Consider the following 56,359-nt stretch of genomic DNA (forward strand, 5'->3'; position numbering starts at 1 on the left):
AGGGTGCCATCACAATGGCCAAGTCCCTAATTGAAAGTGTCTGCAAGCACATCATAGAAGAAGTGGATGGACAGGAGTGCTCAGGCAGAAGCGATGACCTGCCAGCTTTGTATCGTAAGGCATCACTAGCACTGAACCTTGCTCCAGAACAACACATGGAGGAAACCTTCAAGCGTATTCTGGGAGGATGCTCTAACATAGTTACTGGTCTTGGTGAGCTTCGTAATAAAGTAGGAGATGCTCATGGGCAAGGACCTCGGCCAGTTAAGCCGAGTCCTCGACATGCTGAATTTGCAGTCAACCTCGCTGGCACAATGGCAGCCTTTTTGATTGCTACACTCGAGGTAAGGAGAAATCCCTAATTTCCTGATCCAAATCTTCCAGAAGCATGGTTTCAATTGAGTCTTTCGCGGCACCGTCGTGGCCAGGAAAGAGTGTCGCTGTAGTTACTCCTAACATTTTAATCTGTTGCATCAGATTGTATGCTTCCGAAAGAGGCAGGAGATGCCTTTTTAGGTAGTTTCGGGAATGTCTATGATTCAAAAGATCAAGATCGCCAAGCTCAAAACCTTTGATAAACGTAAAGCGCCCCTTCTGGGCGGCTAAGTTCTGGCTGGTGGAGCCTGGAGCATGTCGAATCCTGAAGGTTTCCTTGAATCCTGCTGCTTGCATTGTGTCAAGTTCTACAACGGCGAGCATCCACTCTGAAAGGTTTGCATCTTCTTTCTGTGAAAGCAGCCTTCTCCTTTCATGTATGGCCTGGGAAACAGTGAAGTAGCAAGCAACTAATGGTGAAGTTGTCCAGTCTAAGAGTCTTGTAGGAACGCCATGGTGCTGCGCTTGTGCGAGAAAGTGAAACACAGCATTGTCATCTGACGGCCAAAGGTTTGGGCACTTAAATAAATCTACGACATGTCCATGACTGTTTGGTCCTGTTGGCTCTAATAGGAAATCTCTTAGCTGGTCGCTATCTCCAGCCACTTTTATCCCGGCATCGTCGCAAGCATTTACGAAACTTGCTAAGTACGCGATCTCTTTAAATGCTCTTGAGTCATCACCGTAGATGGCATTCAGCTTGCGAGACCCTGTGGCCCTTGAAATTGATGGGCTGAGAGTCCAAGTCTGGTGGCCTAGCCCTCTATAAATAATGCCCGCACTTTGGTTGGCAATAAAGTGTTTAAGAAGTTCTGAGGCATTGTGATGCTCAATCTGAGGTATCTCATCCCACATCGTTTATTCCTGCTTATCTTTATGATTCATGTCCGTTCCAGATCGAGCGCCTAACCTGTCTCAGGTGTTTCGCAAAAACAACCAAGGCACACAGGCGAACGAATAATCTACAAGCTGTGCGTCCCCGGCGTCCATCCTACGGCCCGCGCTCTTTGCTTGTCAGTGCGGCGCCGAGAAGTGACCATTAGGGTGTACCTCAGCGAGCACACCTCAAGGCGCCCTGTATCCGTATTCACATACATGGTTGACGACCCTAGCGAGCACACCTATTGTGAACACACTCAAGTGAACACAGTGCTCGACAAGGGAGTAACCAACGATGGCTTACATCCGCGCCTACCTCCGTGCCTCCACCGATGACCAGAACGCCAGCCGTGCCCGTGAGGCGCTGACTAGCTTCACCAGCGAGAAGGGAGTGACAGTCGCGTCGTGGTACATCGAGAACGCCAGCGGGACCAAGGCCGACCGCACTGAGCTGGCGCGACTCATTGACGATGCCCACCCCGGCGACGTGCTGCTTGTCGAGCAGGTGGATCGACTGACGCGCCTGACGAAAGGCGATTGGGACAGGCTCAAGGGCGCCATCCAGAGCGCGGGTCTTCGGGTCGTCTCCCTAGACCTACCGACGAGCCACGCGGCGCTGACCGTGGGCAACGGTAATGACTTCACCGGGCGGATGCTGGACGCTGTGAACGCCATGCTCCTCGACATGCTGGCGGCAGTTGCCCGCAAGGACTACGAGGACAGGCGTAGGCGTCAGGCTCAGGGCATCGAGAAGGCCAAGGAGGATGGACGTTACAAGGGCCGTCCGGTGAACGAGGAGCTACATCGCCGAGTCATGGAGCTTCGGCGGCAAGGCTTCAGTGTCCGCAAGACTGCCGACATCGTGGGCTGTGGTGTCAGCACCGTTCAACGTGCCATGAAGCGAGCCGAGCAGCCCGCACAGTGAGGGACAGCGAATAGCGGGACGCCAAGGCAGGGCCAAGCGGTCCTGCTTTTTGTGTCGGCTTGAATCCATCCCTAGGCGCATCGGTTGTCACCGGAAGCCAGTCAGCGTGGGCAGCCTGAGAGAAGCCCATCCATCCTTGTCCGAATCAGACGCGATAGCGAATAAAACCTATTATAATCAGTGCTTTACTTGTGTTCTGCATGGCCTGTAGCGTGCCCATTGCTGGCGTTCATAGGCGGGCGCCAAGGACTACCATCAGACAGCAAGGAGCCGAAGCAATGCGTATTGAGTTCACCCGCTGGGGCATGGAGCTGGCCATCATGGGATTGATCGTCAGGCTAGTCGCGGGCGATGTCTTCCTGCGAGTGCCGATGGTCGGGCTGCTGGCATGGAATCAGTGCGGCCTATCCTTGGACCGCTGGGCGGATGCCAAGCATGAGCCGGTGCTGTAAGAGCTGGCGCTGGCTTAGGAGGGGGTGGGTGCCTTCGTCATTCACCCCCGGGTGGGTGCTTCGAAGATCGACTTTCAGCCGCCGCCATTCGCTCGCTCGGGGCGGGCACCGGGGAAGCGCGTTCCTTATATACACTCAATTACCGGCTCAGATGTGCGCCACAAAATGGCCGGGGCTGGGCCCGGTAGGAGTCCCTTGGAGTCCCGTTCCTCCAGCTCATAGACAAACACATGGAGTCAGAGGGACACAGGTAGATCACGTTCCGGCGTGTCTACTGTCTGCGCCACCGTGGCGATCCCTTGGTGCGCCCCCTGAAGGTGACGCCATGTGAGCAAATCGGCAGGGCCAACGCCTTGATGGACTGTCAGATTTTGCGAGGAAGCGCCATATACTACTACCGCCACCACCACCGAGATGACCATGAGCAGCCGCGAGATTGCGGAAGTGGTCGAGAAGCGCCACGACAACGTGAAGCGCGCCATCGAGATGCTCGCAGTACACGGCACCGTCACTTTTACTCAAACTGAGGAAAAGTCCTCCGGTGGCCGTCCCGGCACCGCCTTCCACGTCAACCAGCGTGACAGCTACGTCATCGTCGCCCAGCTTTCCCCTGAGTTCACCGCCCGCTTGGTGGACCGTTGGCAGGAGCTGGAGAAGCAAGCCGCCCAGCCGCAAGTTCCGCAGTCCTTCGCCGAGGCGCTGCGTTTGGTCTGGACAGCTAAGGCGAGGCATTGCCGAGCCATGCCGCTTCAACCTCAACGACCTCCACAAGGCAGCCGGTGGTGAGCAGAAAGACAAGCCCGTCCACTGGCAGATGAACGCCGGGACCGTTGGCCTGATTGAAGAGCTAAAAGTAGGAAATCCTACCTTTGAGCCGATGACCACCCTGCGCGGACGCTATGGCGGTACCTTCGTCGTCAAGGAACTCGTCTACGCCTATGCCATGTGGATCAGCCCCGCGTTCCACCTGAAGGTGATCCGTGCGTATGACGCCATGGTCACGCAGTCCCAGCCGCAGGTTCCCCGACGAGCAGATAGAACAGGCTCGCCGCTGCCTCCATATCCCGCGTCTTTGCCTTGAACGCCTCACTCGCTGGCGCAAGGCATGGGCTGGCCTCCCGGTCGTGCCTGAGCCCGAGCAGCACACGGAGGGCCTGTAAGTCGCCCTTGTCGAGGTCTTCGGGCCGACGCTGGAGAAGGATCGACATGACAGCGGGCGTGACGTGGATGTCATCCTTGGTCAGATGGACATTGATCCCACGCCGACAGACGGTCTTGTAGAGGTGGTGGAGCTTGGTCCGTGAGCTGGCACCCTTGAGCTGGCGGACAGTGTGAACCTCGATTGCCATGGTGGTGAATGCCTCTCTATCGTCTTGTGCGTCGGAACTTGCCTTCTTCCCAGCGATGGCTCAGGTCCACGCCATGCGCCCTACAGGCCCGCCACACGGTCGTCTTCCCGATGCCGAAGTGTCGGGCCGTCTCGACGATGGATGCTTGCCGGGATCGGCGCCACTCGGCGACCGTCTTCGGGTCGATCTTGGGTGGAGCCCCGGAAGGCACGGCGGACGTGTAGGACAGCCCAGCCTCTCGCCAGATGGTCTTGACCTGCGTGTCACTGATACCGAAGTGTACGGCTGTGGCGCGTCGGGTGGCCCCGTTCTGCTGGCGCCACTGGATGACCTCCTGTGGGTCCACCTTGGGCTTCGGTCCGGGCTTCCGTGAGGCCCTGGAGTACCGCGTGTCCGTGTGTGCCATGTCATCCATCCTTGTCCTTGTTCTCAGGTTCTCGGGTTATCCGTACTCCTTCACCGACACACCCTCAGCGCCAGCCACGGCGAGCGAATCGGCCAGCTCATTCTCCGGGTGCCCATCGTGGCCACGGACCCAGTGAAAGCGCACGGCGTGGGTCTGAAGCAGGGCATCAAGCTGGCGCCAGAGATCGGCGTTCTTGACGGGGGCCTTGCTGGCCGTCTTCCAGCCTCGTCGCTTCCAGCCGCTCAGCCATTCGGTGGCGCCTTTCTGGACGTACTCACTGTCCGTCGTCAGCTCCACACGGGCGGGCCGCTTCAGGGCCTCCAGTGCCTTGATGGCTGCTGTTAGTTCGGCCCGGTTGTTGGTGATCGTGTCGCCCTGGAGCTTGCCAGCGATCTTCAGGCGTTGGCCTTGGCCGTTCATCAGGACAGCGCCCCAGCCGCCTTGTGGGTTTCTCTGGCCGTTGTTGCTACAGGCGCCGTCCGTGAAGATGGAGATGGTGGGCCGGATGTCGTCGGCGGGTATAGTCGGTTGAGCCATGGTGATCGTTCGTCCTCATTTTCGGAGACAGTCGGCCCCTTCAGCCAAGCGGACCAGCGAGACGGACGATACCGCCTGACTGCCCGACTGCCTTCGAGAATGTGCTGGGTTCGATGATGGTGATGATGTATCCCAGACACGCGCCCACGCATCGAGCAGCGAGGGAGTGTCGGAACGTCGGCCCAAGGGGAAGGCCGATAGGTGGTCAACAAGGGGAGCTGACCGGGAGCACTGGAAGCGGTCGACGGTCCTGGTCTGTCATGGATGGATCATGGACGATGACGACGCCAGAGATTGCGCCGGGTGTGCTCGTGGGGAGCGTCTAACAGATGGACTAGAAGGGATGGACCTACGGAGGGGCGCAGGTGCCAGTCTTCTAGATGTCCCCTGCTACCCGTAGGCAGCCCGTCGCTGGCGCGACAGGTCGCCCGGACTGCGCCAGGGGCTACCACCTCCCTGGTGTCCTTACGTCGAGCATCTCCGCGTTCCCAAGCACCCCGACAGCCGGGGCAGTTACTAGCGTCATCTCGAAGGCGATTAAGCTACGGTGAGCAGGGGCGCCGAAGTCGGTCGCAGTATGCCGAGCCTTCTTAGAGCGGTCCCCAGAGAACGTTCTGGTTCTCCTTTAGTGGGTCGCAATCAATTTGGCGCTGTGTGGCGCTGTGAGAGCTTATGGGGGATAAGTAGTGTGTGAGTCCCGCCCAACGGTAAAAAATCCGTGAGCGGGCGCACATGGCGATGCGCTGGTTAGTTCAGCTCGAAGTCCACGAAATTATTCCACTCGCTAATAGCTTCTTCGGCTGCACTGCTGTGGTTGTCTATGGCGTCATTCTGTTCATCCACGAAGTTCTGGATGCACATCCGGTAGTTATCTACCTCCATGTTGAACTGATCGACTTGCCACTGGCTGGTGAACTCGAAGGGCTTGATGGGCTGAGAGCAGGAATGATCTGCGCCCCAGCGATCATGAGCGAATGCCGTTCCAGCCGACAGGCTTGCAGCGATGAGTATGGCCAAGGTCAGTTGCTTCATAGATGTCCCGCGCTCATAGTCGACGTACTTGAGAAGGCGGTCTATGGCGCCATTCCCTGAATGGTTAGTTGTTGCTGTCCCGTTAGGTCATTTACTTTGATGCAGGTGTCTCAAGTCAAGGCCCCGGTACTCAAGGCGACAGATGGCGTCGTTCAGGGTCTCCAGTTCGTAGCCGGACCCGTACCGTGCTGACATGCCCGCCTCGGTGTGGCCTTGCAGGGCGTCCATCACATACTTATCAACGCCCGAGTTCCGGCAAGCGTCCTCGAAGTTGTGCCGTAGCGAGTGGAAGGCGTTCTGCCCGTGCTTGATCTTGAGGGAGTCGAGCAGCGCCCGGAACCGCTTGGAGTAGACGGACGAGTAGTAGCCGTCGTTCCCCATGGGCATGTCAGGGAACAGCCGCTGGCTCCCTTGCTGGCGCATCTTCTCGACGTGATCGAGGAAGCCCAGCCGCTTCAGCTCGGGGTGGATGGGCGTCTGGCGCCAGCTACTGGTGGTCTTCAGCGACTTGTCATCGCCGTCGCCGTTGATGTCGATGAAGTCGATACCGTGCTCGTGCTGAACATCCGAGACATAGAGTTGCAGGACTTCCCCCATCCTGGCCCCGGTGAACAGCGAAACCAGCGGCACCCAGAACATGCCCGAGTCCCGAGGGACCAGCGTACCGGGCTGGCGCCAGTGATGTAGCGACTTGCAGCCGGTGAAGACCGGGGCGCGGAAGACGGCCCGCAGTTCCTCCAGCGTGAAGGGATCGCGTTCTTCGCGGGCACGCTTCTTGATGGCCACCTTCAAGCCGTTCAGGGGATTGGGCGGACACTCGTCATAGTGCTTGGTGGCCCAGTTCCAGAAAGCGGCGGCGTACCCGATCAGCTTGTTCACGTTCTTGCCCGACATCGGTGCCATGCCTAGCTCGTCGGCTCGCTCGGCAGCCTTGTCGATGGCCAGTCCCTGGAGCGGCTTCTGCTTCGTCCAGTTGCTGGGGAGCTTCATCAGGACCGACTTGAAGGCTCGACCATCGGCCTTCGCGTAGGCATCCAGCGGCTTGTCACCGACGACCGTGATGAAGTTGTCGAGGGTGGTCCGGTGATCGTTGGTGGTCTTCGGCGCCCAGCTCAGGGACTTCTCCGCGATCCACTCCTTGGCCACGGCGGAGAGCAGCGGGCCTTGCCCATCATCCGCGAGGCTCTGGCGAGCTTCCGACGCTGGCGCGGTGGCCTGTGATGGCAGCGCGTCCACGGCGGGTGTAGGGACTATCTCGCCCTCGTTGCGCGACTGCTTGTCCTTCCCGGCGCGAATGTAGGCCGCTTGTAGTGCCCTGGCCAGCGGGCGCCAGCTTGGAGAGTCCGGCAACAGGGCAAGTTCTACACCGTCCCATGACAGGATGTCCTCGGCCTCATCCATGAAGAAGGTGTCCATCCGACCACGGGCATAGAGGTGGCGGGTATGGGCTACGCTGTCTTCAAGCTCCTCGGCATATTCATCGAAGTCCCAGCGTTCCCAGTCCGTGCCGGACTCGCCGGGCTCCTCCTCGAAGATGCCTTCCGTCCTGATATCCTCGTCTTCTTCTAGCAGGGACGCATGGTAGAGGGCCGCCAGGTGCTCGATCTGTGCATCGCTGAGGGAGTCGAGGGGCTGGGCTTGGGCTGCCATCCAGCGACGGTGATGGTCGAACTTACGGTCCACCTCGGCGGCTGCCTCACGGACACGGCGTAGCGCCTCCTGATAGTCGGAGGTCTTGAGGGAGAAGGTCTCTTCAGCCTTGGGGTAGCTGGCCTGGATGTCCTGAGGGATGGCGGCCCGGTGATAATAGCGAGCGCCACGGCGATACAGGCGAGGATGTCCGGTGACTTTCACGGTCTTCATGGCCTCCCAATGTAACACTTCGATGGGACAGCCAAGCAAGAAAAAGCCCCGAGGACAGTATGTTACTGATTCCTCAGGGCCTAGTGTTCGAGTGGCGGAGGGACAGGGATTCGAACCCTGGGTAGGCTCTCACCTACGCCGGTTTTCAAGACCGGTGCATTCAACCGCTCTGCCATCCCTCCGGCTCACGGCGCATATATTACCAATCTTTCTGTTTTGGTCAAGAGTTTCATGCGATCAATGTGTTATCGCACCCTGCCTCGAGACGAGACGCGGCGTAAGCGACACGTTATGCCGCTATCCCACGCTCGCGAGGCGCCGGTTCCAGTGCCGCTTGATCGTGGCAATACTCAACCCGGAGCGCGACGCCGCGGCCGACTGACTGAGCCCTTCCGCCTTGAGTGCCTGCACCCTTTCGGTGGTGTCGATGGCAACGGGGCGACCGAGCTTCTTGCCCTGCCCCCGAGCCCGCGCCAGTCCTTCCCGGGTCCGCTCGCTGAAGCGCACACGCTCGAATTCGGCGAAGGCATCGAACATCTGGCGCATCAACTCGCCCTCGCCGCCGGTCAGATCACCGATCGGCAGATCCAGCGACACCACGCTCACGCCGGCATCGGACAGCCGGGCAATGCTCTGCCGGACGTCGATGTTGTCGCGCCCCAGACGATCGAGCCGGAGCACCACCAGCACGTCTCCGGGCTCCAGCTTGTGCTCGACCAGCGTCCTGAAGGCCTCTCGCTCCATCGCCGGCCACGAGACACTGACGGCCTCGTCGATCACCCGGTAGGGCGCCACGCGAAACCCGGCGGCCTCGATCGAGGACAGCTGATCATCGATATCTGGCTCGGCGTCGCCGGTGCGGCAATACGCGAAGGTTCGTCCCATGCGCTCTCCTCGGCATGACATCACTTTGGCAGGCTAGCTCCCTATGGTCGCAGATAATGCTTATTTAGCGATACCAGCGATTAGCGGGATTTCTGGCATCATCAAAGCCGAGAAAGGCTTTTATGACACCAGGGGCGTCTGAGCGAGATCACGCTGACTGCGGAAGAGGACAAGGCTCAAGCGAAGAGCCGAGCGAAACAGCCGAGGAGAGAAGGAAGAAGGGAAACGAGAGAGTAAAAGCGTGCGGGGCAGGCGGGGCCGATCGGCATCGCCCCCGCCTGCCCCATTAGCCTCTATCGGCGATCAGCGCCGGGCGATGATCCACACCGCGTGCACGATGCCGGGAATGTAGCCCAGCAGCGTCAGCAGGATGTTGATCCAGAAGTGAAGGCCCAGGCCCACCTGGAGAAACACGCCTACCGGCGGCAGGAGAATGGCGAACAGGATACGAAGCACGTCCATGAGAGAGTTCCTTTTAACGATGGCTAGGTGTCGTCGTCAGGGTATCGACCCCACGCTGGCCGACCATGTTCCTGAGCGAACGCATCGATCGTGTCCGGGCAGGACGGCGGGCGCGGTATGCGGGCCTGGGTGAATATTCATTCAACTTCCCGCGGCCGGTGCCGATAACCCGCCTGCACCCGATACACCAACAATGCACCAGGATAGGAGATACGACCTTGTCGATGCACGTCGCGTATGGCTTGTGGCTGGCCAGCGGAGGATCACTGATTGCCGCGGCCATCACCTGGAAGATCGCCAAATCCAGAGAATAGCCCCAGACGCCGGCCCATAACATGAATGGCCGACCGCCCGATGCACGGGCCGCCACAGGGCCCCGGCGACATCGGGCGATACGACCATGGTCAGTAGAGCCTCAACCCCACCCGCGTCACGCGATTGCCTTGCATCTCGTTGACGACCCAGTGAATACCGTGCCAATCGATATCGTCGCCCACCACCGGATGGCCGCCGACACGCAGCGAGATGAAATCCGCCAGTGTCATGTCGTGCTCCCCCGGGCTCAGGGTCAAGCCATAGGCATCGGCGATATCGCCCAGCCGCGCATCGCCGTTGAAGCTGAAGGCGCCGAAGAAGGCACTCTGGCGACGTAAGGTGGCATCGCCGTTGAACAACCGGTTGAGCGCCGGCAGGTCGTCGCCGCGACCGATCACGCACAACACGTCGTTGCGCTGCAGCTGGGTGCTGCCCTTGGGATGCACCATCACGCCATCGCGGAACAGCGCGGCGATGATCGCACCGGAGGGGAAGCGCAGCAGACGGATCGGCACCTCCTCGAGATCGGAGCTCTCCACGCGATAGATGAACATCTCGTAGTCGTTGTCGTGCTGAATCCCCAGCGGGCCACGCCGCTTGGGCGTCACGCTGGGCGGCAGCTCGACCTTCAGGCGCTTCGCCATCCACGGCAGCGAGCCGCCCTGGATCAGCAGCGACAGCAGCACCACCGCGAAGGCGACATTGAAATAAAGCGAGGCATTCTCGACACCGCCGATGACCGGGAAAATCGCCAGCACGATCGGTACCGCGCCGCGCAACCCGACCCAGGCGATGAAGCCGACTTCACGCCAGCGGAAGCGGAAGAACGGCTTGATGGCGATGACCACCGCCAGCGGGCGGGCGACGAAGATCAGCGCCAGGGCCACCACCGCGGCGGGCAATGCATAGACCATCATCTCGCTGGGATTGACCAGCAGCCCCAGCACCAGGAACAGGCCGATCTGGCTGAGCCAGGCCAGGCCGTCGTGGACCGGCAGAATGAAATTGAGGTGGCGCCCCGGCCGATTGCCGATCATCAGACCGGTCAGGTAGATGGCCAGGAAGCCGCTGCCGCCCAGCGCGCTGGTCGCCCCGAACACGCAGAAGCCGAGCGCCAGCGCCAGCAGCGAATAGAGCCCCGGCGCCAGATCCACCCAGCTGATCAGCCGCGCGATCAGCCAGCCGGCCCCCAGCCCCAGCGCGATGCCGACGCCGAACTGCTGCAGGAAGAACAGCGTGGTATCGAGCCAGCCGCCGATATCCCCGACCAGCACCTCCACCAGCATCAGGGTCAGGAAAATCGCCATCGGATCGTTGGTGCCCGACTCGATCTCCAGCGTGGCCCCGACCCGCTCGTTGAGGTTGATGCCTCGCCCGCCGAGCATCGAGAACACCGCCGCGGCATCGGTGGAACCGACGATCGCCCCCACCAACAGCCCCTGCACCAGGCTGAGCCCGAACACCCACATGGCAATCACGCCGACCAGCGCACTGGTCACGAACACGCCCAGGGTGGCCAACGACAGCGCCGGCTTGAAGCCGACCCGGAAGGTCTTCAGCCGGGTGCGCAGGCCACCGTCGAGGAGGATCATCGCCAGCGCCAGGTGACCGATCAGAAACGCCAGCGGGTAGTCGTCGAACTGGATGCCGAGTACGCCCTCCTCCCCGGCGAGCATGCCGAGCCCGAGGAACAGCAGCAGCAGGGGAACGCCCACCAGCGTGGAGAGCCGGCTGGCCAGCACGCTCAGCGCGATCAGGAAGCCGCTGAGCAGAAAAAGGGTATTGATCGTGTCCATGGCATCCTGCCCCAGAAAGTCATCCAAGTATCTCATAGCGTGCGGGCGGCCGCGACGCGCAGCGACACGTTGACCGCGGCGCTGGTCAGGCGGGACCCCACGCCGATAGACTGGCCACGTCTTTCCCCTTGCCCGGGCCCGTCATCGCCACCTCCCGGGCATCGCTGGAGCCGCTGACATGCTGTCATTCATCCGCCGCCCGGCCCGACCGAGCGCCTGGGCCTCACTGGTCATGGCGCTCGGCCTGCCGGGACTGTCTCCGGTCGGCCATGCCGCGCCGGAAACGCCCGAGGGTGGCTACCCGCCGCTCGGTACCGACGTCATGGTCCCCGACCTGGGATCGGAAACCGCGCCGGCCGTCATCGAGGACCCGCTGACCGCCTTCCAGGACCGGCCGAGCGGCCCGTCGGTGGACACGCCCACGCGGCCGACCGCCCCGGCCGTGGCCGTGGGCCCCGCCGAGCCCATCGCGCCGCCGCCGGTCACGCATCTGTCGCTGATGCTCGACTGGTACCCGAGCCCGCGCCACGCGGCGCTGTTCGCGGCCCGCGAGCTCGACCTGTTCAAGGAGCGCGGGCTGGAGGTGGAGATCCAGACGCCCGCCGACCCCGACGTGCCCACCAAGCTGCTGGCGACCTCGCGAATCGATCTGGCCCTGACCCGTCAGCCGCTGCTGCACCTGATGGTCGATCAGGACCAGCCATTGGTGCGCGTGGCGACGCTGGTCGGCCTGCCGCTCGCCTCGCTGGTGCTCGACGACGCCATCGGCCTCGAGGCGCTGGAAGGCACGCGCATCGGCCACGTCGACCTGGATGCCGAGAACGTGCTGCTGGCCAGCCTGCTGACCCATCAGGAGCTGACCCGCGAGGCCCTGGACAGCCCCGACCTGCATTTCCGGCTCGAGCAGGCCATGCGCGAGGGGCGCGTGGACGGGGTGATCGGCGCCGTGCGCTATCTGCTGCCGCGCGCCCTGGCCGACGATGGTCTGTCGACGCACACCTACACCACCGAATCCATGGGCGTGCCGCGCTACGACGGCCTGATCCTGGTGGCCAACCGCGACCATCTCGCCCAGCAGCGCGAGGCCATCGTGGCACTGGTGGAGGCCCTGGAGGAGGCCACGGCCTGGATCGTCGAGCATCCCGATGCCGGCTGGGCACTGCTGGCCCGCGCCGAACCGGCCATGGACACCCCGACCAACCGCGCCGCCTGGCCCGAGGCCATGCGGCGCCTGAGCCTGACCCCCGCCGCCCTGCACGAGAAGCGCTACGCGGACTTCGAGCACTTCCTCAACCAGCAGCACCTGGTATCCGAAACCACGCCGGTGGAGCGCCTGGCCATCGATCCGAACCGCCAGTGATGCAGCGTCAGGCCGACCGCGTCCGACGCTCGGGGCGCGACAGAGACGAAGGCCTCAGTCGTGCTGGCGGGCGAGGAAGCCGTTGACCGCCGCCTGAAACTCCTCGGGGCACTCGGCGTGCAGCCAGTGGCCCGCCTCCAGGGTCTCGAGCTCGGCGTTCGGCAGCACCTCGCGCAGCGCCGGCAGCATGGCATCGGTCACGTAGGACGAGCGGCTCCCGCGCACCACCAGGGTCGGACCCTCGAAGGCGCCCTCGCCGTCCGGTTCGCCGCTGATCGACGCATAGTCCTCGGTGATCTGATCCAGCCCGACGCGCACCGTCATGCCGTCTTCACCGCGCACCAGGTTGGTGGCCAGGAACAGCCGCGTGGTGCGTTGGTCGATGAAATCCGCCATCAGCGCATCGGCCTGGCGGCGATCGGCCGGCCGCTCGTCGCGCACGCGCCGCAGCGCGCCGAGCTCGTTGTCGTGGCCGTGGCCGTAGGCCTGGGGAGCGACGTCGGCGACGATCAGCGAGGCCAGCCGCTCGGGTGCCAGCCGAGCCAGGGTGATCGCCACCTTGCCGCCCATGGAATGCCCCAGCACATGCGCCCTGGCCACGCCCAGCGCCTCCAGCAGCGCCAGCACGTCGCGGGCCATGGCGGCGTAGCCCATGCCGGGCGCATGCGGCGAGCGGCCGTGGTTGCGCAGGTCCACCGCGATCACCCGATGCTGCTCCTGCCATTTCTTGATGTGCGAGCGCCAGTTGTCGGCGCTGCCCAGCAGGCCGTGAATCACCACCAGCGGCGTGCCGTCGCCGCCGGTGTCGATATGATGGAGAGCGAGAGTCATCGTGAACTCCTTGTCGGGTTAGCGGAGCTGCTCGGGCGCCAGGTCACGGTCGCCGGTCAGCGTCACCAGGCGGCGCGTCAGCCAGCCCAGCAGCACGCCGTAGAGCGGCAGGAAGAAGGCCAGGCTGATGCCCAGCTTGATGCCGTAGTCCACCCAGGCGATCTCCGGCCAGTGGGTGGCCATGAAGGCATCGGTGCCGCGGTGGAAGGCGATCGAGAAGAAGGCGAAGGTATCGGCCAGATTGCCGAGCAGGGTCGACAGCGCCGGCGCCACCCACCAGGCCCGGAGGCGGCGCAGGCGATCGAAGACGGTGACATCGAGCAGCTGGCCCAGCACGTAGGCCATGAAGCTGGCCAGGGCGATGCGCGCCACGAACAGGTTCCACTCACCCAGCGCCTCCAGCCCGGCGAAGCCGCCGCGCGGAAACACCACCGAGACGACATAGGAGATCACCAGTGACGGAAACATCACCCGCAGGATGATGGCCCGAGCCGGCTCCTTGCCGAACAGCCGTACGGTCAGGTCGGTGGCGAGGAAGATGAAGGGAAAGCTGAACGCGCCCCAGGTGGTATGCAGCCCGAACAGGCTGAAGGGAAGCTGCACCAGGTAGTTGCTGGCAGTGATGACGAGGATATGAAAGGCGACCAGCCACATCAGGCAGCGGCGGGTCTGGGCGGCGGTAAGCGCGAACATGGGACACCTTTTTGGCGGGAGGGGTAAGGGAACCCTCATCGAATGGCATGCCGGTACCCCGGCGAACGGTCGCGAATTATACGCGCACGCTCGCCGGGGGCCAAACCCGCCTCGGCGCGCCGCCCTACTGCTGCCGTGCCTGCTCGGCGCTGCCCAGCGAGCGCGCCACCATGGCATCGTGCACGTCGGCGAGGCTTGCCGGGTCATCGATGGTCGAGGGCACGCCATAGGCCTCGCCGTCGGCGATGTGACGCAGCAGCTTGCGCAGGATCTTGCCGGAGCGGGTCTTGGGCAGGCGATCCACCACCAGCACCTGCTTGAGGCAGGCCACCGGACCGATCATCTCGCGCACCCGCTCGACCAGCTCGCGCTCCAGGGTCGCCTCGTCGCCGTCGAAGCCGTCCTTGGGGATCACCAGCCCGACCGGCACCTGCCCCTTGAGCGCATCGTGAATGCCGATCACCGTGCACTCGGCCACCGCCGGATGGCCGCCCACCACCTCCTCCATCTCGCCGGTGGAGAGACGATGCCCGGCCACGTTGATAACGTCGTCGGTGCGCCCCATGATGAACAGATAGCCGTCCTCGTCCAGATAGCCCGCATCGCCGGTCAGGTAGTAGCCCGAGAAGGCCGCCATGTAAGCGGCGTGAAAACGCTCGGGATCGCGCCAGATGCCGGACAGGCAGCCCGGCGGCAGCGGCTGCTTGATCATCACGCTGCCCTGCTCCAGCGCCGGCGCGTCGTGACCGCTGCGATCGAGGATGCGCACGTCGAAGCCCGGCACCGGCACCGTGGCCGACCCCGCCTTGGCCGGCATCGGCTCGAGCCCCAGCAGGTTGGCGGCGATCGGCCAGCCGGTCTCGGTCTGCCACCAGTGATCGACCACCGGCACATCCAGCATCCCCTTCAGCCAGTGGAAGGTCGGCGGGTCCAGTCGCTCCCCGGCCAGGAACAGCGCCTTGAGGCACGAGATGTCGTGGTCCTTCAGGTGCAACCCTTCGGGATCTTCCTTCTTGATCGCCCGGAAGGCGGTCGGCGCGGTGAAGAAGGCCTTGACCCGATACTCGGCGATCAGCCGCCAGAAGGCCCCGGCATCCGGGGTCCGCACCGGCTTGCCCTCATACACGACGGTGGTGCAGCCGCGCAGCAGCGGCCCATAGACGATATAGGAATGGCCCACGACCCAGCCCACGTCCGAGGCCGAGAAGAACACCTCGCCCGGCGCCATGTCGTAGACCGCCTCCATGGAATAGTGCAGCGCCACGCCATAGCCGCCGGTATCGCGCATCACGCCCTTGGGCTTGCCGGTGGTGCCGGAGGTATAGAGCACATAGAGCGGATCGGTCGCCCGGACCGGCACGCACTCGGCCGGCGCCGCCGCGGCCTCCAGCGTCGCCCAGTCATGCTCGCCCTCGCCGAGCTCGACCGGGCACTGCTCGCGCTGCAGCATCACGCAGGCCTCGGGGCGATGGGCGCTCTGCGCCAGCGCCTCGCGCACGATCGGCTGGTAGGGCAGCACCCGGTCGACCTCGATGCCGCAGGAAGCCGCGATCACCACCCTGGGCTCGGCGTCCTCGATGCGCACCGCCAGCTCGTGGGGGGCGAAGCCGCCGAACACCACCGAATGCACGGCCCCCAGCCGGGCACAGGCCAGCATGGCGATCGGCGCTTCCGGCACCATCGGCAAATAGATGACCACGCGATCGCCCTGCTCGACGCCGAGATCCCGCAGTGCCCCGGCGAAGCGCGCCACCCGCTCGCGCAGCTCGGCATAGGTGTAACGCCGCTTGCCGCCGCTGACCGGCGAGTCCCACAGCAGTGCGTCCTGATCGCCGCGGCCCTGCTCGATGTGGTGATCGAGGGCCGCATGACAGAGGTTGAGCTCGCCGTCGCCGTACCAGCGGGCATGGCCCTGATCGTCATACTCGAGGATGCGCGTCGGCGGGGTGATCCAAGGCAGGCGCCTCGCCTGCTCGGCCCAGAAGGCCTCCGGCTGCTCGATGGAACGCTGATATTCGCTGCGATATGTGGACATGGGGCCTGCCTGCTCAGTGAATGTCGCCTCGATTGTTGACACACTAGAACAACGCCAACCCCAAAACCCTCATACCAAGGGCGAAATTCGACAAATGGACGAGCCTTCTCGCCACGTTGTCGACAAACAGGACGTATCAAGCGCAACGGCAGGGCCACGCCGGCCGCCCTGAACTATAGTTGAGAAATGACTGAATCAGAAAAGACGTGACGTAACGGGCCACCGCGGGCACGCTCCATCACAACACCCAGGGCTTGCCGGGAGACGTCATGACGACAGCCCATCGGCAAGAGACGACCGCCATCGGCTGCCATGGCAGCATGAGAGGTGATACATCATGAGCACTTCGCAAGCCCAGGCCGATGGCCTGCTGCACGACGGGGATGACGTCATCGACCGGGCCAGCGCCCTGCTCAAGGCGATGGCCAACGACAACCGGCTGAGGATCCTGTGCCTGCTGGACGGGCAGGAGCTGTCGGTCACGGAGCTCAACCACCAGCTGGCGCTGAGCCAGTCCGCCCTTTCCCAGCATCTGGCCATCCTGCGACGCGAGAGCCTGGTGAGCACCCGGCGCGCGTCGCAGACCATCTACTATTCGCTCAACGGCGACCGGGCGAGGATCCTGCTGTCGGCCCTCGCCCGAATGGAGTTGGGGAACCACTGAGACCGGGAAGCGGTTGACACCGAGGCCCCGCAGGATCAGCGCTTCTGCCAGCCGCGCGCCTCCAGGCTCTCGACGACCCGCTCCACGCCACGCTCCACGCCGTCGGACACCGCCAGACCCAGCCTTGCCGGCAGGGGCTGGCGACGCTCCAGGCGCAACGAGACCACCCGCGCCTCTTTCATGCGCTCGACGAGATAGGCCTCGCTGGTGCCGATCTCGTCGGCCAGGCCCCGTGGCAACGCCTGCTGGCCGTACCAGCTCTCACCGGTGGCCACCGCCTCGATGTCCAGGTCCGGGCGACGCTCGGCGACATAATGCTTGAATAGCCCGTGCACGTTCTCGAGGTCTTCCAGGAATTTCTCGCGCCCTTCCTCGGTGTTCTCGCCGAATACCGTCAGGGTGCGCTTGTAGCGGCCCGCGGTCAGCACCTCCACGTCGACGTCGTGGCGCTTGAGCAGGCGATGCAGGTTGGGCACCTGGGCGACCACCCCGATCGAGCCCAGCACCGCGAAGGGCGCCACCCGCAGCCGGTCGGCGCAGCAGGCCATCAGGTAGCCGCCGCTGGCCGCCACCTTGTCGACGCACACCGTGGTGGAGAGCCCCGCCTGACGCAGGCGGTCGAGCTCGGCGGCGGCATGGCCGTAGGCGTGCACCAGCCCACCGGGCGACTCCAGGCGCACCACCACCTCGTCCTTCTCGCCGGCCACGTCCAGCACCGCCGACACCTCCTCGGCGAAGCGCCCGGTGGCACTGGCCTTCAGGTCGCCGTGGAAGTCCAGCACCCAGACCGTACCGGCGACGTCGCCGCCGGCATCGTCCTTGTGCTTGCCGCGCGCCTTGTCATCGCGTCGAAAGGCCTTCTGCAGCCGCTTGCGCGCACCGGGCTCGCTGGCGGCCAGCTGCAGTCGGCGACGGCGGCGACGGCGATCGCCGTTGAGCTCCTCGACCCGCAGACGGGTCCGCTCGCTCTCGCCGCCGCGCGAGCGCATCACCACCATCACGCCCAGGGTCACGATGACCACCACCGCCACCAGCTGGGCCAGGAACATGCCGAAATCCGTCAGCCACTCGTTCACCGTGTCTCTCCTTCGAAGTGTCCATCCTTCGCGGCGTCATTCGCCGCAGGGCTGCCCCTCATCCTGCCCAGCGGCGGGCGCCGCGACAAGCCGACCGGCTTGATGGCTCCGACGCTTTTCCCTACTCTCGCGGATCGATCTTTCACGTCTCCGGAGACCCCCGATGTCCGACAGCACCCTCGACAAGCTCCATGCCCGCTTCGATCCCGAGGCCGCCCGCGGCATGGACGAGGTGTTCCAGTTTCACTTCAGCGACGCCGGCGACTATCACCTGGTGGTGCGCGACGGCACGCTGGACGTTCAGGAGGGCGTTCACGAGGAGCCGTCGGTCAGCCTGAGCCTGAGCACCGAGACCCTCAAGGGCGTGATGAGCGGCGAGATCAGCGGTATGAGCGCCGTCATGAGCGGCCGCCTCAAGGCCACCGGCAACGTCATGCTGGCGACCAAGCTCGGCGGCCTGTTTCCCCGCCGCGACTGAGCCGAGGGCGGGCGAGTTCGCCTCAAGGCCGCACGCCGACCTCGGCCAGGTGCGTCTCGATCAGCGCCCGCGAGATGGAGTGAGGCGGCGGCAGCTGCGGCAGCCGACGCGGCGAATACCAGGCGGCGTCGCTGATCTCGTGGCCGTCGATGCGAATGCGCCGACTGGCCGCCTCGGCGAAGTAGCCGAGCATCAGCGAGTGCGGGAAGGGCCAGGCCTGGCTCTGGAAGTAGCGCAGCCGCCCAACCGTCAGCCCCACCTCCTCGAATACCTCGCGGTGCACCGCCTCCTCGGCGGATTCGCCCGGCTCGATGAAGCCGGCCAGCGTCGAGTAGCGCCCGGGGGGGAAACGCGGACTGCGCGCCAGCAGCAGCGACTCGCCGTGGGTCACCAGGGTGATGATGCACGGCGAGATGCGCGGATAGTTGCGATGCCCGCAGCGCTCGCAGTGCATCGCGAACTCGTGGTCGAGCCGCGAGGCCGGCGCGCCGCAGCTGCCGCAGAAGCGATGATGGCGCAGCCAGGCGCCGACCTGCAGCGCGGTGGAGACCAGCGCGAACCAGGACTCCGGCAGCCGCGCCAGCCACTCCCGCCCCTCGATCCAGTCGTCGCCGGGCGTCTCCTCCACCGACAGCGCCACCGGCGCGTCGTGCCACCAGCACATCGGCTGCATGGCCGGGGTCCAGGGCTGCCAGGGCTGCAGCGGACCGCCGTCTGTGCCCGGGGCGATGCACCCCCGGGCCAGGCGAATCACCCGACCCGCGGTTTCCTCATGGGGCAGTTCGCGACGCAGCATCAGGAGGTCTCCCGACCCGGCCACCCCTCCAGGGTGTCCCAGCGGCATTCGCCGCCGGCCTCGCGGACGGTCGCCAGCTTGTCGCGATGGGCCTGCCACTCGGCCTCGTCCGGCGCCTGGACCGTCAGGCTGCCCGGCGTCAGCGCCACCCGACGGATGTTCAACCCGCCGCTGGCCGCGGACTCGTCGCCGTCACCGGCGCTGGCGTCCAGCGACAGAGCGGTCTGGCCGCCGGTCATCGCCAGGTAGACGTCGGCCAGGATCTCGGCATCCAGCAGGGCGCCGTGCAGCACCCGGTGCCCGTTCGCGATGTCGTAGCGCTTGCACAGCGCATCGAGATTGTTGCGCTGGCCCGGATGCTTGTCCCGCGCCATCTGCAGGGTATCGAGGATGCGGCAATGATCGGCCACCGGGCCCAGACGCGGCTCGCCGCGGGCCTGGTTCAGCAGGCCGATTTCGTGGTCGATGAAGCCCACGTCGAAGGGCGCGTTATGGATCACCAGCTCCGCGCCCTCGATGAAGGCCCAGAACTCGTCGGCGATCTCGGCGAACAGCGGCTCGTCGGCGACCCGCTCATCGGTGATGCCGTGCACCGCCACCGCCTCGGCATCGATGCTGCGCTGCGGATTGATGAACTGGTGATAGGTGTTGCCGGTCAGCCGGCGATTGACCATCTCCACGGCGCCGATCTCGATCAGACGGTGGCCGTCGCGGGGGTCGATGCCGGTGGTCTCGGTATCCAGGATGATCTGACGCATGGGGCGTTACCTGTGGGGAAATCGGCGTTCTTGGGCGAGCATCAGGCCTTGGCCTGCATCTCGTCGATGGCCTCGTTGGCCAGGCTGTCGGCGCGCTCGTTGCCGGGATGACCGCTGTGACCCTTGACCCAGTGCCACTCGACGCGGTGACGCTGAGCCTCCTCGTGGAGGGCGCGCCACAGTTCGGCGTTCTTGACCGGCTGCTTGGAAGCGGTCTTCCAGCCGCGCTTGATCCAGCCGTGAATCCACTCGGTGATGCCGCGACGCAGGTATTCCGAGTCGGTCCACAGCTCGACGCGGCACGGCCGGGTCAGCGCCTTCAGCGCCATGATGGCGGCCATCAGCTCCATGCGGTTGTTGGTGGTCTTCTCCTCGGCGCCCTTGAGCGGCTTCTCGTGGGGGCCGCTGCAGAGCAGAGCGCCCCAGCCGCCGGGGCCGGGATTACCGCGGCAGGCGCCGTCGGTATAGATCGTCACGTCGGGCAACGCCCCTGACTGTGGTTGGTCTGTCACCCTTGCTTACCTTCGTCGGTGGCGGACCGGCCGGATACGTTGCCCAGCGCCGAGCCGGCCAACGGCGTCGGAAAGACCACCCGGCCGCGCCCGGGCTGGACCAGCTGGGACCGGCGCCGCGCATGAATCATGTAGCTGTCGCCCAGCGGCAGGTTGTACCGGCGCCCGAGGGTCTCGAGCCGGGTGTTCCGGGCCGGACTGCCGGGCAGGCGAAAGCCGCAATAGTCTACCCGGCGGGCCTCGAAATCGACAAACGCCAGCCAGTCGGCGAGCCGCCCGGGCGTGCGCCAGCGTCCGCGGCCGGGCAGCTGCCGCCGCCGGGCGGGCCGACAGCGCCGCCAGCCACTGGGGCCGAAGGGGTGCCAGCCGAAGAGGATCAGATGGCCGTCGTCGGCGGTCACGCGGGCCGCCTCCTGAAGCAGATGGTGGGGATCGGGGGCGATCTCGAGCAGATGATGCACCACCACCAGGCTCAGGCAGCCGTCGGGGAGCGGCAGGGCATCGAGGGGGCATACCAGGGTGGATTCGTCGGCGGCCAGCTCCCGGGTCGGCGACCAGCGCAGCGCATGACGCACCGGACACATGTCGGCCAGGCTCGGCGCCAGCCCGAGCTCCAGCCCGTGGGGGCCGAACCAGCGCTCGCAAAGCGGGCCGAGGCAGGCGCGCTGGGCCTGCCACACGCCCTGCCCGGCGGCGCCGGCCCAGTAATGGCGGCCCTCTCGCACCAGCCGCGCCATGCGCATCGCCTCCTGCGAATTTGACATGATCCGTTCATCTCTCCAGAGTACTCGATTTTGCACAGACCCGATTCAAGGCGCCACCGGCCTCGGACATCACCGACCCGGCGCGAGGACCCCGAGCCCATGTTGAGCGTGACACCGATTCCCGCCTTTAGCGACAACTATATCTGGATGCTGCGGCAGGACACGAGCCCCCAGGTCTGCGTGGTGGATCCGGGTGATGCCGCCCCGGTGATCGAGACCCTGGAGCGCGAGGGTCTGACCCTCGGCAGCATTCTCGTCACCCATCATCATCCGGATCACGTCGGCGGGCTGCCCGAGCTGATCCAGCGCTACTCGCCGCGGGTGATCGGACCGCACAACCCCGCCATCGAGGGCATCGACGAACGCGTCGGCGCCGGTGACGAGGTTCGGGTGATCGGGCGCCTGTTCGAGATCATCGAGGTCCCGGGCCATACCCTGGATCACATCGCTTTCTTCACCGCCGGCATTCCGCCGCTGCTGTTCTGTGGCGACACCCTGTTCAGTGCCGGCTGTGGACGTCTGTTCGAAGGAACCCCCGAACAGATGCATGCCTCGCTGGCGCGCCTCACGGCCCTGCCCGAGGATACCCTGGTCTTCGCGGCCCATGAGTACACCCTGGCGAACCTCGCCTTCGCCAAGGCCGCCGACCCGGACAACCCCGACATCGACGCCGCCGAGCAGGAGTGCCGGCGGGCCCGGGAGCTCGAGCGCCCCACCCTGCCCAGCACCATCGGGCGGGAACGGCGCATCAACCCTTTCCTGCGCTGCGAGGACGCCGGTGTGCGTCGGGCCGCCGCCCCCCAGGGCGACACGGCCGACGCCGTGACGACCTTCGCCACCCTGCGCGGCTGGAAAGACGACTTCTGAGACCCACCCGGCAACTCGCGTTGCCCGCCTGATTCACGGACGGCAACGCCCGCCCCGGAGGCCCTGAATGACCTATCACACATCGCGCCGGCGACTCCTCGGATTCGCCAGCACGATCGCCATGACCGGCGCCCTGATCGCCGGCGCCTACACCAAGGCATCGACCCTGCCCGCCGGACAGATGGGCGCCGATACCCCGAGCTTCGCCCCGGTTCACCGCGGCGAACCGGAGGGCCAGCGCACCTTCTGGAGCCACCTGCAACTGCAGCCGGCCGACGCCTGGTCGCGTCTGCGCGACACCTTCCAGTGGAAGGATCAGTGGCAGAACGGCGCCGGCCACGCCCGGGTTCAGCACTGGATCGACGAATACAGCGCCAAGCCGCACAACGTCGCCGACATCGCCGAGCGCGCGCGCCCCTGGCTGGCGTGGATCCTCGAGCGGGTCGAGGACCGCGGCCTGCCCGGCGAGATCGCCCTGGTGCCCTTCGTCGAGAGCTCCTTCGACCCCGAGGCGCGCAGCCACTTCGGCGCCGCCGGCCTGTGGCAGATCATGCCGCGTACCGGCGATGCCCTGGGGCTGAACCGCTCCGGCAGCTGGGACGGCCGCCTGGACGTGGTGCGCTCCACCGAGGCCGCGCTGGACTACATCGAGTACCAGGCCGACCAGTGGTACGAGGGCAACATCGAGCTCTCGCTGGCCGCCTACAACGCCGGGGCCGGCACCGTGAACCGCGCCCAGCGCCGCGCCCTGGCCCAGGGCAAGCGGGGTGACTACTGGGATCTCGACCTGCCCAACGAGACCATGGATTACGTGCCCAAGCTGCTGGCCATCGCCGCCATCGTCGGCGAGCCGGAGCGCTACGGCGTGACGCTGCCCGAGATCGAGGGCACGCCGGCCTTCGAACGCGTGCCGGTGACGCGCACCGTCCGCCTCGGCGAGGCCGCGGAGCTGGCCGGCGTGCCGACCGGCCAGCTGGCCGCATTGAACCCCGGGATGCGCGGCGACACCGCCCATCCCGGCCAGGTCAGCGAGCTGCTGGTGCCCGTCGACAATGCCGAACCGCTGCTGGCGGCCCTGGAAAGCACCGCCCCGAGCGGCGGCGCCGCGGGAGAGATCCACGTGGTGCGGCGCGGCGACACCCTCTCCGGCATCGCCTCCGAGCACGCCGTGGCGGTCGCCGACCTGGCCCGCTGGAACGGCCTCGACAGCCCCAACGCTTTACAACCCGGCCAGCAGCTGACACTTTCCGGTAGATGATCAGGGGGGCCATCGCCCCCCGACCTGGTACAAGGATGCTGACCGATGCGATCGATCGTCCTGCTGACGGCGGCCCTGGCGGCGACGCCCGCCCTGGCCGCAGATCCGGCTGACGTGCCCACCCGCCATGGCCTCGCGCTCTACGGCGACCCGGCGCTGCCGGCGGATTTCGACCACTTCCCCTACGTCAATCCCGACGCGCCCACGGGCGGCACCCTGACCCGCGGCGCCAGCGGCAGCTTCGATTCCACCAATCCCTTCATCATCCAGGGCACCCCGGCCTCGGGCCTGAATGCCATCTACGACACCCTGATGGTGGCCAACCCCGACGAGCCCTTCACCATGTATGGGCTGCTGGCCGAGGGCATTCGCCTCGACCCGGACCGCCAGTGGATCGAGTTCGACCTCGATCCCGATGCCCGCTTCCACGACGGCGAGCCGGTCACCGCCGAAGATGTCATCTTCAGCTTCGACACCCTCACCGAGCTAGGCCAGCCGTTCTACGCCGCCTACTACGCCGACGTGCGCGATGTCCGCGCGGTCGACGAGGACACCGTGCATATCGATCTGGCCGACAGCAAATCCCGTGAGCTGCCGCTGATCCTCGGCCAGATGCCGATCCTGCCGGCCCACTACTGGGACGGTCGCGACTTCGAGCGACCGACCCGCGACGCCCTGCTCGGCTCCGGCCCCTACCGCATCGCCGAGGTCGACCCCGGTCGACGCATCGTCTACGAACGGGTCGACGACTACTGGGGCCGCGACCTGGCCGTGAATCGCGGCCGCCACAACATCGACCGGCTGGTCTACGACTACTATCGCGACCAGACCGTGGCGCTCGAGGCCTTCAAGGCCGGCAACCTCGACATGCGCATCGAGTCCAGCGCGCGCAACTGGGCCACCGCCTATGACTTCCCGGCCGCCGACGACGGCTTCGTCGAGCGCCTGGAGGTGCCGGACGGCCAGCCCGCCGGCATGCAGGCCTACGTGATGAACACCCGCCGCGACGTGTTCCAGGACGTGCGCGTGCGCGAGGCCATGAACCTGGTCTTCGACTTCGAGTGGCTCAACCAGAACCTCTTCTACGGCGCCTACGAGCGGACCCACAGCTACTTCGAGAACTCCGAGATGGCCGCCGAGGGCCTGCCTGGCGAGGCCGAACTGGCCCTGCTCGAGCCCTGGCGCGACGCGCTGCCCGAGCGGGTGTTCGACGAACCGCTGCCCGTGGAGCGGCCGGATGACATGCGCGGCCGCCTGCGCGAGGCCCTCGGCCTGCTGCATGCCGCCGGCTACGAGAACCGCGAGGACGGCACCCTGGTCAACGCCGAGACCGGCGAGCCGCTGGCCTTCGAGGTCCTGCTCTACGACACCCAGTTCGAACGCGTCGTGCAGCCGCTGCTGCGCAACCTCGCGCGGCTCGGCGTGCAGGGCGACATCCGCATCGTCGACGTCAACCAGTACCTGAACCGGCTGCGCCGCTTCGACTTCGACGTGGTGGTGGGCGGCTTCCCGCAGTCCGCCAACCCGGGCAACGAACAGCGCGAGTTCTGGGGCAGCGAGTACGCCGACGCGCCGCAGAGCCGCAACCTGATCGGCCTGGCCGACCCGGCGATCGACGCCCTGGTCGACGAGCTGATCTCCGCCGACAGCCGCGAGGCGCTGGACACCGCCGCCCGGGCCCTCGACCGGGTGCTGCGCTGGGGTTTCTACGTCATTCCGCAGTGGCACCTGGACAGCACCCGCATCGCGGTCTGGGACAAGTTCGGCTGGAAGGAGCCCTTCCCCGAGTACAATCTCGACCTCGACGCCTGGTGGGTCGACCCCGAGCGCGGCGCCGAGATCGAGGCCCGACAGCGCAATCGGTGATACAGGTTCGAGGCACGATGCTGCTGGTAGATGACCGCCGGGGACAAGGCGAAGCGAGGTTCTTTTGACAGGGGTGAGGCGATTATCGCCGAACGGGTTGGCCAAGGATGGCCAACACCGGCCCTGCAAGCGGGGCAGGATGCGCATTAGCGCCGCTGGTCAAAAGAAGCGCCCAGGGATGGGTTTACCGCGTCCTCGCGAAGGCTTGTCGCCGCGAACGTTGAGATTTCATATAAGCCCTAAGGACACTCCGTGGCCGCCTACGTACTGCGCCGCCTGCTGCTGATGATCCCCACCCTGCTGGGGATCATGTTGCTCAACTTCCTCATCGTGCAGGCCGCCCCTGGCGGCCCCATCGACCAGATGTTGGCCCGCTTCGAGGGCCTGTCGACCCAGGCCAGCACCCGTCTCGAGGGCGGCGGCGGCGACAGCGCGGGCAGCGGCGGCGAATCCCGCGGCGCCCGCGGCGTGCCACAGCAGTACATCGACCGCCTCGAGACCCAGTTCGGCTTCGACGAGCCGGCCTACCAGCGCTTCCTCGACATGCTCGTCGACTACGCCACCTTCGACCTGGGCGAGAGCTTCTTCCGCGGCGAGCCGGTCACCACCCTGATGCTCGAACGCCTGCCGGTATCGATCTCGCTGGGCCTCTGGACCACCCTGCTGGTCTACCTGATCTCGATCCCGCTGGGCATCCGCAAGGCGCTTCGCCATGGCTCGCGCTTCGACGTCTGGAGCTCGGGCCTGGTGATCGTCGGCTACGCCATCCCGGGCTTCCTGTTCGCCATCCTGCTGATCGTTCTGTTCGCCGGCGGCAGCTACTGGGACGTGTTCCCGCTGCGCGGCCTGACCTCACCGGACTTCAGCGATCTCTCCGCCTGGGGCAAGGTCAAGGACTACTTCTGGCACATCAGTCTACCGGTGCTGGCCTCGGCGATCGGCAGCTTCGCCACCCTGACCATGCTGACCAAGAACAGCTTCCTCGACGAGATCCACAAGCAGTACGTGCTGACCGCCCGGGCCAAGGGCGCCAGCGACCGCCGCGTGCTCTACGGCCACGTGTTCCGCAACGCCATGCTGATCATCATCGCCGGGCTGCCCTCGGCGCTGGTGGCGATCTTCTTCACCGGCTCGCTGCTGATCGAGGTGATCTTCTCGCTCAACGGCCTCGGCCTGCTGGGCTTCGAGGCGGTGATGCAGCGCGACTACCCGGTGATCTTCGGCACCCTGTATCTCTACACCCTGATCGGGCTGATCCTGAAGCTGGTCTCGGATCTGACCTACGTGTGGGTCGACCCGCGCATCGACTTCGAGACACGGGAGTCCTGAGCATGGCACTGAGCGAGCGTTTCTCTCCCATCACCCGCCGCCGGCTGGCGGTGTTCCGCGGCAACCCTCGCGCGCGCCTGTCGCTGTGGCTGTTCATGGCGCTGTTCGTGGTCAGCCTCGGCGCCGAGCTGGTGGCCAACGACCGGCCGCTGCTGGTCAACTACCAGGGCCAGTGGTACGCACCGCTGATCGTCGACTACCCGGACAGCGCCTTCGGCGGCTTCCTGCCCACCCCGGCGGACTATCGCGACCCCTACACCCGCGAGGCCATCGAGGCCGACGGCTGGATGCTGTGGCCGCCGATCCCGTTCTCCTACGACACCCTGGATCAGGACCTCGACCATCCGGCGCCCTCGCCGCCCGACGCCCGCCACTGGCTGGGCACCGACGACCAGGGCCGCGACGTGCTGGCCCGGGTGATCTACGGCTTCCGCCTGTCGGTGGTGTTCGCCCTGGTGCTGACCGCCGGCTCGCTGGCCCTGGGCGTCGCCATCGGCGGCGTGCAGGGCTACTTCGGCGGCAAGGTCGACCTGATCGGCCAGCGCCTGATCGAGATCTGGTCCGGCCTGCCGGTGCTGTTCCTGCTGATCATCCTGGCCAGCCTGGTCGAGCCGAACCTGTGGTGGCTGCTCGGCATCATGCTGCTGTTCTCCTGGCTGGGGCTGGTCGACGTGGTGCGTGCCGAGTTCCTGCGCGCCCGCAACCTGGAATACGTGCGCGCCGCCAGGGCCATGGGCCTGCCGTCGCGCATCATCATGCGCCGCCACGTGCTGCCCAACGCCATGGTCGCCACCCTGACCTTCATCCCGTTCCTGTTCACCGGCGCCATCACCACCCTCACCGCCCTGGACTTCCTCGGTTTCGGCCTGCCGCCGGGCTCGCCGTCGCTGGGCGAGCTGGTGGCCCAGGGCAAGAACAACCTCCAGGCGCCGTGGCTCGGCATCACCGCCTTTTTGACCCTGGCGGTGATGCTGTCGCTGCTGGTGTTCATCGGCGAGGGCCTGCGCGACGCCTTCGATCCGCGCCACATCCAGCACGCCAGCGGCAAGGCCGACGGCGAGCGCCAGACTGCCACTGGGAGCGCCAGATGAGCGACGAGACCCTGCTTCGCCTCGAGGATCTGACCATCGCCTTCGACGACGCCCCGGTGGTCGAGGCGCTGTCGCTGCAGGTGCGCTCCGGCGAGACCCTGGCGCTGGTCGGCGAGTCCGGCTCCGGCAAGTCGGTATCGGCGCTCGGCGCCCTGGGCCTGCTGCCCCCCGGGGCCCGGGTCAGCGGGACGCGCCGGCTCGGCGACACCGATCTCGCGCGGCTATCGACGCGCGACTGGCGCGCGATCCGCGGCGGACGAGTCGGCTTCGTGTTCCAGGAGCCGATGACCTCGCTCAACCCGCTGCACACCGTGGCCCGCCAGATCGGCGAGACCCTGCGCCTGCACCAGGGGCTTCGCGGCGTGGCCGCCCGCCGACGCGCCCGAGAGCTGCTCGAGCAGGTCCAGCTGCCCCGCGCCGAGGAGCTGCTCGACGCCTGGCCCCACCAGCTCTCCGGCGGCCAGCGTCAGCGCGTGATGATCGCCATGGCCATCGCCAACCACCCGCGGCTGCTGATCGCCGACGAGCCGACCACCGCGCTGGACGTCACCGTGCAGCAGGAGATCCTGGCGCTGCTGGCCGAGCTGCGCGATACCCACGGCATGGGCATGCTGTTCATCACCCACGACCTCAACCTGGTGCGCCGCCACGCCGATCGGGTCTGCGTCATGCGCCACGGCCGGGTCCAGGAGACCGGCCCGGTGTCGCGGGTGTTCGAGACCCCCGAGAGCCCCTATACCCGCGAGCTGCTGGCCGCCGACCCCACCGGCCGCCCCGAGCCGCTCACCCATCGCCCCCCGCTGCTCAGCGCCCGCGGGCTCGGGATCCGCTTCCAGCGGCCGAAGAAACTCTTCAGCCGCCGACCGCCGGCCTTCGAGGCGGTCAAGCCGCTGGACCTCGCGGTCGCGCCGGGCGAGACGCTCGGCATCGTCGGCGAATCCGGCTCCGGCAAGACCACCCTCGCCCTGGCGCTGCTGCGCCTGCAGCAGAGCGACGGCGAGATCACCTTCGACGGCCAGCGTCTCGACCGCCTCCACGGCGACGCCCTGCGCCGCCAGCGGCGGCGGCTGCAGGTGGTGTTCCAGGACCCTTACGGCTCGCTGTCGCCGCGCATGCCGGTAGCCGATATCGTCAGCGAGGGGCTGCGCTTCCACCACCCCGAGCTGGACGATGCCGAGGTCGACCGCCGCGTGCGCGCCACCCTGCGCGAGGTCGGCCTGCCCGAGGAATGTGGCGCCCGCTATCCACACGAGTTCTCCGGCGGCCAGCGTCAGCGCATCGCCGTGGCCCGTGCCCTCATCCTCGAGCCGTCGCTGCTGGTGCTCGATGAGCCGACCTCGGCGCTCGACCGCACCGTGCAGAAGCAGCTGGTCACCCTGCTGCGCGAGCTGCAGCGCAAGCGCGGGCTCAGCTATCTGTTCATCAGCCACGACCTGGCCGTGGTACGCGCCATGGCCCATCGCCTGCTGGTGCTCAAGGACGGCGAGGTCGTCGAACAGGGCGACTGCGAGGCCGTGCTGACCCGGCCGACAACCGACTACACCCGCGCCCTGGTCGAGGCCGCGGGGCTGTCGTCGATGTCACCATGAGCGCCGTCATCGGCGTCGCCGCCTCCCCCGCGGCCTGATCACCAGGCCGCACCGAGTCGATGATGCTGTAGAAGTGACTGAAGATAACGGTATAAATCCGAGACGACCCGGGAGACGGTTGTGCTGGCACCGAAGGGCCGCCTATCTATACTTGCCGAGTGTCGAAGGAACGAGAGGAATCGGGATGCGTCAGGCAAGGATGTGGCTGACCGCCGCGACGCTGCTGTGCCTGGCGGCCCTGTGGGCCGGCTCGGCGATGGCGGCATCGCGCGACCTGGGCGCCGGCTGGGAGTATCGCTGGGGCGACTCGCCCATGACCGCCGACGGCGTGCCGACCTGGACACGGCCGAGCGATGACGCGGCCTGGCAGGCCATCGACTTCCCCGCCAACCCACCCGGCCGCCGCGGCCAGACCCACGCCTGGTTCCGCACGGTCCTCCCCGACGGCGACTGGCGCGACCCGGTGCTCTACATCACCAGCATCGACCTGATCGCCGAGGCCTATCTGGACGGCGAGCGCCTCTATCACCACGGCACCTTCGACGCCGCCGGCAACGGCCGCTTCGCCGGCTGGCCCTGGCACATGATCCGCCTTCCCGAGGACTTCCCCGGCCGCCTCCTGACCCTGCGGGTCTACTCCGACTACACCGCCATCGGCCTGTGGGGCGAGGTCAGGCTGATGGAGCGGGCCGAGCTGTACGACCTCCTGCTGCGCGACTCCTTCGATGCCCTCATCGTCGGCCCGCTGTGCCTGCTGCTGGCGCTGCTCGCCGGCGGCTTCGCACTGTTCCAGGACGATCGCCGCCGCTTCCTACCCATCGGCCTGTTCGCCCTGGGCTCCGGCGTCATGATCCTGGCCGAATGTCCGGCCAGTCAGCTGCTGATCGACCGCCCGCTGCTGTGGAACGGCCTCACCGCCGCGGGCTACTTCAGCCTGCCGGTCGCGCTGGGGCTGCTGCTGGAACACTGGTTCGCCGACACCCGGGCTCGCCGCATCCGCCGCATCTGGCAGGCCCATCTGCTCTATCTGGTGGGCGCGCTGAGCGCCAGCGGGCTCGGCTGGGTCGAGCTGTCGATGACCTTCCCGGTGTTCGACGCGCTGCTGGTCGTCAGCCTCGTCCTGCTGCTGGCGATCATCGTGCCCTATCTCGGGCGATTCGATGCCCGGCAGCGGGCCATACTGGGCGCCTTCGCCCTCTTCGGGGCATTGCTGCTGATCGACATGGCCGTGGCCCACGGCTTGCTACCCTGGCGGCGGGTGCCAACCAGCGCCGGGGCGCTGGCCTTTGCCCTGGTCATCGCGGGCATCTCGCTGATCGACTATGCCCATACGCAGCGTGAACTGAAGCGTCTCAACAGGCAGCTCGAGCAGGAGGTCGAGGAGCGAACACAACGGCTGCAGCAGCTGGTGGATCGGCTCGAGATCGACTCCACCACCGACCCGTTGACCGGCCTGCACAATCGCCGCCACTTCGACGAGTGCCTGCGCCAGGAAACCCACCGGGCCAGGACGCGGCAGGCGCCACTGGCGCTGGCGATGCTCGACATCGACCACTTCAAGCGCATCAACGACAGTCACGGCCATGCGGCCGGCGACCGGATCCTGGCGGGCGTCGCGGTCGCGCTGCGGGAGCACTTCCGCGACGACGACGAGATATGCCGCATCGGCGGCGAGGAGTTCGTGGTGCTGCTGCCCGGCGCCGGCGCCGACACGGCAAGGGAGCGCGCGGCCTCGCTGATGGCCGGCCTGGCCGACCGCGTCTACTGGCACGACGGCCACATGCTGGGCCCGGTGACCCTGTCCTGCGGCATCGCCGCCTACCCGGCACACACCGACGATCCCCTGGCGCTGCCCGATCTGGCCGACCGGGCGCTGTACGGCGCCAAGAAGACCGGCCGCAACCGCATCATCACCGCGACATGAGGATCGACCTCAGGCGGAACTCACCCCTCAGAACAGCGCCACTTCCTCGGCGCTGAGCTCGCGCCATTCCCCGGGCGCCAGTTCGGGATCCAGCGTCAGCGCGCCGATCGATTCACGGTGCAGTATCTCGACGTGGTTGCCGATGGCGGCAAACATGCGGCGCACCTGGTGGTAACGGCCCTCGTGGACGGTCAGCCGCGCGTGCAGTGAGTCGAGCATCTCGAGCTCGGACGGCCGCGTCGGCGCCTCGTCACCCTCGAGCTCGATGCCCTCGGCGAAGGCCGCCACCGCGCGCTCGGCCTCGGCGCCTTCCAGGGGACGCGCCAGGGTCGCCAGATAGACCTTGGCGCAGCCGCGCTTCGGCGAAGTCACGCGATGCGACCACTGGCCGTCGTCGCTGAGCAGCAGCAGGCCGGTGGTCTCCACGTCGAGCCGCCCCACCGTCTGCAGGCGCTCGGCCTTGGGCAGGTCGATCAGGTCCATGGCGCGCGGATAGAGGCCGCGGCGCGCCGTGCATTCCACGCCTTCCGGCTTGTGCAGCATCACGTAGCGCAGCCCGACCAGCTCGAGGCGCTCGCCGTTCCAGGTGACGCGGTCATCGGCCGCGAGATGGCGGGCGGCCTTCTTCTCGCGCTCGCCGTTGACCTCGACCTCGCCGCGGAGCAGCGCCCGCTTGGCCAGGCTGCGGGTCATCTCGGTGCTTTCGGAGAGAAATCGATCCAGTCGCATCAGGCACCCACTCCATCGGTCAGGCCGAAATGATCGGCGTCGCGCCAGGCCGGAAACTTCTCCCGGAAGGCATGCAGTTCGTCCAGCGACAGCGTCCCTGTCCTGACGAAAGCCACATCACGGGGCTCGTCGATCAGCGGCTCGCCCTTGGCGTCCACCAGCATCGAGTCACCGGCGTAGGCCAGGCCCTTGGCGTCCTCGCCGACGCGGTTGACGCCGATCACCGGGCACAGGTTCTCCACCGCGCGGGCCTGGAGCAGCACCCGCCAGGGATGGCGACGCGGCGCCGGCCAGTTGGCCACGCACAGCAGCGCATCGTATTCGAAGGCTTCGCCGGCCTCGGGCCGCTGGCGCAGCCACACCGGGAAGCGCAGGTCGTAGCAGACGCTGAGCAGGATGCGGAAGCCCTTGAGCTCGACGATCACCCGCTCGTGGCCCATGGCATAGCGCTCGTGCTCGCCGGCCATGCGGAAAAGGTGGCGCTTGTCGTAGTGCACCAGGCTGCCGTCGGGGCGCGCCCAGATCAGGCGGTTGAAGCAGTCACCGTCTTCCACCACGGCTACGCTGCCGGTCACCACGCAGCCGCGTCGGGTCGCCTGCTCGCACAGCCAGGCCACGGTGGCGCTCTCGGCCATGGGCTCGGCCATCTCGCGGGAGTTCATGGTGAAGCCGGTGGCGAACATCTCGGGCAGCACGATCAGGTCGGTGTCGTCGCCGTCGAGCTCGCCCAGCGACGCCTCCAGCATCCGGCAGTTCGCCTCGGGGTCTTCCCAGCGCAGGTCGGCCTGCACCAGGGTCGTTCTGAGTTCGCTCATCGAGGACTCCATTGGGGATCAAACGGCCCCCATAGCCTAAACGAGAGCGCACGCCGACGCAGCCATCACCCTGCCGGCCGGCACGCATGATAGGCTGTCGCTTTCTTGAACCGGGACGTGAAGATGCCTTCGATCGACCGCGACACCCAGGCCGTCCAGGGCGTGGGATACGGCCTCGCCGCCTATCTGATGTGGGGCTGTTTCCCGCTGTTCTTCGCCCTCTTCGACGGCGTGCCCGCCTACGAGATCCTGGTGCACCGGGTGCTGTGGTCGTGCGTGTTCCTGGCCGGCGTGGCGACCGTGCTGCGCCGCTGGCGGCCGGTGCGCGAAGCCTTCGCCCGGCCGCGACAGCTGGGCAGGGTACTGGGCTGCGCGGTGCTGATCGCGATCAACTGGGGCCTGTTCATCTACGCCGTCGAGACCCAGCACGTGCTGCAGGCGAGCCTCGGCTACTACCTGACGCCACTGATCAACATCGCGCTGGGCATGCTGGTGCTGCGCGAGCGCATGAGCCGGGTGCAGGGACTGGCGGTGGGCCTGGCCGGCATCGCCATCGGCCTGCAGCTGGCGCTGCTCGGCACCCTGCCCTGGATCAGCCTGGTGTTGGCCCTGAGTTTCGGCACCTATGGCCTGCTGCGCAAGCAGGTGCCGCTGGACGGCCTCTCGGGGCTGCTGGTCGAGACCCTGCTGCTGCTGCCACTGGGCCTGGTGGCCCTGGGCGCGCTCAGCCAGGCCGGCCTGTCGCATCTGCTCGCCGACACCCGCACCACGCTGCTGCTGGTGGCCTGCGGGGTGATCACCGCCGTGCCGCTGCTGGCCTTCGCCGGCGCCGCCCGCCGCCTGCGCCTGGCCACCCTGGGCTTTCTGATGTACCTGAACCCCAGCGTGCAGTTCCTGATCGCCCTGTTCGTGTTCGACGAGCCGCTGGAACCGGCCCAGCTCGCCACCTTCGTGCTGATCTGGATCGGCCTGGCGCTCTACAGCTGGTCGGCCTGGCAGCGCCGCGCGCCGTCACAGGCCCGCGCCTGAGCGTGACCGAACCGCGGGGCTAGCAGAAGCGCGTCAGGAACGCCTCGGACTCGCTCGGCCGCCCCAGATGGAAGCCCTGCAGCAGCTGCACGTCCTGCGACGCCAGCCAGCGCAGCTGCGTCGCGCTCTCCACGCCCTCGGCGACGATCTCCAGGCCGAGCTGGCGGCAGAAGCGCACCATCGCCGCATAGGCCTCGACCGCCCGCTCATGGCGCCCGGCCGCCTCGAGCAGCTCGCGGTCGAGCTTGACCGCATCGAAGGGCAGCCGCTGCAGCAGCCGGAAGGCGGTATAGCCGGTGCCGAAATCGTCCAGCGAGACCCGCACACCGAGGCGGCGCAGCTCGACCAGCGTCTGCTCGAGGCCCACCAGCTCGCCGAAGTCGGCGTGCTCGGTGATCTCGATCTCGAGCTGGCCGGGCGGCAACCGTCTCTCCCGCAGCGTATCGGCCAGCCCCGGCACGAAGGCCTCGTCCTCGAGGGAGGCCAGCCCGACGTTGATCGACAGCCGGAAGTCGTCGCCCAGGCGCGCCCGATGCCGACTCAACCAGTCGATGGCCTCCTGGATGACCCAGTGATCCAGCTGGCGCGTCAGGCCGAGGCTCTCGACCACCGGCAGGAACTCGCCCGGTGACACGGCACCGTATTCGGGATGCTGCCAGCGCAGCAGCGCCTCCGCGCCCAACAGGCGATGATCCCGGGTGGCGAACTGCGGCTGGAAGACCAGCCGCCACTGGGACTGCGGCGCGTCGATCAGCGCCTCGATCGCCTCCGCCAGATGGCGAAAGCGCGTCGCCGATCCGGGCTCTCGCGGCATGACACGGCACAGGGGCTGCGACCAGCCGCGCCGGTCGAGATGCCTCACTCCCTCGTCCAGCGCGTCGCGGCACTGGGCGATGTCGGCGCCCCGGTCGCCGAGACACAGCAGGCTCGCATACCAGTTCAGCCGCTGTCCGCCGTGCTGGGGCGAGAGCTCGCCGAGGCGCGCCAGCACGCCGTCGAACAGCACCTCGACATCCACCGCCAGCGCCGAGGCCGGTATCCAGCCCAGCAGGTTCATGCCGGGCCCCGCGTAGAGATGCCAGTCCGCGGGCAGCGCCTTGCGCATCGCCGGGAGCTGTTCGCGCAGAATCGACTTGGCGGCGGTCAGCCCGAAACGTTCGCGGGCCTCGCGCAGCTGCGGCGAGGCGAGCTCGAACAGGCAGCCGCCGCAGCTCGGCGCCTCGGCCTCCCACAGCTGCTGGCTGGGCAGCCCGCTGGCCTGATCGATCATCAGCCGCCGCTGGCGAAGGGCGATGCGTCGCCGCGACCAGCCCATGACCAGCAGGCCGCCGCCCAGCACGCCGCTACCACCGAGGCCGGCCCACAGCAGCATCGAACGCTGATCCTCGACCTGCCGCATGGCGTCGTTGACGCCGATCCATTCGATGGAGCCGGTCAGCGGCGCCGGCACCCTAGCATGCCAGCGAGCGTCCAGCACCCGGCGGCCTTCCGCCACGACCTGACGCTCGGGCTGACGTTCGAAGATCGGGCTCAGCAGCGTCTCGATGGCCAGGGTGGCCGCCCGCCGGGTGTCGAGCAAGGTGCCGCCGGCGCAGCCGAGGTCCAGCTGGTACGGCAGATGGCAGAAGACCGGCACGCCCTCGGCGGCCAGCGCCTCCAGCCAGCCCCGGCGCGTCGGATCGAGATCGCCGCTACCGGTGGTCTGGCCCTCGACCAGATACACCCGGGTAGCGTCCGGCAGCGCGTCCAGCGCCTCGATCACCGCCGCCGGCGTCCAGTCCCACAGCACGCCGGCCAGCCGCCCCGACGAGGACGCCCGCAGCCGCGACACGAAGGCCCGGGTCAGGTCCTCGCCGACGACGGTGTCATCCCCCAGCACCAGCCAGGGCACCGGCGCGCCGAATGCCTGCCCCAGGAAGGCCAGCGACGGCTCGGCCACCTCGGTGGTCTCGATCCGCTTGATGCCCGCGTCCCGCGCCCGCTGCTGCAGCGCCGGATCATTGATGCCGATCGCCACCACGCGAGACGCCTCGCGCCAAGCCTCGGGGCGGGAGAGATAGAAGGCCAGGGCCGCATCATCGAGCAGCAGCAGACGATCGCTGGGCGTCACCGCGAAGCGCCCTGCCAGGCGCTCGCGCTGCAGGCTGAAGCCACGCTCGCGGCCCAGGCGCCGGGCATCCAGATAGTCCACCTCGAGCGCCGGCACGCCGAGCCGTTCGGCCGCCTCGTCGAGACGAGCCAGCAGCTCGTCGGTCCACAGGTTGCCGCGGTGATAGGAGGCCAGCACCTGGATGCGCGAGGCCTCGCCGGCGGACGCGGTGCCGCTGGCCCCGCTCGCGGGCACGGCCGATGCCGACGACGCGGCGATCACGAGCCCCGCCAGGCAGCGGCACAGCAGGAGCTTGAGGTGTGGTAACCGCGTTCGCGACCGCATCGGGAACCCGACTCGTTTATGTTCAAGGCCTTATCTGACGCCTTGTCGCTCCGGACGTCAACCGAAAGTACTGACGCAAGCCCTCGCCCCGCCGGCGGCCGAAGACGGCGAGCTCGCCGGCACCGAGAGGGCGTTCCACGTGCTGTGGCCTGCCAACCGCTCTCTGGAGCCCGGCGTGGGCACGAGGATCGACGCGCTCAAGCAGGCAGCCCGGGACCGCCACGACTTCGTCCGCTGAGCCTGCATCAGGGGTGGCGGAGGATGGCGGGCAGGAGGAAGATGGCGCTATCCCGGTCACATGGCGATGCCATGACATCCCTCGCCCCTCACGACGTGCCGCCCCGCTCATCGGCGGCCCCCCTGCTGCTGGTCGGCGCCGGCCACGCGCACCTGCACCTGATCCGCCAGCGGGAGCGCCTGCCCATGCCGCGGGTGATGCTGCTCGATCCCGGCGGCTTCTGGTACTCCGGCATGGCCGGCGGCGTGCTGGGCGGCCAGCATTGCCCCGCCGCGGACCGAATCGATCCCATGGCGCTCGCCCGCCGCCATGGCGTCGAGGGCCTGCGCGGCCGGCTGGCCGAGTTCGATCCCGCACGACGCGAGGCGCGGCTGGACGACGGCCGACGCCTGGCGGTATCGGCCGTCTCGTTCAATCTCGGCTCGACGGTGAACACGCCGCCGGCCCATGCCGAGGGGCCCGAGGTGTGGCCGGTCAAGCCGATCCCTCGTCTGGTGGCGCTGCGCCACCGGCTGGCGCGCGACTTTGCTGCGGGAAGCTGCCCGCGGCTGCTGGTGGTCGGCGGCGGCGCCAGCGGCGTCGAAGCGGCCTGCCAGCTGCGGGCCCTAGCCGACCGCTACGGCGTCGAGCCGACCATTCGCCTGCTGACCCGGTCGGCGGAGCTGCTGCCGGGCGCCCCGCCAGGCGCGGTGCGCTGGCTGCGGCGCCGGCTCGCCCGGCGTCGCATCACGGTCGAGACCGGGCTCGAACTGGTCGCCCATCTGCCGGGCGGCATCATGGCGACGCCCGCGGGACAGCCCGCCGGCGACGACAACGCGCGTTTTGTCGCCGCCGAGCACGTGGTTCACGCCGTTGGCCTGGCGCCGCCGCCGGTGATCGAGCGACTCGGCCTGCCGACGATTCCCGGCCGCGGGCTGGCGGTCACCGACAGCCTGCAGAGCCCGGCGGCTCCCTGGGCCTTCGCCGCCGGCGACTGCGCCGCCATCATCGACCACCCACTGCCGCGGCTCGGCGTCTACGGGGTGCGCCAGGCGCCGGTGCTGCGGGACAACCTCATCGCCTGGTGGCGCGGCGAGGCGCTGCGCCCCTACCGGCCCCAGCCCCGGGCGCTGTCGATCCTCGATCTGGGCCGCGGCCAGGCGCTGGCGATACGCGGCGGCGCCTGGTGGGGCGGACGGCTGGCCCGGTACTGGAAACGCCGGCTGGACGAGCGTTTCCTGGCCGGCTATCGCTGAAGGGCGCGCTGAAGGGCGATCAGGCCGAGGCCGCGAGGGCCTGGTCCAGATCGGCGATGAGGTCGTCGATGTGCTCGATGCCGATCGACAGCCGCACCATGTCGTCCGTCACGCCGGCGGCCTTCAGCTCCTCGTCGTTGAGCTGACGATGGGTGGTGGCGGCGGGGATCGAGGCACAGCTCTTGGCGTCGCCGATGTTGACCAGCCGCAGGATCAGCCCCAGGGCATCGTAGAAGCGCGCGCCCGCCTCGCTGCCGCCCTGGATACCGAAACTGAGTATTCCCGAGGCGCGCCCTTTCATATAGCGGCTCGCCAGGGCATGGTCCGGATGATGCTCGAGGCCAGCATAGTGCACCCAGGTGACCCGCGGATGGTTCTCCAGATGGCGGGCCACCGCCAGGGCGTTGTCGCTGATGCGCTCGATGCGCAATGCCAGGGTCTCGAGCCCCTGCAACAGCTGCCAGGCGGACTGGGCAGAGAGCGCCGCGCCCATGTTGCGAAGCGGCACCACCCGGGCGCGCCCGATGAAGGCGGCCTCGCCCAGATCCCGGGTATAGCAGACGCCATGGTAGGAGACGTCCGGCTCGTTGAGCAGCGGGAAACGCTCGGCGTGATCGGCCCAGGGGAAACGCCCCGAATCGACGATCACCCCGCCCACGGTGGTGCCGTGCCCGCCGATGTACTTGGTGGCGGAATGGATGACCACATCCGCCCCGTGCTCGATGGGCCGGCACAGGAAGGGCGTGGGCACGGTATTGTCGACCATCAGCGGTACGCCATGGCGGTGGGCGAGCTCGGCCAGCCGCGCCAGGTCCACCACGCCCCCGGAGGGATTGCCGACGCTCTCGCAGAACACCGCCTTGGTCCGGGCGTCGATCAGCCCCTCCAGCGCCCCGAGGTCGTCCTTGTCGGCGAAGCGCACCTCGATGCCCTGGCGCGGCAGGGTATGGGCGAAGAGATTGTAGGTGCCGCCGTAGAGTTCGCTGATCGAGACGATGTTGTCACCGGCCTCGGCCACGGTCTGGAGGGCGTAGGTGATGGCCGCCATGCCGGACGCCACCGCCAGGCCCGCGATACCGCCCTCCAGGGCCGCCACACGCTGCTCCAGTACGGCACAGGTCGGATTCATGATCCGAGAGTAGATATTGCCTTCTACCTTGAGATCGAAGAGATCCGCCGCATGCTGGGCGCTGTCGAAGGCGAAAGAGGTGGTCTGATGGATCGGCACGGCGACGGCATGCTGGTCGTCGGGGGCATAGCCGTGATGCAGGGCGAGCGTTTCGGGCTTCATGACAGCTCCTTGAGCGGAAGACGAGACGTTAGAGGGCGTACCGAACAATACTAATCCTACGCGGATTCCGAGGTATCTTAGCGTTTCGTCTGTCGAAGCCCTCCTGGCGAGCACCGGACACGCGAAAGCCCCCTGCCGATCCTCGCCTGACACCTCGACTTGCACCATGGCCCGTGCGGCGGCGTACGCCACGGGCGGCGCTTCAAGGCCGAGCATCGATCAAGAATATCCACGTTCCGTAAAAATGACGAAGGCCGGGGCAAGTGACGACGATTCTCATGGCTCACGATGATCAAGTATCATGACCTCCCATCACAGGGAACGGCGGCACCATGGACAGCACCCCTCGACAGAACCTCGGCATCAGCGCCTACCGCTGGCTCAAGCAGGACATCATCCGCGGCGTCTGCCCGCCGGGCGAGAAGCTGCTGATGAGCCGGCTCAAGGAGCGCTACGATCTCGGCGTCGGCCCGCTGCGCGAGGCGCTGTCGCAGCTGGTCGCCGAACGGCTGGTGGTCGCCATCAGCCAGCGCGGCTACCGGGTCGCGCCGATGTCGCGCGAGGAGCTGGCCGATCTCTATGATGCCCGCGCCCAGCTGGAGGGCCTGATGCTGGAGCTGGCCATCGAGCGCGGCGACGACGCCTGGGAGGCCGACGTGCTGGCCAAGGCCCATACCCTCGCCAAGGTCATGGAGGTGCACAGTCCCGAGGAGATGCTCGACGTCTGGGACACTCGCCACCAGGCCTTCCATACCGCGGTGGTCGCCGGCTGCAACTCGCCCCACCTGATGCAGGCGCGCCAGGGGCTGTTCGACCAGGTCGAGCGCTATCGCCACCTTTGGCTGCAGGAGACGGTACTCTCCGACGAGGCCCTGGCACGCAAGCGCGAGGAACACGCCGCCCTGGTCGACGCCATCCTGACCCGCGACGCCGAGCGCTCACGATCCATGATGCGCGAGCACCTGATGACGCCGGTGCCGATCATCCTCGATGCGATGCAGCGCCGGGGGCTGGCATAAGCCGAGGCCGCCGTGACGGGATCGTATTGACCGCGGTCATCGTGTTGTCACGGAAGTCGGGGGATACTCGTCCTGACCCCACGGAGGAGTGATCGCCATGCCCCTGCCCCATCTGCTGCACCTGACCCGCGACCAGGAACTACGCCTCGAACGCCTCGCCGAGCGCTGCGGGCTGCCCCGCCACGAACTGCTCGAGCGCCTGGTCACCGAGGGCATCGCCAATCTCGAGAGTGAGCTGATGATCGAGGGCGCCGGCCTGCGCCGGGCCGAACGCAGCATCGACCAGCTGCTGCGCGAGAGCGGCCTGGGCGCCTGACGGCCCCAGAACGGGTCTTCCATCGGAAACGAGCCGCCGTCCCCGCTCAGTGATGCAGCAGGACGGCCCTGGGGGTATGCGCCAGCAGGCCGGCGGTGGTCGAGCCCTTCAGCCACTCGTGGAGCACCCCCGAGCCAAAGGCGCCGATGGCGACGAGATCGCCCTCCTCGGCCAGCGCCGCCAGCCTCTCGACCGGATGGCCCTCGGCGACATGGGTCTCGATCGCGATGCCGTGGGTCGCCCCGTAGCGCTCCACCGCATCGAGGTGATGCCTGGCCCGTGCGCTGTCACGATCGATGGCCCAGGCCTGCACCGGCAGCGACAGGGCGCTGGCCAGCGCGACGCTGCTGGCCATGACGCGACGCATGGCGGCCCCGCCGTCCACCCCGATCAGCACCCGCTCGAGTGGTTCGTCGACCACGCCTGCCACCAGCACCGGCAGCTCCGCACGATGCAGCAGGTGGCGTATCACTTCCCCCGCCTGGGGATGCCAGCGCTTCTCGGCGGACACGCCGTGCCGCCCCAGCACGATCAGGTCGCACTCCCTGGCCGCCAGCAGCAGCGTCTCGAGCAGCGGGCCGTGCAGCTCGCGCGTCTCGCCGTCGAGGCCTGCCTCCCGCGCGGCGCGCCTGACGTGGCCGAGACGCTCCCTGATTCGACGCCCCACCTGAGGATCCTCGCCCGAGTGGGGGAATTCGCCCAGCGACAGGAAGCCGCCCTGGCTAACGTCCCGCGTCGGCAGTGTCGAGTGGTCATCATGCCCGTCGACATGCACGGCAAGCAGCCTGGCCTGCAGCGGCGCGGCGAGATCCAGCGCCAGCGACGCCGCCACGCCTCCCGCGGCGGAGCCGTCCACGCCCAGCAGCAACGACTTGAACATCGGGGACTCCCTCCGCGGAGGACCGCGTCGATGGGTGTCCCTTGGGTATATGCCACCGACACGCCGATCGCCAGAGGAATCCCTGGCGAACGCGCCCGGGGACTCAGCGGAAGGCGGCGCGGAAGCGTCGGTGCTCGGCCAGCGCCCGCTCGGCGGACACCGCCTCAAGGCGCAGCTCCTGGCCCGGCAGGCACTGCGCCAGCCGCGCGCAGGCAAGTGGCGTCAGCGCCCCCAGGCGTGGATAGCCGCCGATGGTCTGGCGATCGTTGAGCAGCGCGATGGGCTGGCCGTCCGGCGGCACCTGCACGGCACCTAGGCTAATCCCCTCGGAGATCATGCTGGTCAGCCGACAGCGCAGCGTCGGCCCGCGCAGGCGCACGCCCATGCGGTCGGCGCGGTCGTCGACCCGCCAGAGCGTATTGAAGGCCGCGGCCAGGCTCGCGCCCTCGAACTCGGCGATCTGGGCCCCCGGCAGCAGCGACAGCCGTGGCATCGCCGCATAATCAGGCCGCGCTTCCGCAGGCGCCTCACGCTCGTCGCCGACCGGGTGCTCCCCCGCCTCGGTGCCGACGTGCAGGACATCGCCCTCGGCCAGGGCGTGCCCCCGTCCATCGTGGCCGCCGAGCCCCTCGCGCACCACGCCGGCCAGGCTGCTGAGCACCGGCTCGGCGCGAAAACCGCCGGCCACGGCCAGATAGGCGCGCAGCCCGCCGACCGGCTGGGCGAAGCGCAGCACCTGGCCGGGACGCAGGCGAAACCGCTGCCAGGGCGAGAGCGGCCTGTCATCGAGGGTCGCGCCGAGATCCGCGCCGGCCAGCGCCAGCGTCAGCTCGCGCTCGGCCTCCAGAGCCAGGCCGCCGAGCGTCACTTCCAGCGCCGCCGCCCCCCAGGCGTTGCCGGCCAACCGGTTGGCCCAGGCCCAGGCCTGCAGATCGGCGGGGCCGCCCTGGGTCACGCCCAGCCGGCGCACGCCGAAGCGCCCGGCGTCCTGAAGCAGCGCCAGCGGCCCCGGGCGCGTGACCCGCAGCCCCGCCACGGCCTTCCGTATCACCGCCGTCATCGCCTGTCCTCCATGGTCGTGACATCGGCGCCCAATCGCACCAGTGCCTGCTTCGAGACCGGCACGAAGCGCACCCGGTCGCCCACCCGGAGCAGGCTGAAGCCGTCACGGTCGCGGTCGAACAGCCGCGCGGCGGTGCGCCCGATCAGGTTCCAGCCCCCCGGCGAGACGGCGGGATAGGCCGCGGTCTGGCGCCCGGCGATGCCGACGCTGCCGGCGGGCACCTTCTTGCGTGGCGTCTCCAGGCGCGGCGTCTCGAGCCGTGGGTCGACGCTGCCCATGAAGGCGAAGCCCGGCGCGAAGCCCAGCGCATAGACGCGATAGGTCACCTCGGCATGACGTGCGATGGTCTCCGCCACGTCGAGCCCCGCCCGCTCGGCCAGGGGCACAAGCTCCGGGCCGACGCTCTCGTGATACCAGGTCGGAAGCTCATGAACCTCGCCCTGGCCATCCGCCTCGTCGGACGCCAGCGCGGCCAGCGTCTCGGCGAGGCGGGACCGCGCCTCGCCAGGCGTCATCCGCATCGGATCGAAGATCACCAGCAGGGTGGTATAGGACGGCACCAGGTCCACCAGGGCGTCGCCGAAGGCCGCCTCGCAGTCGCGCACCAGGGCGGTGATCCAGGGCAGGTTGGCCTCGTCGATGACATCGAACAGCCGCACCAGCCAGCCGTCGAGCCCCGCCGACTCCAGTCGCGGCAGGCCCGGGGCGCTCATGGGTTCCCCTCCTCAGGCGCATCGTCCTGCTGGAGAGCCTCGCGGATGGCCTGGATGGCGGCGATCGACTCGGCGTTGTCGCCATGCACGCAGAGGGTGTCGGCCGCGAGGATCAGCGCGCTGCCGTCGCGGGCGACGAGGGGCTCGCCGCGGGCGATGCGACGCGCCTGGTCGACGATCACGGCCGGGTCATGGTGCACGCTGCCGGTCTCGCGCCGCGACACCAGCCGCCCCTCGCCGTCGTAGGCGCGATCGGCGAAGGCCTCGAACCACAGGGTGACGCCGAAGCGATCGGCCAGCTCGCGGGCGGCCGAATCGTCGCGGGTGGCCATCACCATCAGCGGTAGTTCGGCATCGAAGGCGACGAGCGCGCGCATGACCCCGGCCAGGATCTCGGGATCGCGCATCATGTCGTTGTAGAGCGCTCCGTGGGGCTTCACGTAGCCCACCGACAGGCCCTCGGCGCGACACACGCCGGACAGCGCCCCGAGCTGGTAGAGCACCAGGTTCTCGATCTCCTCGGGCGTGCAGGCCATGTGGCGCCGCCCGAAGCCCACCATGTCCGGATAGGCCGGATGCGCGCCCACGGTGACGCCGTGCTTGCGCGCCAGGCGCACCGTCATGCGGATCACGTCGGGATCCGAGGCGTGGAAGCCGCAGGCCACGTTGGCCAGGTCCACGTGAGGCATCACCTCGGCGTCCATGCCCATGGTCCAGGCACCGAAGCTCTCGCCCATGTCGGCATTCAGCAGCAGTTTGCGCATGCGTCTCGTCTCTTCCTCCGTCATCGTCTCCTCATTAAAACAGGCCCACGGCGCGGCGTCGTCTCTCATTCCTCACGCCGCCTTGTCGAGCGCGACGCCGACCAGCGACGCCGCGAACCACTGCTGAAGCAGCCCGCGCTGCTCATCGAGCAGCAGCGCCAGATGGCCGCGCAGCGGATGCTCCCCGGGCAGCGTGTCGCGATACCGCAGCAGTCGGTCTCGATAGCGCGCCTGCCTCGCCGGCAGATGAAGCGCCGTGGCATGCTGTTGCAGCCAATCAAGCGGTGGCAGCAGCCAGTGCGTGGCACCGCTGCCGAGCGCGATATCGAGCCCCTTGAGGTCGAAGTCGCCGACGCAGGCATGGGGCCGCCCGGTGGCCGCCCAGGCCTCGGCCAGCCGGGCGAAGCCGCCGCCGTAGTGGCGGTCGCCGCGATAGACCACCAGCGGCCTTGGATACGCCGACAGCGCCGGGTTCTCGGGCGTGAAGGCGTAGAAGCTGTCGAGGTTCTCGACCTGCACCAGCACATCGAAGGCGGCCGGCGTGATGGCACGCCAGTCGATATCCCGGCACTCCCGCTCGCCGCCGGCGATGCCCGGCCAGGGGGTACGAGCCGGGAGGCTGACCAGCACCCGTGACTCGCGCGGCGCCTCGCGCACGCTCTTCGCCTCCCGATAGCCATACTCGGCCTGCTGCGCGGTCGTCAGCCCGCTCAGATCGGCCGCCAGCGGCGGCTGGCCCTGCACCTCGAGCTCGGCGTCGATGGCCTCCAGCAGCTCGCGATCCAGACGCAGCCGAGTACGGGTCAGGCGCGCCCCGGGCTCGATGTCCCAGGCCTCGCACCAGGCGACGATCCGCTTCACCACGGGGCCGTTCGGCTTGTCGACGTGGGCAGCAAGGCGCAACTTGCTGGCCGCGTCGCGCAGCAGCTCGCGTTCCGCCTCCGAGAGCGTGGTCATGTGCGCTCCTGCCGCGCGGGGGCGAGCCGAAGACTGACGTCGTGAATCAGCCGCACGTCGTTGAAGGCGGCCGCCCGGCTCTCCTGCTGGCGCAGCCGGAAGGCGGCCTGCTCGCGCCGGGGCAGGCCCTGGAACTCGGCGAGCACCTGGAACAGCCAGATCTCCTCGCCCCACTCGAGCTCGCCGGCCTCGAGGTACTCCAGCGCGCTCAGCGGCTCGCCGTCGCCCTCGACCACCGACAGGTAGAAGCGTTCGACGTCCTCCCTCAGCGCCTGCTGACGGGCGGCGACCATCGAGTCCTCGTGACGCTCGGCGGCCACGGCGGCGGCGACGGGCTCCGGTGACGCCGCGGGCCGCGGCAGGTCGTGCAGCAGCCCGGTGACGACCCGGGCATCCGGGGCGTGATCGAGCGCCACCGCGCCGGCGGCGATCAGCGGCGCGGCGCGATTGACCAGCGCCGGCACTTCGCTGCGCCGGGCGTAGTTGCCGGGCACGAAGCCCGGATGCTCGCGCAGGAAGGCGGCCATGCCCGCCACCAGGCGACTGCGGGACTGCTGCTGGCGGAAGCGCGTCATCAGCTCGATCAGCCGCCGCTGCACCTCGCGCAGGCTGGTGTAGTGCTGGCTCAGGCGATGCTGAAGCTGGCTGACCAGCAGCTTGCGCAGCGCCCCGTCGGCCCCCACCAGGTCGATCAGCTCGTCGAAGTCGATCAGCGCCAGGCCGTCGAGCAGGCGCACGATCTGCTTCTGGGCGCGGTCGTTCTCGCGGATCTTGTCGGCCAGCCGGCTGACGAAGCCGAAGTCGCTGTTGAGGCGCCGCCACAGGCTGTCGATGGCGTCGGCGAAGCGGCCGTCGAGGTCATCCACCGCCTGGCGCAGGCGCAGCAGCTGCTGCTCCTGGCGCCAGTACTCGGCACCATCGCGGGCCTCGCGATAGCTCTGCACCAGGCCGCGCATCAGCTCCAGGGTCTCGGCCACGTCGGCGTTGACGTGGCGGCGGGTCTCGTCGGCCAGCATCTCGGCGATCAGCTCGCGGACCTTGGGCGAGAGCTTCACCCCGGCCTGCTCGTCGGGCCGCCACAGGATGCGCGCCGACAGCAGCCGATTCAGCGCGGTGGTGGAAAGGCCCTCCAGCGGTACCTCGTCGCGCACGTAGCCGGCCATCAGCGCCTCGGCGTGCTTGCCGAGCAGCGCCAGCCGCTCGGCGCCGGTGCCGAGCAGGCGGTTGTCCAGGGCGTCTGAGTCGCTCGCGCTCACAGCAGCCGCTCCTGGGCCTCCGGGGCCTGGTCGTCGACGGGCAGCTGCTCCTCGTCGCGGATAAAGCGCACCAGCTCGATCAGGTAGTCGATCTTGGCGGTGGCAATGAAATAGTGGCGGTCGGCATGGGGCTGGCGCAGGTAGCCGCGCTCGCGCAGGCGCTTGAAGACCTGCTTGATCTGGGCGTCGAGCTGCTCGCTCTGGGAGCCGAAGAAGGGATCGGTGGCCAGGCGCTCGAGGCGCTCGCGCAGCCCCTGATTGTCCTCGCAGCGCGAGCTGAAGTCGGCCGGCTTGAGCACGTCGCCGGGCGACACCGGGCCGTCGCGGCCGAGCGCCTCCTGCACCAGCTGCAGCCATTCGAGCATCGGCAGCAGGCTGCCGACGGTCTCCGCCAGCTGGCGGGAGAGCTGGTCGCGGGCACCCTCGTCCAGCTGGCGCCAGGCCAGGAAGTAGACGCTGCCCTCGTCGTTGCTCGCCAGGCGGCGGTTGAGCGGGCGCAGGTAGGCGTCGAGGCGCTCGCGGGTCGCCTCGTCCTGCAGGCGGCGGAAGGCGGTGTCGTCGCTGACCGCGCACAGGAAGTCGCCGGCCAGCAGGCGCTCCAGCAGCGGGCCCAGCTCCACCATGGAACGCTCCGCGGTCGAATGCTCTGACATCATGTCCTCGCTCATGCCGATGCCTCCTGACGGTCGTTCTGGCGGTCCTGCAGGCGCTGGGCCAGGCGGCTCAGGCGCGGCTCGATGCGCTTGAGGCGGCGTTTGTCCGGCGCGGCCTCGTCGCGGTCGATCAGATAGCGGTGCTGGAACAGCATCAGCACGTCCGACTCCGGATTGGGGAAGGCGCCGACGATATGGATGCGGTTGTTGTCGCAGGCGTCGAACAGTTTCTCGACGTTGTGGTACGCCAGGGTGCCGATCTCGTCGATGGGCCAGTGCACGGCGACCTCGGCCGGGCCGCGCAGCAGCCGGGTGAAGGCCAGCAGGAACTTGCACAGGATCAGATAGGCCATGCCGTGGCTGGAGGACTCCAGCAGCTGGCGGTCGTTCCTGATCACCAGGTCGGCGCCGCCCTCGTTGAGGTGCAGCTCCAGGCGCAGCAGGCTCTCGACGCTGTACTGCTGGTCGCTGCGCAACAGCTCCACCACGTCGCCCAGGGCGTCGAGGTAGTCGTCATCGGGCAGCGCGCGGCCGCCGTCGCGCCACTCGCGATAGCGCTGGGCGAAGCGCTTGAGCGGCTCCCAGAACCCGAGCTCGTCGATGGTCGACTGGATCTTCACCTCGGCCTTGCCGATGCCCTCAAGCCTCAGGTCGTCGGCCACCTCATCGGAGAGGCGCCGGCTCTGGGCGTTGATGCGCCGGTTGAGGTCGCGGAACACGGTGAAGAACTTGTCGAGATCGTCGCCGAGATTGCGCCCTTCCTGGAGCAGCTGCTGCTGTTGCCCCTCGAGCAGCTGCAGCATGTCGGCCAGCACCGCCAGCAGGCGGCGCGGACCGGTGTCCTCGAGCTTGGCACGCTCGGCCTCCAGGGTGTCCTGGAAGTCGGCGCTGGCGCCCTTGATCAGGTCGGCCTCGATCTTCTCGCAGCCGCGGCGCAGCGCGTCGAGCGCGCGGGCATGGTCGGTGAGCGCCTGGCGGGCGCGCTCGATCCGCTCGTCGACGTCACCCGGTGCCTCGCCGAGCGGCTCGCTGGCCGGCGCCAGGGTCAGCCCCTCCAGGGTATCGAGCAGCGGCGCCAGGGTCTCGACCAGCGCCTGCTCGGCCTCGCGGCGGGTCTTGAGTTCGCCGACGGCCGCCCGATGCTCGGCCCGGTCGGCGTCGAAGGCGTCCTTGAGCGTCTTGCGCTCGCGTTCGGCGGCCTGCTGGGCCTGGCTCAGCTCCGCTTCCCGCGCCACCAGCCGCGGCTTGCGCTCGCCCCAGTCGAGGCGCATGAAGCGGGCGTAGGCGTCGAGCTCGTCGCGCCGCGCCTCGGTGTCGTGGATGCGCTGTCCCAAATCCTCGATCTGGGCACGGGTCGCCCGGACCTGGACCGGGTCGACGCCGCGATCGGCCAGCTCGCGATCGAAGGCGGCCTCGAGCTCCTCGCGCTGACGGCGGTTGTCCTCACGGATCTCGCCGAGCTGGCGTCGATACTGCTCGATCTGGCGGTCGACGCCGGCCAGCTGGCCCTGATGATCGGCGGTGAGCTCCATGCGCTGGGCACGGTGGGTCTCGTCCAGCGTCGCCAGCGACTGATCGCGCTCCTCGCGCAGCGCCTGCTGCGCCGCTTGCTGCTCCTCGAGGGCCCGACGGCGGCTCGCCTGGCGTTCCTGCTGGGCCTGCTGATGACGCAGCTGACACTGGCTGCGAGCCTGGAGGGCGTAGTCCACCTCCTCGGCGGCGCGGCGCTTCTCGCCGCCCGCCCGCTCGAGACGCGCGTCGGCCTCCTGCACCCTGTCGTGGCCGGCCCTGAGCGCCTTCTCAGCGTCCTGCTCCGCCGCCCGGGCGTCGGCCAGCGCCTGCTCGGCGGCGGCGATCTCGGCCTGCAGGCCGGCCTCGTCCTGGGCATGGTCCGGTAGCGCGATGGCGGCCAGGTCGAGGGCCAGGCCGTGGAGGTCGTCGCTGGCGTCGTCATTGAGCTGCGGTGAGAGATCGCGCCGCTCGAGCAGCGCCGGCGCCAGCACCTTGCCCAGGGTCTGTTCCCAGCCGGGACGGTGGTGGCGCAGGAAGTGCCGCAGGCTGCCCTGGGCCGGGTCGCGCTGCACCTCCAGGGCCTCGAGGCGGGCCTCGGCCCGGGCCCGCTGCTGACGGACCCGGTCGAGCTCGCGCTCGGCGTCGTCGCGGGCACGCTTGTGACCGTCGAGCTCGCCGCGCAGGGTGTCTAGGGTGGCGGCGATGGCGTCCTGGGCACTTCTGGCCTCGTCGACGCGCAGCTGGGCCCGCTCGGCCTCGCGGGCCTCCTCCTCGGTCTGGGTGCCGTGGGCGAGCTCGGCCTTGAGTTCGGAGAGGCGCGCGGTGAGCCGCTCGATCCGCCCCCGATAGTCGCCGTCCAGCGCCTGGCGGCGGGTCTGGTAGTCGGCGTCGAGGCGGCTCTCGGCCTCGCGCTGGCTCTCGCGGCGGGCTTCCTTCTCCTCGCCGAGGGCGTCGATCTGGGCCTGGAGCTCGTCGCGGCGGCGCTCGAGCTGATCGCCGAGCTCGACCAGCCGCGCTTCCAGGCGGGCCTTGCTCTCCTGCACCGCCTGCTGCATGAACTCGAGGTGGTCGCGCAGGCCCTGCTGCCGCTCGCGCCACTGGGGCAGCGCCTTGAGGTCCTGCTCCAGGCCGGGCATGTCGGCCTCCTCGAAGGCCTCGAAGCGGCGCTGGAGATCGTCGAGCTCGGTGCGGGTCTGCTCGAGCTCGCTGCCCATCTCGCTGAGGCGGTCGTTGACGTCCTGGCGCGCCTGCTCATAGGCCTGCTCGCGGGCCTGGAAGTCGCGCTGGCGCTCGCCGATCTGCGCTTCCAGATCGGCCCGGCCGCGCTCGGCCCGGGCGCGGTCGGCCTCGAGCTGGGGACGCAGCTGCCACAGTCCGGCCTCCAGATCGGCGATCTCGCGATCCTGGCGCTGCAGGTCCGTCAGGGCCTCCTGCAACGGCTCGAGGCGCATCGACTGGCGCATGCGGGCGATCCACTCCCGCGCCTTGGTGTTGCGGATGCGGGTCATCGGCAGCTCGACGCCGTCTTCCTCGAAGATCGCCGCCAGCATGGTCTTGAGGGTGTCCATCTTGCCCTCCTTGGCATGCACCGCCGAGACCAGCTTCTCCATGTGGCGGATGCGCCGCCCGGCGCGCACCAGGCTGAAACGGGCGGCCACCTGGCGCAGCTTCAGGCCCTCGCGGCGGCCACCACCGCTGCCGTGCTGGGTGAAGTCGTTCTGGATCACCGCGCGGTATTCCGAGGTGGCGCCGAGCTTGTGCGACACCTGGGTGCCCTGGCGGCGCAGCCCCTGGTTCCACTGGGCGTAGTCGAGGGCGACCACGCCGCCCTCGGTCTCGACCAGGTAGTCCTCGGGGCGATAGGGCGCGCCGACGAAGCGATACTCGACGCCGCCCTCGCTCTTGCGAGTCAACACCGCCTGGCAGACGTCGCCCTCCTCGCGGCGATATTCGTAGACCAGATAGCTGTTGCGATGCGGCAGGTAGAAGGCATCGAACTTGCGCCGGGTCTTGGGCACCACCCGGTTGGGCAGTTCCCCGTAGAAGACCGGCACCAGGCGCTGCAGGGTCGTCTTGCCCGAAGCGTTGGTGCCGCAGATGTTGGTGTGGCCATCGACATCCAGTTCGACCACCCCCTCGAGATGACCGTGGATCATCACGATGCGTAACAGCTGAGCCATGCGGCGTCCTTGATCTTTGCTGACAGTCGCGAGCGTCTGTTGCGGCTCGAGCACGCGCCCGGGGCAAGGCGTAGCGAGGTTCTTTTGACATGGGTGAGGCGATCGTCGCCGAACGGGTTGGCCAAGGATGGCCAACACCGGCCCTGCAAGCGGCGCAGGATGCGCATTAGCGCCGCAGGTCAAAAGAAGCGCCCAGGGACGGGCTTACCGCGTCCTCGCGCAGGCTTGCCCCGGGCATCGGATGCCCGGCGTGGAGGTCAGACGCTCCAAGGCCACCTATCTTGCCAGATCGCCGAGACAAGCTCATGGCATGAACAGGCGTTAGTCCCGGCCTCGACTCCAGGCCGCCACGTCGACAGGTCTTCGAGGGGCGCTGTGAACCCATCCCTGGGCGCTAACTTTTGCCATCCCTGGCAAAAACCCCTCTGCGACCTGTCCCCGTGGCTTGTGCATGGTTCGGTTCGCCGTCTCGGGCGTTACCTTTCTTACTCGGCCTGCTCTTTCATCGCCGCCAGGGCGGCGCGCGGGTCGCGGGGATAGAAGCGCTCCGGCTGGCGGGCCACGTGGGCGAAGACGCGGGTGTCCTTGTAGGGCATCTTCATGAAGCCCGAGACGCCGAGCCCCTCGATGCGCCCTACCGCGGCGAGGATGTCGTCCAGTCGGCGGCGGAATTCGGCCTCCCTGGACGGGTCGAGCAGCCGGTAGTGGCTATGGATCTTGAGGTGCTCGGGCAGCGCCTCGAAGATGATCATGCCGGTGTGGTGGATCTCGTTGAGCGCCTCCAGCGAGGCGATGATGGCCTCGGGCAGCACCAGGAACTCCTCCGGGTCCGGGCCGTCCTCGAAGTAGCTGTGCAGCCGCGAGCGGTCCTCGAGCTCCGGCACCGCGCTGACCTCGTAGGCCAGCCGCAGGTCAGGCGGCATCACGAAGGGGCGATCCGGGCCTTCGCGGTCCAGGTGCAGGGTATCGCGGGCGTTGAACAGGCAGCTCTTGAAGATGCCGCGGCGGTGGATGCCCCGGGCCAGGCTGACCATGTTGTTGACCGCGGCGATGAAGGCCGGCTTGAGCTCGGGGTCATGCAGGTTCAGCGACGAGTCGATGTAGACGCCGTCGGCCTCCCAGCGTACCGCCAGCCCGCCTACCACGGGGTACTTGCCGAGCCGGCTGACCGCGGCGAGAAAGGCCTTCTCGGTCTCGCCCATGCCCTGCATGAAGTTCCGATAGTAGCGGTCGAGCTGCACGTCGTTGACGTCACTGAGGGTCTCCCGGCCGTCCTCCTCGCGCAGGAAGGCCTTGCGCGAGCTGTAGACCACGGTGTCGATCTCACGGTCGGCGGCCCGGGCCCATACCGGCACCAGCGGCGCCTCGGGCGGGCTCGGCAGGTCGAGCATCACCAGCCGCGACAGGCGCGGCATCTCGCGCAGGAAGTGATCGCCGGCCTTCATGCGGGTGCGTGGGTCGGGGTCGAGCATGCCGTCGAGCATGCGCGCGAACTCCATGGGCAGGCCGAGCGAGGTGGCCGGAATCGCGCGGTGACCGAAGCGGCACGACTGGGCCGAGGCCAGCGCATAGAGGGTGCCGGCGGCGCCCTGCTCGTCGAAGCGTGGCGACGACAGCGCGCCATTGAGCTGATCGTCGCCGATGAAATAGACGTCGCCCAGGCGAGCGTTGGTCTGCTGCAGGTTGTCCGACATCAGCTCCATGACGTTGGCCGAGACGAACTGCAGCTCGGCGTCGAGCTGGGCGAACACCGAGGAGCCCCAGTCGATCAGCGCCACGCTCTCGTCGCGTTCGTCGAACACCAGGTTGGAAGGCTTGATGTCGCCGTGGACGATGGGCCGGCCGGAGGGGCCTGACTCGCGGCGCAGGGCGCGCAGGATATCGGCCAGCTGGGCGGCGATATGCACCACCCGCCGCGGCGACAGCCGTCCCTCGCGCAGCGAGACCTCCTCCAGGTTCTCGCCGGGCGCGCGCTGCATCACCAGGATCGACTGGTGGCGCACACGCTGGAAGACGATCAGCCGCGGCACGCGGGGATGGGCCACCTGCTCCAGCATGAAGGCCTCTTCCTCGAGGCGGTCCTGCAGCGACTGGGGCAGGTTGACCCGGGTGAACTTGAACACGTACTGCTCGCCGCCGGCGGTGAGGCCGGCGAACACGAAGCCGTAGGCGCCCTTGCCGATCAGTTCGATCTCCCGGTAGCCCAGCTGCTCGAGCTGGGCCTGGCACAGCGCCACCCACTCCCGCAGCTTGCGGGCATCGTGGTGGCTCAGCAGGTAGACCGACTGGTCTTCCGGGATATAGAACTGCTGCAGCGGCTGGGTCATCGTTCCCCCGAGGCGATCCTCAGCTCAACTCGAGCAGCATGGTCTCCGGGTCCTCGAGATACCCCTTCCAGGCGTTGCAGAAACGCGCGATGGTGCCGCCGTCGAGCAGGCGGTGATCGCCGGCCCAGGTCACGGTCATGATCGCCCGGCGGGTCACCTCGCCGGCCTCGTCGAAGCGTGGCAGCCACTGGCTCTTGCCGATGGCGACGATCGCCGCCTCGGGGGCGTTGATGATCGGCGCGGCGTAGGTGCCGCCGAGGGCGCCGATGTTGGAGATGCTGATGGTGCCGCCCTGGAGATCCGCCTGGGCCACGCGCCCTTCCCGCGCCGCGCCGGTCAGCCGCTGGATCTCGCCGGCCACGTCCAGCAGGCTCAGGCCCTCCACGCCCTTGACGTTGGGCACCATCAGGCCGGCCCGGCCGTCCACCGCCATGCCGATGTTGCACGACGGCAGGTAGTGGATCTCGTCGCCGGCCTCGTTGAGCCGGCTGTTGAGCAGCGGATAGTCCCGGATCGCCAGCGCCATGGCCTTCATGAAGAACGGCATCAGGGTCAGCTTGATCTCCCGCGCCTCGGCCCGGGGCTTGAGCCGCTCGCGCAGCGCCAGCAGCGCGGTGACGTCGATCTCCTCGCCGTACTGGAAGTGCGGGATGGTCGAGGCCGCGGCCACCATCTGCCGGGCCATGGCCGCGCGCACGCCGCGCAGCGGCTCGACGCGAATGTCCTGTTGCCCCTCGTCCCGACGCTCCCCCCGGATATCGCCCGACGCGATCGCGCGTCCGCCCTCGATCAACGCCAGCACGTCCTCCTTGAGCACCCGGCCGTCCTTGCCGGAGCCGGGGACGTCCTCGAGGCGCAGGTCGTGCTCGCGCACCAGGCGGCGCACCGCGGGGCTGGCCGGAATCCGGCCGTGGGGACCTTGCCCGGCCGCGGCTCGATCGGCATGCCCCGGCTCGGCCGGGCACACATTACCCGCCCGCGGCGCCGGCGCCTCGACGCCGGACGCTCCGGTGTCGGTATCGGCACCCGCCTGCGGCGACGGCGCCGATGCCTCGGCGTTTTCCGTCTCGCCGTCCGCGGTCTGGTAGGCGAACAGGGGCGCGTGGACCTTGGCGATCTCACCCTTGGGCACGTGCAGCTTGGTGACGCGCCCGGCCTCGGGGGCGGTGATCTCGACCAGCGCCTTGTCGGTCATCACCTCGACCACCGGCTGGTCCTCCTCGATGGCGTCGCCCTCGGCGATGCGCCACTCGACGACTTCACACTCCACGATACCCTCGCCGATATCGGGCAGCTTGAACTCGGTCATCGTGCTTGCTCCTGTCCTGGACTCAGTAGTGGACGCTCTCGCGGATGGCCTCGAAGACCTTGAGGTGATCCGGCAGATACTCCTTCTCCAGCGTCAGCGGGAAGGGCGTGTCCAGGCCGGTCACGCGCAGGATCGGCGACTCCAGGTACAGGAAGCAGCGCTCCTGCAGGGTGGCGGCGATCTCGCCGGCGAAGCCGCCGGTCTGCGGTGCCTCGTGGGTCACCACCAGCCGGCCGGTCTTGAGCAGCGACTCCGCCACGGTGTCGGCGTCCCAGGGCAACAGCGTGCGCAGGTCGATCACCTCGCAGGAGATACCCTCCTTCTCGGCCAGCTCCACCGCCTGGTCGATGACCTCCATCTGGGCGCCCCAGCCCACTAGGGTGACGTCGCTGCCCTCCTTGGTGACCTCGGCCTCGCCCAGCGGCAGCTGATAGTCCTCCTCCGGCACCTCGCCGGTGGAGGCGCGATAGAGCCGCTTGGGCTCGAAGAAGATCACCGGGTCCGGGTCACGAATGGCCGCCAGCAGCAGTCCCTTGGCCTCGTAGGGATTGCGCGGCACCACGATCTTGAGCCCCGGCGTATGGGTGAAGTAGGCCTCCGGCGATTGGGAGTGATAGTGGCCGCCGGAGATGCCGCCGCCGTAGGGCGCGCGGATGGTCAGCCCGCCGACGTTGAACAAATCGCCGGAGCGGTAGCGGAACTTGGCGGTCTCGTTGACGATCTGGTCGAAGGCCGGAAAGATGTAGTCGGCGAACTGGATCTCGGCCACCGGCACCGAGCCCTGGGCGGCCAGGCCGTTGGCGAAGCCGATGATGCCCTGTTCCACCAGCGGCGTGTTGAAGCAGCGCGCCCGGCCGTAGCGTTCCTGCAGATGGCTGGTGGCGCGGAAGACCCCGCCGAAGCCGCCCACGTCCTCGCCGAAACACAGCACCTTCTCGTCCTCGGCCATGGCGATGTCCAGGGCGTGGTTGATCGCCTGCAGCAGATTCATGGTCGGCATGTCAGGACTCTCCCTCGTCGTCGGTGCGGCTCAGCTCGGGGTCGAGGAAGCGCGCGCCCTTCGGATAGGCCTCCGGATGGCGGCGGATATGCGCCTTGAGCGCGTCGAGCTGATGCTGCAGGTCCGGCGTGACCTCGGCATAGACGTCGGTGACCAGCGTCTCCAGGGGCGGCGGCGGGCGCTTCTCGGCGCGCTTCATGGCCTCCAGCACCTCGCGGCGCAGCCGCTCCTGCAGCTCCTTCTCCTCGTCGTCGCTCCACCAGCCCTGGTCGCTCATCCAACGCTGCATGCGCAGGATCGGGTCCTTCTCGCGCCAGGCTTCCTCCTCCTTGCGCGAGCGATAGCCGGACGGGTCGTCCGAGGACGAGTGCGCCGCCAGGCGATAGGTCATGGCCTCGATCAGCACCGGCTTGTTGTGCTCGACGGCGATGCGCCGGGCCTCCTGGGTCGCGCGATGGACCGCCAGGATGTCGTTGCCGTCGACGCGGATCACGTGCATGCGATAGCCGAAGGCCCGCGGCGCCACGCCGTCGGCGGCGAACTGCTCAATGGCCGGCGTGGAGATGGCGTAGCCGTTGTTGCGGCAGAAGAAGATCACCGGCACCTCGTGCACCGCCGCCATGTTCAGGGCGGCGTGGAAGTCGCCCTCGGAGGCGGCGCCCTCGCCGAAGAAGGTGATGGTGCACTTGCCCTCACCGGTCAGCTTCTGGCCGTAGGCATAGCCGGTGGCCTGGGGAATCTGGGTGGCCAGCGGCGAGGAGATGGTCATGTAGTGGAGCTTGCGCGACCCGTAGTGGATCGGCATCTGGCGCCCCTTGCCGTAGTCGAGCTCGTTGCCGAACAGCTGGTTCATGAACTCGTCGAAGGTGAAGCCGCGATAGACCAGCGCGCCCTGCTCTCGGTACTGGGCCATGATCATGTCGGCCTCGTCGAGAGCCGCGGTGGCGCCGATCACCGCGGCCTCCTCGCCGGTGCACTGCATGTAGAAGCTGAGCCGGCCCTGGCGCTGGGCGGCCATCATGCGCTCGTCGAGCACCCGGGTGGCGATCATCGCCCGGTAGATGGCCCGGGCCTCGTCGCGCTGGAGGGTCGGAGCCTCGGCGCCATCGCAGAGGGTGCCGTCCTGGGTCAGCACCCGATAGGTGGGAATGCTGAACTCGTCACCGGCCAGGAACTCCGGCACGTGGATATCTCGCGTCGTGGTCATCGTCGTGATCCTTACCCCTTTTGGGGGCAGTGTTGTCGCTCTTGTGTCGGACCGCCAGGGGATCGCCCGGGCGTCGATCAACGCACGACAATGACGTTAACGTAAACTGAAAACGCTCGATAGCACGACGAAAGTCACACGCCGGCGAGGCCGCGTTCAAGCTGGGCCCAGTGCAAGCCTGCGCGGAGACGCGATAAATACATCCCTGTAGCTCCCGACGCCCTGCGGCGCTCCCGCGTCCCGCACCGCTTGCAGGTCCGGGCCT

51 protein-coding genes and 1 tRNA gene (1 of these 52 only partly in view) are annotated in these 56,359 nt (G+C 67.9%); 19 read left to right on the forward strand and 33 right to left on the reverse strand.

Features of this window, described 5'->3' with window-relative positions; genetic code table 11:
• Positions 1-362, forward strand: the end of a protein-coding gene (locus UYS_RS18805) for an abortive infection family protein (protein ID WP_156821572.1). Its footprint begins 382 nt before the window's first position; the window shows 362 of its 744 coding nt (coding positions 383-744); its start codon lies beyond the left edge, outside the window; it ends in the stop codon at positions 360-362.
• Here UYS_RS18805 and UYS_RS17950 read toward each other — a convergent pair.
• Positions 334-1,230 (reverse strand): FRG domain-containing protein, encoded by an 897-nt coding sequence (locus tag UYS_RS17950; protein WP_083868099.1) that lies wholly within the window; start codon positions 1,228-1,230, stop codon positions 334-336. The genes UYS_RS18805 and UYS_RS17950 overlap by 29 nt on opposite strands.
• 319 nt (positions 1,231-1,549) lie before the next feature.
• Between UYS_RS17950 and UYS_RS0207825 the strand changes: the two genes are divergently transcribed.
• The 4 genes from UYS_RS0207825 to UYS_RS19045 all read left to right on the forward strand — a co-directional run bounded on the left by UYS_RS0207825 (position 1,550) and on the right by UYS_RS19045 (position 3,712).
• Complete coding sequence (locus tag UYS_RS0207825; protein WP_016854955.1) at positions 1,550-2,179, forward strand: recombinase family protein; 630 nt, start codon at positions 1,550-1,552, stop codon at positions 2,177-2,179.
• 278 nt (positions 2,180-2,457) lie between these two features.
• Positions 2,458-2,631, forward strand: a complete 174-nt coding sequence (locus UYS_RS18445; RefSeq protein WP_016854956.1) for a hypothetical protein — start codon at positions 2,458-2,460, stop codon at positions 2,629-2,631.
• A gap of 420 nt (positions 2,632-3,051) precedes the next feature.
• Positions 3,052-3,417 (forward strand): Rha family transcriptional regulator, encoded by a 366-nt coding sequence (locus UYS_RS17110; protein ID WP_202802773.1) that lies wholly within the window; start codon positions 3,052-3,054, stop codon positions 3,415-3,417.
• On the forward strand, positions 3,362-3,712 hold the full coding sequence (locus UYS_RS19045) for a KilA-N domain-containing protein (protein WP_083868103.1): 351 nt from the start codon (positions 3,362-3,364) through the stop codon (positions 3,710-3,712). The genes UYS_RS17110 and UYS_RS19045 overlap by 56 nt, the downstream gene beginning before the upstream one ends.
• Here the strand turns inward: UYS_RS19045 and UYS_RS18665 are convergent.
• The 8 genes from UYS_RS18665 to UYS_RS0207880 all read right to left on the reverse strand — a co-directional run bounded on the left by UYS_RS18665 (position 3,630) and on the right by UYS_RS0207880 (position 11,276).
• On the reverse strand, positions 3,630-3,980 hold the full coding sequence (locus tag UYS_RS18665) for a hypothetical protein (protein WP_016854958.1): 351 nt from the start codon (positions 3,978-3,980) through the stop codon (positions 3,630-3,632). The two genes, UYS_RS19045 and UYS_RS18665, sit on opposite strands and share 83 nt — an antisense overlap.
• A 442-nt stretch (positions 3,981-4,422) precedes the next feature.
• On the reverse strand, positions 4,423-4,923 hold the full coding sequence (gene rnhA / locus UYS_RS0207850; RefSeq protein WP_016854960.1) for a ribonuclease HI: 501 nt from the start codon (positions 4,921-4,923) through the stop codon (positions 4,423-4,425).
• Positions 4,924-5,670: 747 nt separating this feature from the next.
• Complete coding sequence (locus UYS_RS0207855; RefSeq protein ID WP_016854961.1) at positions 5,671-5,955, reverse strand: hypothetical protein; 285 nt, start codon at positions 5,953-5,955, stop codon at positions 5,671-5,673.
• An 87-nt stretch (positions 5,956-6,042) separates the two neighbouring features.
• Positions 6,043-7,818, reverse strand: a complete 1,776-nt coding sequence (locus tag UYS_RS0207860) for a site-specific integrase (RefSeq protein WP_016854962.1) — start codon at positions 7,816-7,818, stop codon at positions 6,043-6,045.
• 92 nt (positions 7,819-7,910) lie between these two features.
• Positions 7,911-8,000: transfer RNA gene (locus tag UYS_RS0207865), tRNA-Ser, on the reverse strand.
• 115 nt (positions 8,001-8,115) lie between these two features.
• Positions 8,116-8,703, reverse strand: a complete 588-nt coding sequence (locus UYS_RS0207870; protein WP_016854963.1) for a recombinase family protein — start codon at positions 8,701-8,703, stop codon at positions 8,116-8,118.
• Positions 8,704-9,006: 303 nt separating this feature from the next.
• Entirely contained in the window at positions 9,007-9,165 is a 159-nt protein-coding gene (locus UYS_RS17960; RefSeq protein ID WP_016854964.1) for a YqaE/Pmp3 family membrane protein, read from the reverse strand.
• Positions 9,166-9,569: 404 nt separating this feature from the next.
• The gene (locus UYS_RS0207880) at positions 9,570-11,276 is read right to left on the reverse strand and encodes a potassium/proton antiporter (protein WP_016854965.1); all 1,707 of its coding nucleotides are present in this window, start codon (positions 11,274-11,276) and stop codon (positions 9,570-9,572) included.
• A gap of 178 nt (positions 11,277-11,454) precedes the next feature.
• Here UYS_RS0207880 and UYS_RS0207885 point away from each other — a divergent pair, with 178 nt between their 5' ends.
• On the forward strand, positions 11,455-12,636 hold the full coding sequence (locus UYS_RS0207885; RefSeq protein ID WP_016854966.1) for an ABC transporter substrate-binding protein: 1,182 nt from the start codon (positions 11,455-11,457) through the stop codon (positions 12,634-12,636).
• Between the two features lie 54 nt (positions 12,637-12,690).
• Here UYS_RS0207885 and UYS_RS0207890 read toward each other — a convergent pair whose 3' ends face one another.
• The 3 genes from UYS_RS0207890 to UYS_RS0207900 form a co-directional block, all read right to left on the reverse strand.
• Positions 12,691-13,467, reverse strand: a complete 777-nt coding sequence (locus UYS_RS0207890; RefSeq protein WP_016854967.1) for an alpha/beta fold hydrolase — start codon at positions 13,465-13,467, stop codon at positions 12,691-12,693.
• 18 nt (positions 13,468-13,485) lie between these two features.
• Complete coding sequence (locus tag UYS_RS0207895) at positions 13,486-14,160, reverse strand: 7-cyano-7-deazaguanine/7-aminomethyl-7-deazaguanine transporter (RefSeq protein ID WP_016854968.1); 675 nt, start codon at positions 14,158-14,160, stop codon at positions 13,486-13,488.
• Between the two features lie 124 nt (positions 14,161-14,284).
• Positions 14,285-16,228, reverse strand: a complete 1,944-nt coding sequence (locus UYS_RS0207900; RefSeq protein WP_420319334.1) for a propionyl-CoA synthetase — start codon at positions 16,226-16,228, stop codon at positions 14,285-14,287.
• A 304-nt stretch (positions 16,229-16,532) separates the two neighbouring features.
• Between UYS_RS0207900 and UYS_RS0207905 the strand changes: the two genes are divergently transcribed.
• Positions 16,533-16,859, forward strand: coding sequence for an ArsR/SmtB family transcription factor (locus UYS_RS0207905; protein ID WP_016854970.1), 327 nt, complete (start codon positions 16,533-16,535; stop codon positions 16,857-16,859).
• A gap of 35 nt (positions 16,860-16,894) precedes the next feature.
• Here the strand turns inward: UYS_RS0207905 and sohB are convergent, their stop codons facing one another.
• Positions 16,895-17,935: a protease SohB gene (gene sohB / locus UYS_RS0207910; RefSeq protein ID WP_016854971.1), complete on the reverse strand. Its 1,041-nt coding sequence runs from the start codon at positions 17,933-17,935 to the stop codon at positions 16,895-16,897.
• 163 nt (positions 17,936-18,098) lie between these two features.
• Between sohB and UYS_RS0207915 the strand changes: the two genes are divergently transcribed.
• Positions 18,099-18,413 carry an SCP2 sterol-binding domain-containing protein gene (locus UYS_RS0207915; RefSeq protein ID WP_016854972.1) on the forward strand — a complete coding sequence of 105 codons (315 nt, stop codon included), beginning with the start codon at positions 18,099-18,101 and terminating at the stop codon, positions 18,411-18,413.
• A 22-nt stretch (positions 18,414-18,435) separates the two neighbouring features.
• On the opposite strand, the gene nudC is transcribed toward UYS_RS0207915, so the two are convergent.
• From nudC to UYS_RS0207935, 4 genes are read right to left on the reverse strand one after another with little or no spacing between them, the layout of a single operon-like run.
• The gene (gene nudC, locus UYS_RS0207920; protein WP_016854973.1) at positions 18,436-19,209 is read right to left on the reverse strand and encodes an NAD(+) diphosphatase; all 774 of its coding nucleotides are present in this window, start codon (positions 19,207-19,209) and stop codon (positions 18,436-18,438) included.
• Complete coding sequence (gene dnaQ, locus UYS_RS0207925; RefSeq protein ID WP_016854974.1) at positions 19,209-19,967, reverse strand: DNA polymerase III subunit epsilon; 759 nt, start codon at positions 19,965-19,967, stop codon at positions 19,209-19,211. The genes nudC and dnaQ overlap by 1 nt, the downstream gene beginning before the upstream one ends.
• 41 nt (positions 19,968-20,008) lie before the next feature.
• Positions 20,009-20,452, reverse strand: coding sequence for a ribonuclease HI (rnhA, locus tag UYS_RS0207930; RefSeq protein WP_016854975.1), 444 nt, complete (start codon positions 20,450-20,452; stop codon positions 20,009-20,011).
• 23 nt (positions 20,453-20,475) lie between these two features.
• The gene (locus tag UYS_RS0207935) at positions 20,476-21,243 is read right to left on the reverse strand and encodes a methyltransferase domain-containing protein (protein WP_026068418.1); all 768 of its coding nucleotides are present in this window, start codon (positions 21,241-21,243) and stop codon (positions 20,476-20,478) included.
• A gap of 99 nt (positions 21,244-21,342) precedes the next feature.
• Here UYS_RS0207935 and gloB point away from each other — a divergent pair, with 99 nt between their 5' ends.
• The 7 genes from gloB to UYS_RS0207970 all read left to right on the forward strand — a co-directional run bounded on the left by gloB (position 21,343) and on the right by UYS_RS0207970 (position 31,167).
• Positions 21,343-22,110: a hydroxyacylglutathione hydrolase gene (gene gloB / locus UYS_RS0207940; protein WP_016854977.1), complete on the forward strand. Its 768-nt coding sequence runs from the start codon at positions 21,343-21,345 to the stop codon at positions 22,108-22,110.
• A gap of 67 nt (positions 22,111-22,177) precedes the next feature.
• A complete protein-coding gene (locus UYS_RS0207945; protein WP_016854978.1) occupies positions 22,178-23,368 on the forward strand; it encodes a transglycosylase SLT domain-containing protein in 1,191 nt (396 codons plus the stop codon).
• 45 nt (positions 23,369-23,413) lie between these two features.
• Positions 23,414-25,234 carry an extracellular solute-binding protein gene (locus tag UYS_RS0207950; RefSeq protein ID WP_016854979.1) on the forward strand — a complete coding sequence of 607 codons (1,821 nt, stop codon included), beginning with the start codon at positions 23,414-23,416 and terminating at the stop codon, positions 25,232-25,234.
• 252 nt (positions 25,235-25,486) lie between these two features.
• Positions 25,487-26,563 (forward strand): microcin C ABC transporter permease YejB, encoded by a 1,077-nt coding sequence (locus UYS_RS0207955; RefSeq protein ID WP_016854980.1) that lies wholly within the window; start codon positions 25,487-25,489, stop codon positions 26,561-26,563.
• 2 nt (positions 26,564-26,565) lie between these two features.
• The gene (locus tag UYS_RS17120; protein WP_016854981.1) at positions 26,566-27,654 is read left to right on the forward strand and encodes an ABC transporter permease; all 1,089 of its coding nucleotides are present in this window, start codon (positions 26,566-26,568) and stop codon (positions 27,652-27,654) included.
• Positions 27,651-29,243: an ABC transporter ATP-binding protein gene (locus UYS_RS0207965; RefSeq protein ID WP_016854982.1), complete on the forward strand. Its 1,593-nt coding sequence runs from the start codon at positions 27,651-27,653 to the stop codon at positions 29,241-29,243. The genes UYS_RS17120 and UYS_RS0207965 overlap by 4 nt, the downstream gene beginning before the upstream one ends.
• Before the next feature lie 184 nt (positions 29,244-29,427).
• Positions 29,428-31,167 carry a GGDEF domain-containing protein gene (locus UYS_RS0207970; protein ID WP_026068419.1) on the forward strand — a complete coding sequence of 580 codons (1,740 nt, stop codon included), beginning with the start codon at positions 29,428-29,430 and terminating at the stop codon, positions 31,165-31,167.
• A gap of 27 nt (positions 31,168-31,194) precedes the next feature.
• Here the strand turns inward: UYS_RS0207970 and UYS_RS0207975 are convergent, their stop codons facing one another.
• Both UYS_RS0207975 and UYS_RS0207980 read right to left on the reverse strand, forming a co-directional pair.
• Positions 31,195-31,896 (reverse strand): pseudouridine synthase, encoded by a 702-nt coding sequence (locus UYS_RS0207975; RefSeq protein WP_016854984.1) that lies wholly within the window; start codon positions 31,894-31,896, stop codon positions 31,195-31,197.
• Positions 31,896-32,711, reverse strand: a complete 816-nt coding sequence (locus UYS_RS0207980; RefSeq protein WP_016854985.1) for an amidohydrolase — start codon at positions 32,709-32,711, stop codon at positions 31,896-31,898. The genes UYS_RS0207975 and UYS_RS0207980 overlap by 1 nt, the downstream gene beginning before the upstream one ends.
• Positions 32,712-32,834: 123 nt before the next feature.
• Here UYS_RS0207980 and rarD point away from each other — a divergent pair, with 123 nt between their 5' ends.
• Complete coding sequence (rarD, locus tag UYS_RS0207985; RefSeq protein ID WP_026068420.1) at positions 32,835-33,740, forward strand: EamA family transporter RarD; 906 nt, start codon at positions 32,835-32,837, stop codon at positions 33,738-33,740.
• A 19-nt stretch (positions 33,741-33,759) separates the two neighbouring features.
• Here rarD and UYS_RS0207990 read toward each other — a convergent pair whose 3' ends face one another.
• A complete protein-coding gene (locus UYS_RS0207990) occupies positions 33,760-36,174 on the reverse strand; it encodes an EAL domain-containing protein (RefSeq protein ID WP_016854987.1) in 2,415 nt (804 codons plus the stop codon).
• 309 nt (positions 36,175-36,483) lie between these two features.
• Here UYS_RS0207990 and UYS_RS0207995 point away from each other — a divergent pair, with 309 nt between their 5' ends.
• Positions 36,484-37,647 (forward strand): NAD(P)/FAD-dependent oxidoreductase, encoded by a 1,164-nt coding sequence (locus tag UYS_RS0207995; protein ID WP_016854988.1) that lies wholly within the window; start codon positions 36,484-36,486, stop codon positions 37,645-37,647.
• A 19-nt stretch (positions 37,648-37,666) separates the two neighbouring features.
• Here the strand turns inward: UYS_RS0207995 and UYS_RS0208000 are convergent, their stop codons facing one another.
• Complete coding sequence (locus UYS_RS0208000; RefSeq protein WP_016854989.1) at positions 37,667-38,938, reverse strand: O-acetylhomoserine aminocarboxypropyltransferase/cysteine synthase family protein; 1,272 nt, start codon at positions 38,936-38,938, stop codon at positions 37,667-37,669.
• Between the two features lie 332 nt (positions 38,939-39,270).
• Between UYS_RS0208000 and csiR the strand changes: the two genes are divergently transcribed.
• Together csiR and UYS_RS0208010 are read left to right on the forward strand one after the other, a co-directional pair.
• Positions 39,271-39,957: a DNA-binding transcriptional regulator CsiR gene (csiR, locus tag UYS_RS0208005; protein ID WP_016854990.1), complete on the forward strand. Its 687-nt coding sequence runs from the start codon at positions 39,271-39,273 to the stop codon at positions 39,955-39,957.
• 97 nt (positions 39,958-40,054) lie between these two features.
• Positions 40,055-40,273 (forward strand): ribbon-helix-helix protein, CopG family, encoded by a 219-nt coding sequence (locus UYS_RS0208010; protein ID WP_016854991.1) that lies wholly within the window; start codon positions 40,055-40,057, stop codon positions 40,271-40,273.
• 46 nt (positions 40,274-40,319) lie between these two features.
• Here the strand turns inward: UYS_RS0208010 and UYS_RS0208015 are convergent, their stop codons facing one another.
• The 12 genes from UYS_RS0208015 to UYS_RS0208070 all read right to left on the reverse strand — a co-directional run bounded on the left by UYS_RS0208015 (position 40,320) and on the right by UYS_RS0208070 (position 56,094).
• Positions 40,320-41,153 (reverse strand): universal stress protein, encoded by an 834-nt coding sequence (locus tag UYS_RS0208015; RefSeq protein WP_016854992.1) that lies wholly within the window; start codon positions 41,151-41,153, stop codon positions 40,320-40,322.
• Between the two features lie 103 nt (positions 41,154-41,256).
• Positions 41,257-42,213, reverse strand: coding sequence for a 5-oxoprolinase subunit C family protein (locus tag UYS_RS0208020; RefSeq protein WP_016854993.1), 957 nt, complete (start codon positions 42,211-42,213; stop codon positions 41,257-41,259).
• Positions 42,210-42,929: a 5-oxoprolinase subunit PxpB gene (gene pxpB, locus UYS_RS0208025; protein ID WP_016854994.1), complete on the reverse strand. Its 720-nt coding sequence runs from the start codon at positions 42,927-42,929 to the stop codon at positions 42,210-42,212. The genes UYS_RS0208020 and pxpB overlap by 4 nt, the downstream gene beginning before the upstream one ends.
• Complete coding sequence (locus tag UYS_RS0208030; RefSeq protein ID WP_026068421.1) at positions 42,926-43,693, reverse strand: 5-oxoprolinase subunit PxpA; 768 nt, start codon at positions 43,691-43,693, stop codon at positions 42,926-42,928. Before UYS_RS0208030 ends, pxpB begins: the two co-directional genes overlap by 4 nt.
• Before the next feature lie 72 nt (positions 43,694-43,765).
• Positions 43,766-44,650 carry a DUF7281 domain-containing protein gene (locus UYS_RS17125; RefSeq protein WP_016854996.1) on the reverse strand — a complete coding sequence of 295 codons (885 nt, stop codon included), beginning with the start codon at positions 44,648-44,650 and terminating at the stop codon, positions 43,766-43,768.
• Positions 44,647-45,906, reverse strand: coding sequence for a hypothetical protein (locus UYS_RS0208040; RefSeq protein WP_016854997.1), 1,260 nt, complete (start codon positions 45,904-45,906; stop codon positions 44,647-44,649). The genes UYS_RS17125 and UYS_RS0208040 overlap by 4 nt, the downstream gene beginning before the upstream one ends.
• Entirely contained in the window at positions 45,903-46,529 is a 627-nt protein-coding gene (locus UYS_RS0208045) for a condensin complex protein MksE (RefSeq protein WP_026068422.1), read from the reverse strand. The genes UYS_RS0208040 and UYS_RS0208045 overlap by 4 nt, the downstream gene beginning before the upstream one ends.
• 41 nt (positions 46,530-46,570) lie before the next feature.
• Positions 46,571-50,251: an ATP-binding protein gene (locus UYS_RS0208050; protein ID WP_016854999.1), complete on the reverse strand. Its 3,681-nt coding sequence runs from the start codon at positions 50,249-50,251 to the stop codon at positions 46,571-46,573.
• Between the two features lie 485 nt (positions 50,252-50,736).
• On the reverse strand, positions 50,737-52,578 hold the full coding sequence (locus UYS_RS0208055) for a protein kinase domain-containing protein (protein WP_016855000.1): 1,842 nt from the start codon (positions 52,576-52,578) through the stop codon (positions 50,737-50,739).
• Between the two features lie 19 nt (positions 52,579-52,597).
• On the reverse strand, positions 52,598-53,887 hold the full coding sequence (locus UYS_RS0208060) for a 2-oxo acid dehydrogenase subunit E2 (RefSeq protein ID WP_016855001.1): 1,290 nt from the start codon (positions 53,885-53,887) through the stop codon (positions 52,598-52,600).
• 22 nt (positions 53,888-53,909) lie between these two features.
• Positions 53,910-54,887 (reverse strand): alpha-ketoacid dehydrogenase subunit beta, encoded by a 978-nt coding sequence (locus UYS_RS0208065; RefSeq protein WP_016855002.1) that lies wholly within the window; start codon positions 54,885-54,887, stop codon positions 53,910-53,912.
• Between the two features lies 1 nt (position 54,888).
• Entirely contained in the window at positions 54,889-56,094 is a 1,206-nt protein-coding gene (locus UYS_RS0208070; RefSeq protein WP_016855003.1) for a thiamine pyrophosphate-dependent dehydrogenase E1 component subunit alpha, read from the reverse strand.
• Between the last annotated feature and the right edge of the window lie 265 nt (positions 56,095-56,359).

The sequence above is a fragment of the Halomonas smyrnensis AAD6 genome (assembly GCF_000265245.1).
Lineage (GTDB): Bacteria > Pseudomonadota > Gammaproteobacteria > Pseudomonadales > Halomonadaceae > Halomonas > Halomonas smyrnensis.

Coding starts and splice junctions, on each gene's coding strand:
- UYS_RS0208000 (WP_016854989.1), bottom strand. CDS start 38,938: ATGAAGCCCGAAACGCTCGCCCTGCATCACGGCTATGCCCCCGACGAC.
- UYS_RS0207860 (WP_016854962.1), bottom strand. CDS start 7,818: ATGAAGACCGTGAAAGTCACCGGACATCCTCGCCTGTATCGCCGTGGC.
- UYS_RS0207855 (WP_016854961.1), bottom strand. CDS start 5,955: ATGAAGCAACTGACCTTGGCCATACTCATCGCTGCAAGCCTGTCGGCT.
- nudC (WP_016854973.1), bottom strand. CDS start 19,209: ATGCTGCGTCGCGAACTGCCCCATGAGGAAACCGCGGGTCGGGTGATT.
- UYS_RS18445 (WP_016854956.1), top strand. CDS start 2,458: ATGCGTATTGAGTTCACCCGCTGGGGCATGGAGCTGGCCATCATGGGA.
- UYS_RS0207990 (WP_016854987.1), bottom strand. CDS start 36,174: ATGCGGTCGCGAACGCGGTTACCACACCTCAAGCTCCTGCTGTGCCGC.
- UYS_RS0207905 (WP_016854970.1), top strand. CDS start 16,533: ATGAGCACTTCGCAAGCCCAGGCCGATGGCCTGCTGCACGACGGGGAT.
- UYS_RS17960 (WP_016854964.1), bottom strand. CDS start 9,165: ATGGACGTGCTTCGTATCCTGTTCGCCATTCTCCTGCCGCCGGTAGGC.
- csiR (WP_016854990.1), top strand. CDS start 39,271: ATGGACAGCACCCCTCGACAGAACCTCGGCATCAGCGCCTACCGCTGG.
- UYS_RS0208045 (WP_026068422.1), bottom strand. CDS start 46,529: ATGGTGGAGCTGGGCCCGCTGCTGGAGCGCCTGCTGGCCGGCGACTTC.
- UYS_RS0208070 (WP_016855003.1), bottom strand. CDS start 56,094: ATGACCACGACGCGAGATATCCACGTGCCGGAGTTCCTGGCCGGTGAC.
- UYS_RS17120 (WP_016854981.1), top strand. CDS start 26,566: ATGGCACTGAGCGAGCGTTTCTCTCCCATCACCCGCCGCCGGCTGGCG.
- UYS_RS0207885 (WP_016854966.1), top strand. CDS start 11,455: ATGCTGTCATTCATCCGCCGCCCGGCCCGACCGAGCGCCTGGGCCTCA.
- UYS_RS0208065 (WP_016855002.1), bottom strand. CDS start 54,887: ATGCCGACCATGAATCTGCTGCAGGCGATCAACCACGCCCTGGACATC.
- rarD (WP_026068420.1), top strand. CDS start 32,835: ATGCCTTCGATCGACCGCGACACCCAGGCCGTCCAGGGCGTGGGATAC.
- UYS_RS17950 (WP_083868099.1), bottom strand. CDS start 1,230: ATGTGGGATGAGATACCTCAGATTGAGCATCACAATGCCTCAGAACTT.
- UYS_RS0207880 (WP_016854965.1), bottom strand. CDS start 11,276: ATGGACACGATCAATACCCTTTTTCTGCTCAGCGGCTTCCTGATCGCG.
- UYS_RS0207825 (WP_016854955.1), top strand. CDS start 1,550: ATGGCTTACATCCGCGCCTACCTCCGTGCCTCCACCGATGACCAGAAC.
- UYS_RS17125 (WP_016854996.1), bottom strand. CDS start 44,650: ATGACCACGCTCTCGGAGGCGGAACGCGAGCTGCTGCGCGACGCGGCC.
- UYS_RS0208015 (WP_016854992.1), bottom strand. CDS start 41,153: ATGTTCAAGTCGTTGCTGCTGGGCGTGGACGGCTCCGCCGCGGGAGGC.
- UYS_RS0207965 (WP_016854982.1), top strand. CDS start 27,651: ATGAGCGACGAGACCCTGCTTCGCCTCGAGGATCTGACCATCGCCTTC.
- UYS_RS0207950 (WP_016854979.1), top strand. CDS start 23,414: ATGCGATCGATCGTCCTGCTGACGGCGGCCCTGGCGGCGACGCCCGCC.
- UYS_RS0207970 (WP_026068419.1), top strand. CDS start 29,428: ATGCGTCAGGCAAGGATGTGGCTGACCGCCGCGACGCTGCTGTGCCTG.
- UYS_RS0208055 (WP_016855000.1), bottom strand. CDS start 52,578: ATGACCCAGCCGCTGCAGCAGTTCTATATCCCGGAAGACCAGTCGGTC.
- UYS_RS0207975 (WP_016854984.1), bottom strand. CDS start 31,896: ATGCGACTGGATCGATTTCTCTCCGAAAGCACCGAGATGACCCGCAGC.
- gloB (WP_016854977.1), top strand. CDS start 21,343: ATGTTGAGCGTGACACCGATTCCCGCCTTTAGCGACAACTATATCTGG.
- UYS_RS0208030 (WP_026068421.1), bottom strand. CDS start 43,693: ATGCGCAAACTGCTGCTGAATGCCGACATGGGCGAGAGCTTCGGTGCC.
- UYS_RS0207915 (WP_016854972.1), top strand. CDS start 18,099: ATGTCCGACAGCACCCTCGACAAGCTCCATGCCCGCTTCGATCCCGAG.
- UYS_RS0207935 (WP_026068418.1), bottom strand. CDS start 21,243: ATGTCAAATTCGCAGGAGGCGATGCGCATGGCGCGGCTGGTGCGAGAG.
- UYS_RS0207995 (WP_016854988.1), top strand. CDS start 36,484: ATGACATCCCTCGCCCCTCACGACGTGCCGCCCCGCTCATCGGCGGCC.
- UYS_RS0207890 (WP_016854967.1), bottom strand. CDS start 13,467: ATGACTCTCGCTCTCCATCATATCGACACCGGCGGCGACGGCACGCCG.
- UYS_RS0207980 (WP_016854985.1), bottom strand. CDS start 32,711: ATGAGCGAACTCAGAACGACCCTGGTGCAGGCCGACCTGCGCTGGGAA.
- UYS_RS0207870 (WP_016854963.1), bottom strand. CDS start 8,703: ATGGGACGAACCTTCGCGTATTGCCGCACCGGCGACGCCGAGCCAGAT.
- UYS_RS0207945 (WP_016854978.1), top strand. CDS start 22,178: ATGACCTATCACACATCGCGCCGGCGACTCCTCGGATTCGCCAGCACG.
- UYS_RS18665 (WP_016854958.1), bottom strand. CDS start 3,980: ATGGCAATCGAGGTTCACACTGTCCGCCAGCTCAAGGGTGCCAGCTCA.
- UYS_RS0208050 (WP_016854999.1), bottom strand. CDS start 50,251: ATGGCTCAGCTGTTACGCATCGTGATGATCCACGGTCATCTCGAGGGG.
- UYS_RS0208010 (WP_016854991.1), top strand. CDS start 40,055: ATGCCCCTGCCCCATCTGCTGCACCTGACCCGCGACCAGGAACTACGC.
- UYS_RS0208020 (WP_016854993.1), bottom strand. CDS start 42,213: ATGACGGCGGTGATACGGAAGGCCGTGGCGGGGCTGCGGGTCACGCGC.
- UYS_RS0207895 (WP_016854968.1), bottom strand. CDS start 14,160: ATGTTCGCGCTTACCGCCGCCCAGACCCGCCGCTGCCTGATGTGGCTG.
- rnhA (WP_016854960.1), bottom strand. CDS start 4,923: ATGGCTCAACCGACTATACCCGCCGACGACATCCGGCCCACCATCTCC.
- dnaQ (WP_016854974.1), bottom strand. CDS start 19,967: ATGCGTCAGATCATCCTGGATACCGAGACCACCGGCATCGACCCCCGC.
- pxpB (WP_016854994.1), bottom strand. CDS start 42,929: ATGAGCGCCCCGGGCCTGCCGCGACTGGAGTCGGCGGGGCTCGACGGC.
- UYS_RS17110 (WP_202802773.1), top strand. CDS start 3,052: ATGAGCAGCCGCGAGATTGCGGAAGTGGTCGAGAAGCGCCACGACAAC.
- UYS_RS0208060 (WP_016855001.1), bottom strand. CDS start 53,887: ATGACCGAGTTCAAGCTGCCCGATATCGGCGAGGGTATCGTGGAGTGT.